51 protein-coding genes, 1 tRNA gene and 1 pseudogene (2 of these 53 only partly in view) are annotated in these 57,671 nt (G+C 49.5%); 42 read left to right on the top strand and 11 right to left on the bottom strand.

Translation table 11 applies throughout. From position 1 onward, the window contains the following. From SIB80_RS04120 to SIB80_RS04090, 7 genes are all read left to right on the top strand, one after another. Positions 1–3,832 carry the 3' portion of a dockerin type I domain-containing protein gene (locus SIB80_RS04120; RefSeq protein WP_413681497.1) on the top strand. The gene continues 365 nt to the left of window position 1, outside the view, so the window shows 3,832 of its 4,197 coding nt (coding positions 366–4,197); its start codon lies beyond the left edge, outside the window; it ends in the stop codon at positions 3,830–3,832. 12 nt (positions 3,833–3,844) lie between these two features. Continuing rightward, positions 3,845–3,979, top strand: a complete 135-nt coding sequence (locus tag SIB80_RS04115) for a hypothetical protein (protein WP_268873908.1) — start codon at positions 3,845–3,847, stop codon at positions 3,977–3,979. A 318-nt stretch (positions 3,980–4,297) separates the two neighbouring features. Beyond that, on the top strand, positions 4,298–7,810 hold the full coding sequence (locus SIB80_RS04110) for a hypothetical protein (protein ID WP_063420378.1): 3,513 nt from the start codon (positions 4,298–4,300) through the stop codon (positions 7,808–7,810). A 206-nt stretch (positions 7,811–8,016) separates the two neighbouring features. Beyond that, entirely contained in the window at positions 8,017–21,297 is a 13,281-nt protein-coding gene (locus SIB80_RS04105; protein WP_063420379.1) for a putative Ig domain-containing protein, read from the top strand. A gap of 83 nt (positions 21,298–21,380) precedes the next feature. After that, entirely contained in the window at positions 21,381–22,103 is a 723-nt protein-coding gene (locus tag SIB80_RS04100; protein WP_169246934.1) for a peptidylprolyl isomerase, read from the top strand. Further along, positions 22,090–24,993 carry a peptidase domain-containing ABC transporter gene (locus tag SIB80_RS04095; RefSeq protein WP_063435029.1) on the top strand — a complete coding sequence of 968 codons (2,904 nt, stop codon included), beginning with the start codon at positions 22,090–22,092 and terminating at the stop codon, positions 24,991–24,993. Before SIB80_RS04100 ends, SIB80_RS04095 begins: the two co-directional genes overlap by 14 nt. Further along, positions 24,990–26,105 carry an HlyD family secretion protein gene (locus tag SIB80_RS04090; protein WP_063435030.1) on the top strand — a complete coding sequence of 372 codons (1,116 nt, stop codon included), beginning with the start codon at positions 24,990–24,992 and terminating at the stop codon, positions 26,103–26,105. Before SIB80_RS04095 ends, SIB80_RS04090 begins: the two co-directional genes overlap by 4 nt. A 465-nt stretch (positions 26,106–26,570) precedes the next feature. Here the strand turns inward: SIB80_RS04090 and SIB80_RS04085 are convergent. Then, positions 26,571–27,281: pseudogene (locus SIB80_RS04085) on the bottom strand (ThiF family adenylyltransferase); the annotation flags it as partial. A gap of 28 nt (positions 27,282–27,309) precedes the next feature. Then, positions 27,310–27,813: a M67 family metallopeptidase gene (locus SIB80_RS04080; protein ID WP_063420383.1), complete on the bottom strand. Its 504-nt coding sequence runs from the start codon at positions 27,811–27,813 to the stop codon at positions 27,310–27,312. Between the two features lie 53 nt (positions 27,814–27,866). Between SIB80_RS04080 and SIB80_RS04075 the strand changes: the two genes are divergently transcribed. Continuing rightward, positions 27,867–28,256, top strand: coding sequence for a CAAD domain-containing protein (locus tag SIB80_RS04075; protein ID WP_063420384.1), 390 nt, complete (start codon positions 27,867–27,869; stop codon positions 28,254–28,256). 22 nt (positions 28,257–28,278) lie between these two features. On the opposite strand, the gene SIB80_RS04070 is transcribed toward SIB80_RS04075, so the two are convergent. Beyond that, complete coding sequence (locus SIB80_RS04070) at positions 28,279–29,172, bottom strand: fructosamine kinase family protein (protein ID WP_063420385.1); 894 nt, start codon at positions 29,170–29,172, stop codon at positions 28,279–28,281. A 35-nt stretch (positions 29,173–29,207) separates the two neighbouring features. On the opposite strand from SIB80_RS04070, the gene crtD reads away from it, so the two are divergent. Further along, positions 29,208–30,719: a C-3',4' desaturase CrtD gene (gene crtD / locus SIB80_RS04065; RefSeq protein WP_063420386.1), complete on the top strand. Its 1,512-nt coding sequence runs from the start codon at positions 29,208–29,210 to the stop codon at positions 30,717–30,719. On the opposite strand, the gene SIB80_RS04060 is transcribed toward crtD, so the two are convergent. Further along, on the bottom strand, positions 30,679–31,623 hold the full coding sequence (locus SIB80_RS04060; protein WP_063420387.1) for a prephenate/arogenate dehydrogenase: 945 nt from the start codon (positions 31,621–31,623) through the stop codon (positions 30,679–30,681). The two genes, crtD and SIB80_RS04060, sit on opposite strands and share 41 nt — an antisense overlap. Positions 31,624–31,681: 58 nt before the next feature. Between SIB80_RS04060 and SIB80_RS04055 the strand changes: the two genes are divergently transcribed. Beyond that, complete coding sequence (locus SIB80_RS04055) at positions 31,682–33,127, top strand: hypothetical protein (protein ID WP_063420388.1); 1,446 nt, start codon at positions 31,682–31,684, stop codon at positions 33,125–33,127. Positions 33,128–33,168: 41 nt separating this feature from the next. Then, positions 33,169–33,408: a DUF2839 domain-containing protein gene (locus tag SIB80_RS04050; protein WP_063420389.1), complete on the top strand. Its 240-nt coding sequence runs from the start codon at positions 33,169–33,171 to the stop codon at positions 33,406–33,408. 108 nt (positions 33,409–33,516) lie between these two features. On the opposite strand, the gene recA is transcribed toward SIB80_RS04050, so the two are convergent. From recA to SIB80_RS04020, 6 genes are all read right to left on the bottom strand, one after another. Continuing rightward, positions 33,517–34,656, bottom strand: coding sequence for a recombinase RecA (recA, locus tag SIB80_RS04045; protein ID WP_063420390.1), 1,140 nt, complete (start codon positions 34,654–34,656; stop codon positions 33,517–33,519). Positions 34,657–34,809: 153 nt separating this feature from the next. After that, complete coding sequence (locus SIB80_RS04040) at positions 34,810–35,586, bottom strand: HAD family hydrolase (protein WP_063420391.1); 777 nt, start codon at positions 35,584–35,586, stop codon at positions 34,810–34,812. 15 nt (positions 35,587–35,601) lie between these two features. Continuing rightward, a tRNA-Gln gene (locus SIB80_RS04035) sits at positions 35,602–35,673 on the bottom strand. A 104-nt stretch (positions 35,674–35,777) separates the two neighbouring features. Continuing rightward, positions 35,778–37,415: an AAA family ATPase gene (locus SIB80_RS04030; protein WP_063420392.1), complete on the bottom strand. Its 1,638-nt coding sequence runs from the start codon at positions 37,413–37,415 to the stop codon at positions 35,778–35,780. A gap of 54 nt (positions 37,416–37,469) precedes the next feature. Next, positions 37,470–38,441: an LdpA C-terminal domain-containing domain gene (locus SIB80_RS04025; RefSeq protein ID WP_063420823.1), complete on the bottom strand. Its 972-nt coding sequence runs from the start codon at positions 38,439–38,441 to the stop codon at positions 37,470–37,472. A 71-nt stretch (positions 38,442–38,512) separates the two neighbouring features. Continuing rightward, the gene (locus SIB80_RS04020) at positions 38,513–38,974 is read right to left on the bottom strand and encodes an NAD(P)H-quinone oxidoreductase subunit N (RefSeq protein WP_063420393.1); all 462 of its coding nucleotides are present in this window, start codon (positions 38,972–38,974) and stop codon (positions 38,513–38,515) included. A gap of 400 nt (positions 38,975–39,374) precedes the next feature. On the opposite strand from SIB80_RS04020, the gene rplC reads away from it, so the two are divergent. The 30 genes from rplC to prfA all read left to right on the top strand — a co-directional run bounded on the left by rplC (position 39,375) and on the right by prfA (position 56,087). After that, complete coding sequence (gene rplC / locus SIB80_RS04015; RefSeq protein WP_063420394.1) at positions 39,375–40,031, top strand: 50S ribosomal protein L3; 657 nt, start codon at positions 39,375–39,377, stop codon at positions 40,029–40,031. After that, positions 40,031–40,666 carry a 50S ribosomal protein L4 gene (rplD, locus tag SIB80_RS04010; RefSeq protein WP_063420395.1) on the top strand — a complete coding sequence of 212 codons (636 nt, stop codon included), beginning with the start codon at positions 40,031–40,033 and terminating at the stop codon, positions 40,664–40,666. The genes rplC and rplD overlap by 1 nt, the downstream gene beginning before the upstream one ends. Further along, complete coding sequence (locus SIB80_RS04005) at positions 40,659–40,961, top strand: 50S ribosomal protein L23 (RefSeq protein ID WP_011826907.1); 303 nt, start codon at positions 40,659–40,661, stop codon at positions 40,959–40,961. Before rplD ends, SIB80_RS04005 begins: the two co-directional genes overlap by 8 nt. A 16-nt stretch (positions 40,962–40,977) precedes the next feature. Further along, positions 40,978–41,841 carry a 50S ribosomal protein L2 gene (rplB, locus tag SIB80_RS04000; RefSeq protein ID WP_063420396.1) on the top strand — a complete coding sequence of 288 codons (864 nt, stop codon included), beginning with the start codon at positions 40,978–40,980 and terminating at the stop codon, positions 41,839–41,841. Between the two features lie 35 nt (positions 41,842–41,876). Next, entirely contained in the window at positions 41,877–42,152 is a 276-nt protein-coding gene (gene rpsS, locus SIB80_RS03995; protein WP_011131103.1) for a 30S ribosomal protein S19, read from the top strand. Positions 42,153–42,156: 4 nt separating this feature from the next. Beyond that, a complete protein-coding gene (rplV, locus tag SIB80_RS03990) occupies positions 42,157–42,525 on the top strand; it encodes a 50S ribosomal protein L22 (protein ID WP_063420397.1) in 369 nt (122 codons plus the stop codon). 19 nt (positions 42,526–42,544) lie between these two features. Next, positions 42,545–43,273: a 30S ribosomal protein S3 gene (gene rpsC / locus SIB80_RS03985; RefSeq protein WP_063420398.1), complete on the top strand. Its 729-nt coding sequence runs from the start codon at positions 42,545–42,547 to the stop codon at positions 43,271–43,273. Positions 43,274–43,289: 16 nt separating this feature from the next. Then, positions 43,290–43,766, top strand: a complete 477-nt coding sequence (rplP, locus tag SIB80_RS03980; protein ID WP_036912653.1) for a 50S ribosomal protein L16 — start codon at positions 43,290–43,292, stop codon at positions 43,764–43,766. Between the two features lie 3 nt (positions 43,767–43,769). Beyond that, a complete protein-coding gene (rpmC, locus tag SIB80_RS03975) occupies positions 43,770–43,982 on the top strand; it encodes a 50S ribosomal protein L29 (protein ID WP_036912656.1) in 213 nt (70 codons plus the stop codon). An 18-nt stretch (positions 43,983–44,000) separates the two neighbouring features. After that, positions 44,001–44,267, top strand: coding sequence for a 30S ribosomal protein S17 (gene rpsQ / locus SIB80_RS03970; RefSeq protein WP_011826912.1), 267 nt, complete (start codon positions 44,001–44,003; stop codon positions 44,265–44,267). Next, complete coding sequence (gene rplN / locus SIB80_RS03965) at positions 44,264–44,629, top strand: 50S ribosomal protein L14 (protein ID WP_063420399.1); 366 nt, start codon at positions 44,264–44,266, stop codon at positions 44,627–44,629. Before rpsQ ends, rplN begins: the two co-directional genes overlap by 4 nt. 1 nt (position 44,630) lies before the next feature. Further along, on the top strand, positions 44,631–44,987 hold the full coding sequence (gene rplX, locus SIB80_RS03960) for a 50S ribosomal protein L24 (protein WP_063420400.1): 357 nt from the start codon (positions 44,631–44,633) through the stop codon (positions 44,985–44,987). 119 nt (positions 44,988–45,106) lie between these two features. Then, positions 45,107–45,646 (top strand): 50S ribosomal protein L5, encoded by a 540-nt coding sequence (gene rplE / locus SIB80_RS03955; RefSeq protein WP_011826916.1) that lies wholly within the window; start codon positions 45,107–45,109, stop codon positions 45,644–45,646. Between the two features lie 24 nt (positions 45,647–45,670). Next, positions 45,671–46,072 carry a 30S ribosomal protein S8 gene (gene rpsH / locus SIB80_RS03950; RefSeq protein WP_063420401.1) on the top strand — a complete coding sequence of 134 codons (402 nt, stop codon included), beginning with the start codon at positions 45,671–45,673 and terminating at the stop codon, positions 46,070–46,072. A 15-nt stretch (positions 46,073–46,087) separates the two neighbouring features. Then, complete coding sequence (gene rplF, locus SIB80_RS03945; protein WP_011131113.1) at positions 46,088–46,627, top strand: 50S ribosomal protein L6; 540 nt, start codon at positions 46,088–46,090, stop codon at positions 46,625–46,627. A gap of 33 nt (positions 46,628–46,660) precedes the next feature. After that, entirely contained in the window at positions 46,661–47,029 is a 369-nt protein-coding gene (gene rplR, locus SIB80_RS03940; RefSeq protein WP_011131114.1) for a 50S ribosomal protein L18, read from the top strand. A 14-nt stretch (positions 47,030–47,043) separates the two neighbouring features. Further along, positions 47,044–47,670 (top strand): 30S ribosomal protein S5, encoded by a 627-nt coding sequence (gene rpsE / locus SIB80_RS03935; protein ID WP_063420402.1) that lies wholly within the window; start codon positions 47,044–47,046, stop codon positions 47,668–47,670. A gap of 7 nt (positions 47,671–47,677) precedes the next feature. After that, positions 47,678–48,133, top strand: a complete 456-nt coding sequence (gene rplO, locus SIB80_RS03930; RefSeq protein WP_063420403.1) for a 50S ribosomal protein L15 — start codon at positions 47,678–47,680, stop codon at positions 48,131–48,133. 107 nt (positions 48,134–48,240) lie between these two features. Next, complete coding sequence (gene secY, locus SIB80_RS03925; RefSeq protein WP_011131117.1) at positions 48,241–49,560, top strand: preprotein translocase subunit SecY; 1,320 nt, start codon at positions 48,241–48,243, stop codon at positions 49,558–49,560. Positions 49,561–49,600: 40 nt separating this feature from the next. Continuing rightward, positions 49,601–50,149 carry an adenylate kinase gene (locus tag SIB80_RS03920; RefSeq protein WP_063420404.1) on the top strand — a complete coding sequence of 183 codons (549 nt, stop codon included), beginning with the start codon at positions 49,601–49,603 and terminating at the stop codon, positions 50,147–50,149. Between the two features lie 46 nt (positions 50,150–50,195). Next, positions 50,196–50,309: a 50S ribosomal protein L36 gene (rpmJ, locus tag SIB80_RS03915; RefSeq protein WP_011131119.1), complete on the top strand. Its 114-nt coding sequence runs from the start codon at positions 50,196–50,198 to the stop codon at positions 50,307–50,309. Between the two features lie 107 nt (positions 50,310–50,416). After that, on the top strand, positions 50,417–50,782 hold the full coding sequence (rpsM, locus tag SIB80_RS03910) for a 30S ribosomal protein S13 (RefSeq protein ID WP_011826925.1): 366 nt from the start codon (positions 50,417–50,419) through the stop codon (positions 50,780–50,782). A 63-nt stretch (positions 50,783–50,845) separates the two neighbouring features. Then, positions 50,846–51,238, top strand: a complete 393-nt coding sequence (rpsK, locus tag SIB80_RS03905) for a 30S ribosomal protein S11 (RefSeq protein ID WP_011131121.1) — start codon at positions 50,846–50,848, stop codon at positions 51,236–51,238. A 47-nt stretch (positions 51,239–51,285) separates the two neighbouring features. Then, complete coding sequence (locus tag SIB80_RS03900; protein ID WP_063420405.1) at positions 51,286–52,224, top strand: DNA-directed RNA polymerase subunit alpha; 939 nt, start codon at positions 51,286–51,288, stop codon at positions 52,222–52,224. A 39-nt stretch (positions 52,225–52,263) separates the two neighbouring features. Then, positions 52,264–52,614: a 50S ribosomal protein L17 gene (gene rplQ, locus SIB80_RS03895; protein WP_011131123.1), complete on the top strand. Its 351-nt coding sequence runs from the start codon at positions 52,264–52,266 to the stop codon at positions 52,612–52,614. 38 nt (positions 52,615–52,652) lie between these two features. After that, positions 52,653–53,540 carry a tRNA pseudouridine(38-40) synthase TruA gene (gene truA / locus SIB80_RS03890; RefSeq protein ID WP_063420406.1) on the top strand — a complete coding sequence of 296 codons (888 nt, stop codon included), beginning with the start codon at positions 52,653–52,655 and terminating at the stop codon, positions 53,538–53,540. A gap of 202 nt (positions 53,541–53,742) precedes the next feature. After that, complete coding sequence (gene rplM / locus SIB80_RS03885) at positions 53,743–54,195, top strand: 50S ribosomal protein L13 (protein WP_063420408.1); 453 nt, start codon at positions 53,743–53,745, stop codon at positions 54,193–54,195. Beyond that, the gene (gene rpsI / locus SIB80_RS03880) at positions 54,192–54,599 is read left to right on the top strand and encodes a 30S ribosomal protein S9 (RefSeq protein ID WP_011826929.1); all 408 of its coding nucleotides are present in this window, start codon (positions 54,192–54,194) and stop codon (positions 54,597–54,599) included. Before rplM ends, rpsI begins: the two co-directional genes overlap by 4 nt. A 48-nt stretch (positions 54,600–54,647) precedes the next feature. After that, positions 54,648–54,935: a 50S ribosomal protein L31 gene (rpmE, locus tag SIB80_RS03875; protein ID WP_063420409.1), complete on the top strand. Its 288-nt coding sequence runs from the start codon at positions 54,648–54,650 to the stop codon at positions 54,933–54,935. Positions 54,936–54,989: 54 nt separating this feature from the next. Further along, positions 54,990–56,087 carry a peptide chain release factor 1 gene (prfA, locus tag SIB80_RS03870; protein WP_063420410.1) on the top strand — a complete coding sequence of 366 codons (1,098 nt, stop codon included), beginning with the start codon at positions 54,990–54,992 and terminating at the stop codon, positions 56,085–56,087. Here the strand turns inward: prfA and SIB80_RS03865 are convergent. After that, on the bottom strand, positions 56,065–56,610 hold the full coding sequence (locus SIB80_RS03865) for an HNH endonuclease (protein WP_011131129.1): 546 nt from the start codon (positions 56,608–56,610) through the stop codon (positions 56,065–56,067). The genes prfA and SIB80_RS03865 overlap by 23 nt on opposite strands. Positions 56,611–56,683: 73 nt before the next feature. Here SIB80_RS03865 and alr point away from each other — a divergent pair, with 73 nt between their 5' ends. Next, positions 56,684–57,671, top strand: the 5' portion of a protein-coding gene (gene alr / locus SIB80_RS03860) for an alanine racemase (RefSeq protein WP_063420411.1). Its footprint extends 209 nt past the window's final position; only the first 988 of its 1,197 coding nucleotides appear in the window; it begins with the start codon at positions 56,684–56,686; its stop codon lies beyond the right edge, outside the window.

Here is a 57,671-nt window from a genome sequence, read left to right as displayed (position 1 = left end):
TGCTGATTCGATTATTGAGCCTGAATTTGCAATTGTTGAGCCAGACAATGCCTTGTCTCAAGTCAATATATATCAAGCTAATTCAATTAGCGATAATACAGCAGGGCTCTACTCTTACTGGATAGCAACAGACAGGGATGGGAATCCAGTTCGTGCTCAAACAGATGACGAAGGCCAACCAGTTGAATATAAGATTGAAATTGCAGAAGATCTTGCCTATACCTGGGCATCATCTTTTGACAATTCAGATGAAGCCGGTTGGAAACATGTTGCCTATCACGAGTTAGGTCACGCTTTGGGCCTTGAACATCCCTTTGACTTTAATGATGGCGATGGAGTTGAGAAGGGTGTTTTAGATATCAATGACAGCGTGATGTCGTACACGCCTGTCGATGATGCTGATGGATCACCAACGTTCACGTCTCTAGATCGAGAAGCCATTGAAAAGATCTACGGTGCTGAAACGGGGCAGGTTGCTAGTGCTCCAAATGGAGTAGAGCTAATTCAAGACTTATGGCCAGTTAATACACCAAATAACTTTGGCCCTCCTAATTATTTCTTCTATCTAGATTCAGCTTATGCAATTGTTGATGGTCGTTCCTGGGAAGAAGCAGAAGCTAATGCTGTAAATCTTGGTGGCAACCTGGTCACACTCAATACAGCAGCAGAGCAAACATGGTTGGCCAGTAATTACCCCGGTGTAACAGGAGTTACTGGAAAATGGACGGGGCTGACTACTGATGAGACAGGCAAATACATCTGGAGTGGTGGTGGAACAACTCTTGTGGATGGTCGTGCTCTTCTTTGGTCAAGCCCTGAATCTGCCATTGATTTCGTTGCTGATATTGGACCGCCTAGCACTAATGGTTGGACATCTGATTTTATCAATCTCGATCAACCTGGAAAACATGTTTGGTTTGATAATGTTGGCGACCTCGAATCAAGAGCTAAAGGGGATGTTGTCGACCATGCTTTTAATCCATATGAGTCCTCTGGTCAGCTGAAACCTGAAGGTCACCTATGGCAGGGTGGCATTGCTGAGATACCGCTAACTTATACGCTTACAAACTCATCAGATCAAGTGGATGAGGGGGAGTTTCTAACAACTAGTGTGAGTACAAATATTGTTCAGGCTGATACTTCATTCTTCTGGAGTGTAAGTGGTGAAAACATCACAGCAGATGACTTCGAAATTGGCTCATTAGAGGGAGAAGCAGAATTTAATACTAATGGTAATTTTTATTTTGAACACCTCATTGCTAATGACCTACTAACAGAAAACAATGAAGATATAGAGATCAAGCTGTTTCGCGATTCAGGACGAACCGCTCAACTAGGTAATACAGCTACGGCTACCATCTTCGATACATCTTTTTCTCCACCTACTTATACCCTTACCACCTCAGCAAATCAAGCGAATGAGGGGCAAGTACTAACAACTACTGTGAGTACAGATTATGTTGGCGAAGATAATGCTTCATTCTTTTGGGGATTAAGTGGTAAAAACATCACAGCAGCTGACTTCGCAATTGGTTCATTAACAGGCGATTCAAAATTTGATGCTAATGGTAACTTCTCCATTCAACACAGCATTGCGAATGATGGTAGAACAGAGGGCAATGAAAATTTAGAGATCAGGTTATTTAGGGATTCAGGACGATCTGATCAAGTGGGCAACACAGCCAATGTTGTCATTAAAGACACATCACATTCAAGTGATTATATCCGTCGTGGTGATTCAGCTTATGTAATTGTTGATGGTCGTTCCTGGGAAGAAGCAGAAGCTAATGCTGTAAATCTTGGTGGCAACCTGGTCACACTCAATACAGCCGCAGAGCAAACATGGTTGGCCAGTAATTTTCCCGGTGTAACAGGAGTTACTGGAAAATGGACGGGGCTGACTACTGATGAGACAGGCAAATACATCTGGAGTGGTGGTGGAACAACTCTTGTGGATGGGCATGCTCTTCTTTGGTCAAGCCCTGAATCTGCCATTGATTTCGTTGCTGATATTGGACCGCCTAGCACTAATGGTTGGACAACTGATTTTATCAATCTCGATCAACCTGGAAAACATGTTTGGTTTGATGATGCTGGTGGCCTCGAATCAAGAGCTAAAGGCAGCGAAACGCATTCTGTAGATATTGTTCATAATCCATATTTACCCACCACTGGTGTCTTGAGGCCAGATGGAGCTAATCCATCAAGTGGTGGTATCGCGGAAATATCGCTAGCCAGAAGCAAGCCAAATTTGGCAAATGAATGGATGCCTAATCCACAAGCCACACAAGATAGCGACCTTGAGCTCAGCTTTAGCTTCCATTCAACCAATGGCACAGAAGTTGAAAATACTGATGATTTAAAGCAACTAGCAGTGCTTGGCGATTCCGTTTCTTGGGAAAATACTTATCAGCTTGATATCACAGCCGAGAGCCTTAATGAGGGATATAACCTAGAGACAGCCGATATCACGATCAACTTTGATCCTTTCCTGTTTAACGAGATCAAGGCATCGGATATCACGATTGGCAGCCAATTGCCAATTACCAACGCAGTACAGATTAATAATGATGTGGGAACAATCCGTATAGCAGCAGCAAGTCTTGGAGATCTTGCCACTGGGCAATCGATTTCCTCAGAGAAAGTTCTGGCATCGATTGAATTGGACTTTAATGAATACCGCCTCGACACGCTGACGCAAAACACCAATGGCAAGATTATTGATCCCAGCACGCCGCTGTTCTTTGGCTTGAGTGCCAATCAAGATGAAACTGTCTTCTCTAAAGCTTTAAACGATGAAAGTGGTTTTGCTAATCGCGAGATCAAGAGCCTGCGTGATCTCGGCGGTGATTTAGCTGTTGATGGAACCAAAGTCACCCTGTATGAGGCAACAATCAATCTAGAAGAACAAGGCGATGGCTTGATCTTAAGTAGTGATCTGGATATTGGCTCTTATAACTCAAAACAAACAAATCTGGTACGAACTGGCGATACGATTACAGCAACAAGTGAATGGACCAATGTGGGAAATATTGAGGCCAAAGACATACAAATTACTGGCCTAACTAATGCCAATGCAAGTTTGGCAAGCTCTGGTTTCTATATCAGTTCACCTGACGACAGTCAAACATCAACAAACCTCGAGAGTGGCAGCTTTGTTGATGGAGCATTTGTGCAAGCAGGCCAAGAAACAGCGCAACTGGTTGCCGATATTCAGATCACAGGTGCTGCAGGCAATGTTGTTGATCTCAGCCAAGGCATCCTCAGCCTTCAAGCAACAGGCTCAGCCGTCTTTGAGAATAAATTGGGCTCAAAAAACCTGATTACCTTCCAAGGCGATCTCAATTACGACGGCCGGGTATCGATGAAAGATCTGGCTTATCTCAATGCTGGTGCAGCAAGACAACAACAAGCCAGTGAGCATCCCGATGCAGTGGATGCCAATAATGATGGCTTTGTTGATGCCAGTGTGGCGCGAGGAGTGGATGCCAACTTTGATGGCCAGATCTCGATGGAAGATTTAGCTGTCTTGGATGCCGATTGGGGCCAAAGCCTGCATCAACAACCAATTAATGGCACCAATGGCAGTGAATCAAGCTTTACCGGTTCTAATCAAATCTCCTGGGATGAACTCGATAACCAGGGAACAACAGGCGATGCCGCCTGGGATAACCAAGCGTTTAAGGATCAAAACGCCGTAGAAGCCAGCAATGACTTTGTTGAATCACTGGAAAACCCAACAGCTGTGGGTGTGATCGGCGGAGATGGCAATACCACTGCTAACGATGGTGATATGCAGGGCACAGAGTTCCAGGATCCGCTGAGCAGTTAGTTAAGTAGTTCGTTGAGCCATTCAGTATCAAGTTGGACCACTCAGTTAGGCGCTGAGCAAGTAGGCGACTGGTTTATCGGATCAGATAGCAATGGAACAGCCAATGTGGGCGGAAATGACGGAACTTATTTCGAAGACCTGAGTTAATATGATGATTCGATATCACGATAGGCAAATGAATCTTGCACACTGGTCTACAGGCACTCTAGCTCCCCTTGCCTTTTCTTGCGCAAGAGCTCATTGCCAAATCATGTCAAGCCATTTCCTGTAGCTCCAAGTGGCTTTATGCAAAAATTGCATTATCTTTACGAACTGGTCGCTTGACAGCACCGGGCCGCGTTTGATTCCTTGCGCAATGTAACGTTTCACCGTTAACGCTCGATTTTTAGGCATTATTCCCGCATTAAACACCCCATTTCCAGTGGTTTATGGGATAATAGATACATATGAAGTAAAAGCAAGCCAATGGCCACCACAGGACCTGGCTATGGGACCCCGAACAGCGAGTTCAAAAAGGTCTCATCCCTTGACGACCTTCGCGAAACTTTAGGAAATATCAGCCTGGTTACAACCGGTGATGAGTCTGAGGGAGGCCTCGGAATTGCACCAGGGTATGACACCATCTCATCCAGCACTAAATTCTCATTCCATATTGGCGAATCAACAGAAAGCTATCTCCAAAGCAATACAGCACTTAGCTCTATAGGAAGTAATTTTGAATGGCTGCCCCATCTAGGTTATGCTAATTACGATGGGAATCTTTATTCATATGCCGGGGCGAATTCTAAAACCTTTAAAGACCCTACGAATGACAAATCAACAGCATTCGGAGCTGCTGATGATATGGGGGCGATATGGAGGGGATTGAATGAAGCTACGAGAAATAGTGGTTTTCAACAGCTCTCATCCGATCAATCTGTATACTTAGCATTTAATCCGGAATCTATCAATTATAGGAATAAGTATGGGGGAGGTTCAAATGGGAATGTCAATGAGAGATATGACGGGCCATATGCAGCTGATTCATCAGATATTTTTGATGGACAATATGACGTCGTCCTTGAACTTTCACAATCTGTCATTGATGAACTTAATAGCACTAATTTAAACAAAATTGATACTTGGAATGCAAGTGATATGAGTGGAGGTTGGGGAAAAGATTATGCCAAAACTAAAGTTATTGATCTATCTGAGATAGCAACTAATTCAACAAGTCGTACAGATTTTCTTGATGAATTTGAGCAGCAGGTAGCCTTTTCTATTAAAAGTCCAATTGATTCTCCGATATCAGAATTAAATTGGTCCAATGTTTCATTTAAAAATGATAATGGCAATACAGTTTCATGGAGCTTGGGTGATCATGAAAAAAATAGCACATTTGATCAAGATCCCTTTTCTAAAATTGCAGCCCTTGATTCAAATATAAACCAAGATGGCAAATGGGAGTCCTCAGATGCTGAATTTGAGTTAAGTAAAGATAACCTTTGGGATATAAACAATTTCCTGAGATACACCCAGGATGTTGTTAATACCAAAAGGGGTGATGGCACATGGAATGATGGTGATACTGTTACATGGACATTAGATAGCTTATCGTTAAATGGTGTTGGTTCAAAATATATGTCGGGTGCCGAATTAAAAGGAACACCATTTGAAAATATAACTCTTGAAATAAACCCTTTATACTCTGACCCAAGTACAATCAGCAGGTCTGATACCGCAATCTTTGATGTCTCTACTGTCGCCAACATAAATAATACGATTGACATTCTAGACTTCGATAAATTTAATAACGCATTCAAATCAGTCTCTTACGAAAATGCGACAAAAGGAGCAGCACTGTTATCAGAGCATTATGCTTCCTTGAGTTACGAATATACAGGAGGCGATAATTATCAAAAGACCATTGACATCTACCTTAACCCAAACCAAGGTAACGTTCAGTTTAACGCCTGGACTATTGATAGTATCCAACAATCGTTTGATCTAGATACAGTTAATTCAGACAAAGATATTCAGCTGGAATTAAAGTCAATTAATTTGAATGGATCCGATCATTCTGGTGCGTCAGACAGCATCCTTGCAGACAGCAGCTCGGCTGGAGGCTCGTGGTATAGTCACTATTTCAATAAACCATCTGGTGGCGACTTTTATGACCGCCAAAAATTAGAGAGCTATATAAAAGGTTTCAGTGAGATTGAGAGCCTTACATTGAAAAATATTTTTTCAGAAGCCGCGACAACATCAGAAATTATTGAAGCTGCCCAATTGAAAATAATTGATAGAACAGCATCCGGCGGCGGAGGCGGAGGAGGTGAAGGTGGAGGTGGAGGATCATTTACTCCAGACCTGAATGGCAAGGCCGTCCTATTTGATTACAACATATTCGAGAAAGATGTATCAGCAACTTATAACCCTCAAGAATATATAGATCCTACAACTGCGCTCAAGCAAATAGGTGTTCTGGGGCAAGAACAATCCTTTAAGGATTCTATTTATGATAAAGAATACACACTGCAAGTTACAGCTCAAGCATTAGGAGGTTACGATTTAGAAGGTGCCGACATTACGATTGGTTATAACTCGCTTATCTTTAACGATATCCAGGCAAGTGACATAACTATTGGGGCGGAAATGCCAATAGCCAATGCTGTTCTTATCGATAAAGGAACTAATGGGGATGGCACAATACGAATAGCAGCAAGTAGCCTCGCGGATCTGATTGGTGGTGGAGATGGGATTACTTCTTCCAATGCTGCTGGTGTTCTTGCCACTATTAATCTAAACTTTAACGAATCTGAAATTACCACATTAGGCAAAGACATCAATACAGGTCAGTTGGAAGCTAATCCACTTAGCTTCACTATTACAGCAAATAGTGATGAGACTATCCTCTCAAAAACTGTTGAAGGTTCAGACGGCCTTGTTAATAAGAGCATACAGAGCCTTAGAGATCTTGGAGATGTAGCAGGAAGCAAAGTGACATCAATCGAAGATGAAGTCACACTCTATGAAGCAGCAGTGAATCTTGGTCAAAAAACAGGGATCATCATGGGTACAAACCGTACCATCGGATCTGATGCAGGATTCACAAACCTTGTTCGTTCAGGTGATACAATTATCACGGAAAATGAATGGGCGAATGTTGGTAATATGGTTGCTAACAACATAACCATTACAGGAATTAAAGATGAAACAGGTAACCAGAAAAATTTATATGCTGAGTTGGTTGAGGGCGCTGCTAATAGTTATTTTACCAATGATTTAAATGGGGACAATAAACTAGCTAGCGGATCCTTCATTGACGGAGAATATATTGATACCGCTGCTGAAAGTGGAACAGTTACTGCTGCTATAAAAATTACCGGTGCTGCAGGAAACGTTGTTGACCTCAGTAGTGGTATCTATCAGATTCAAGCAGATGGCGGTGCTGCGCAAGAAAATACCGGTCTAGGTTCTAAAAACCTAATTACTTTCGCTGGTGATGTTAATTATGACGGCCGTGTTTCAATGAAAGATATTGCCTATCTGAATGCTGGTGCAGCTCGTCAAGAAAGTGGAAGAACAGAAACAACTGGAGTTGTTGCGGCAGAGGCACGTGCCCTTGATGTAGATACAAACTTTGATGGAGAAATCAGCATGGCTGATTTGCAAGCCATTGATGCAGATTGGGGTAAATCACTGCATTCAGCTAGTAATGAATTTACTGGCATGTCGAATATCACCTGGGACCAACTTGATAAGCAACTTTATGGAACTGAAACAGCCGGTGAATGGGATAACACAACATTCAAAGATTCCAATGCTCTCGAATTCGCTGCCGCTTCAGATTATGTAGCACCTCTAGATGTAGGAGCCGCAGCCGATGCAGTCGGAGGCAATGGGCCAACAGAGGCTCAAGGTGGTCTAGCAGGAACCTCAACAACAGATGATATTGCAGGTGATTTCTTCCAAAACCCTAGCTCCCCCACCAAGTAGTTTATTTTCCCCAGGCAAAACATTAAAAACCATCAATACACTCATATTTAAACTTAAATCAAATGGAACCTTTGATATGCAAACCTCAAAACAAAACCAAGATTGTTCCATTACTCCTTCTTGGATATTGTCTTTATATCAGCTAGAAATTACTTCTAAGGCTTTCTATCTTTTACCGCTAAATAACAAGTCCGGCTAATGGCTCGATGGATGAACCGCTCGCATCAGTAAACTGGACCGTCGATGCAAATAATACGCAGCATGATGCTGTTCAATATTCTTTTTCTGCTCCAGAGATTATTTATGATTCTCCCTCAGATTCACTCAATCAAGAGACTGCTTCAGTTAATCTAGACCTGGATGATCAGAAGGTTTCACCTGCGTGGCAAAATGGTGAATCTATTTCCTTACAGCAGCAGGAACTAGATAGCTCAATCCAGAAATTAGCGGGCGATGTACCTGGTCTTGATGTTGATAACCTCTATGAACCTTCTCCGTGGGATTCTCAATTAGTCCTGCATGGATCAGCCTATGCAGCTCCATCTCTTGAGCAGGGTCTGCATTCTACCGATTTGGATCAATCCCCTCCAGATCCAACTCATTTAGATGCCCATATTGACTTGTATTTTGATACTTCAGGCTCAAGTAAGATTGAAGCACCAGAAACAACTCAGGCTCCTCCGGATGCTCTTTCTGGTCTCTACATAAGTGCTGAATCAGATTCATTGCCTCTGGTTTCAAATAATCTTTCTCCTCTTTTAGGAGATGAATTCGCCAGTGATCCTTTTCTTGTTTATCAGAATACAGAGCAACTGACTGACATTTTGTTAGAAAAGAATCCAAGTTCAGGCTTGGATGATCAACTTCTAATAGATGCAAAGACTCTTTCTGGACCTGTTTTAGAAGGAGAGGAGTTTCCTTTTAACCCTTTGCTTGACTATCAGAATAGCGCTCAAGTTGAGCAAGATGAGCAACCATTGCAAGTTACCCTACAACGCCAAGTGCAAGTCCACGCGCTTGTGGCTGATACTGAAGATAATCAGTTAGAGATAATCCAAAGCCAACCAGAAGTTGATTTTAGCCCTAAGAATGGGAAAGCAACGTTCTCTTCAGTTGGAGACTTCCCAGACGTAAAAGATAATCTTGATCTTGATACTTTTAATTGGCGTCCTCTTGATCAAAATAGAGCTCCACGGCTGAATGAACAGGACTCGCCACTCAACATTCCTTTCAAAGTTGAAGAGTGGTTTGAGGACAAAACCACACTCATGCCATTGGGTGATTATCCACCAACGGCTGACACCAATGGCCCATGGAGTCTTAGTACCTTTTCGTTGCCGGGTGTTTCGTCACCACCTTTGCCTGATTGGATAGAGGTGATGCAGATGTCTCCGACTCCCGAGCTTGTGGGAGATGGGCGTCTTGTGATTAGTCAAACCTTTGAATCTGATCCTCAGGATCTAAAGAAGCTGTGGGTAGAGATTCATGTTCAAGATCGTCGACCCGATGGTCTCGGTCTGATTGGTCTTGAACTTGATCTCAATTGGAATGCCTCTGCATTGGATTTGATTGTTGATCAAAACCGTTCAAATCAGGTGTTTGAGCGTAATCATTTGCCACTTTTTCAGAAAACAGGCAAGCTCACAACACTTCAGCCAGAAAGCGCTAGAGATCTACCCCGCGAAACACTTGTGGGCATTGGCGCTGCTGCGCTACCTAATGCAGGACTTGGTGAGGCACTCGGGAACCTAAGTGCGGCAGATCCGCAAACGCTCTTCGCCCGCTTAGCTTTTCAGGTTGAAGATCCTTCTCTGGCTCTTGATCTGCAAATGCAGGTCACCATGTCACCAACGAATGGAGGTATCGATTTAAATGATCAACAAATTCTTGTTCTTGATGGCCAGAGCCCTAATGCTTGGGTTCTAAAAGCTCAGCCTACGCAAGAGCAAGTTGGCAGTTATGCCTTTACTCTCCAGCAGGGGGAACTCGATAGCGGCCTAACCACTCATTTGGCTGTAGCTGTAAGTGAGGTTAATGATGCACCAATAGCATTAACAGAAACAGAGATTCCCTCTGAAAGCTTTACTCCTGAATTGCTACAGGGGCAATCACTAAGCCACGATCTTGGCCGTCTATTTAGAGATCAGGATGATTCTAGTCTTCATTACAAGCTGGTTTCGGCCCCGAGTTGGCTAGAGGTTGATAGTCAAACGGGCCGACTGATCGGTGTCCCCAAAAATTCTGATGTAGGTAGTTATAGTGTTACTGTTATCGCCGATGATGGTAGAGGAGGCACGGCTCAACAACAGCTTTTAATTGACGTTAAAAACGTTAATGACAGGCCTCAGGTTGATTCATCAGTATCGCTTGTTCCTCCGCACCTGATTCAAGGAGAGAGCTTTACTTATAGGTTACCAAAAGGTGCTTTTGTTGATCCAGATTTGTCTGTAGATAGAGATGAACAACTTCACTATCAACTTGTTGCAGCAGAAGGTGATCAGTCTCCACCGGCATGGATCCAGATTGATCACGCCAATGGAACCCTGACTGGTACAGCAGGAAGCAGGGATGTTGGCATTAATAGGTTTGTTATCAGAGCTGTAGACGCGTCAGGTCTTTTTGTTGATCAATCTATCAGCCTTAACGTTGAAAATGTTAATGATACGCCTCACCGCACTCAATTGCTTTCTGAATTCTTAGCTGCTCAGCTTCCTATTGCCTCTGGAGAGGCTCCCCTAAGTGAAACTGATCCTAATGCATTATTTACTGGCTTAGAACGCATCATTGACTTAAAGACTTGGTTCAATGATCCAGACCTCAATATCGTGCCTGGCGAGCAATTAAAACTTCATGTTGAACTTGATATCGGAACTGGTAAAGTGATTGATTTAGCAGATCATAATCTGTCTCAAGATCAGCGTCCAGCATGGCTAAGTTGGGATGAGAATTCAGGCCTGCTGAAAATCAATCCAAGTGTTGAAGAGATTGGTCAGCATATCCTTCGAGTGAGTTCTACAGATTCGGCAGGATTGAGTGCTTCAGCAATAGTTCCTCTACTTGTTCGCCATCGCAATAGTTCACCTATTGTCAGCTTTGCTAGTGCAGATGATCTGCTTGAATCTTTGAGGACAAAAGGCATCAATAGTGCAACAGTAATCAACTCCGCTGAGAGTAGTAATCAATCGAATAAACTCCGTGGTTTGGAAATTACATTAGCTGAAGAGGAAGATGTATTGCTGGAGCTTCCTCGCTCTCTTTTCTCTGATCCAGATTTAATTATGAGTGGCTCTGAACAACTCACTATTGAGTTGCAAGGCGCAACAAACTTATTTAGGCAATCAAACGACAATCATTCCCCTCCCTTTGAATTTGATCCTAAGACATTGACGATAAAAGGCAATACTTCGGGCCTTGGGCTTGATGCGTATGGCGGATTGAGCCAGTGGCAGGTTCGATTAATTGCTACTGATACTTCTGGTGAATCAGCCAGTTTTGATCTTTCACTTAACCTACAGCGAACTTGCACCACCCCTGAGCTTGTAGCTCTAGATGATGTTTCTAAGAAACCAGAAGGGTCCCTCGTTCAACTAAATGATCTCGTTCAATTCACTCTTAGGCCACGAGATGGTGAATTGGTCCACCTCACAATTAAACAGCCGCTAGGAAAACAACAACCATTAAATCTTGTAGAAATAGCTGGAGTTGACGTGGTCAATTCAACTTATTCAAGCACTCAACGTCAATGGCAAATCACTGGATCAGCAGAACAAGTTCAAGCTATTATGGATGATTTACAATTCAAAGCTGCTGATGATGAGCACGCAATCGGTGATTTCAAGTTAGATGTTTCCATTCGAAGTGAACTTGGCGATACCGGCCTTGTCTCTGAGACAATCACACAGGCTGTTGCTTTCACTCTTGAGCCAACTGCCAATTCGCCCCTTTGGGTAGATAGTATTAGAAGTGAATTGCCCAGCAGTGATTCACTAAGGCTTGAAACTCTCGCAAGTCGGCTCATAGCAAATAGTGTCGATCCACGCGAACAACTTAGTTATCGTGTTGAATTACCAGGAAATCGCCCCGATCTCTTGATCACTGATCAAAGCGGTGTCGAGCTCGGAGAGCGTCAAGGTAATTTACTTTTACTGACTTCAGATGAGTGGCAATCTGCATATCTTCGCAGCAGAGATGCAGCCCATCAAGATACTTCTCTGATTGTTGAAGCGATCAGTACTGAAGCCAGCAATGGCACGCAAGCTTTCTCCACAGCAAAAACTCTCAGCACAAATCCCTTTCCGTTATTAAAACAGGCTCCTGAATTGCTATTGAGACCTCCAGTGGGCATCCAGCGCTCTGGCGAAGAAGGAATGTTTCAACTTGAGCTCGACCTACCTGATGCAGCTAAGAGTCTGCAATTGCAACTCGACTTACCTGCAGATAGCTCGATCAACATCAAGGGAGCTCAAATCAGTTCAAAACTTTTACCACATCAATTAGGAGAAGCTGTCAATAAGCGCTTCATTATCACTTTCGATAGTGAGCAACAGCCATTGCCAGATACACTTGATATGGGGATCACTAGTCCTGCAAGTTTTAAAGGTAGTTTTGAAGGTCGTTTAAGTGTATTGGCGTCCGCACGTTCTGTACTTAGAGAGCATTTAGATCCACTTGAATTGGCAAGTGATATCACCAATGGACTTGCATGTGAAGTTGAAGACCTTCCTTTCGCCTGGGATGTGGCTCAAGTTGCTCTGGCTCCTAAGTTTATAACTGAACCATTTGAAGACGAACCCTGCCTAAATTTTAACCCTGAGACAGGTGCGCTGACAATCTCTGTACAACGTGGGGTTGGTGAATCTGGTAAGCAGAATCTAAATGAAGATCTTACTCTGGCTGTAATTAACATTCCACCTGGGTATGTATTAGCGGAGAAGGTGAACGACACGTTTCAAGCTGTGGGTGCGACAGACGCATTTGGCACGATGACATTATTCACCTTAAATTCTAAAGACAAACAAGAAGCTGCTAGTTCAATTGGGTATACAACGGTTAATGACGGCAATCTGTTCCTTGTTGCTACTGATAAGAATGCGGTAAGCCTTAATGGTGCTTGTCTGAATTTAGCGCTCACTGCTCGAATTAGTAACCAGCCTGGTGGCGATTCCAGATCTGAGATTATTAAGCATAAACTTAATCTTGCGGCCATGAATGGCGGATTGCATTCTGTACAAAGCTTGTCTGCAGCTACACGATTTGTCGACCCTCTGATTCTTGATTTGACAGGAAAGCAAGGTCTCCCACTTACTTCGTTAGCAAGTGATGGTAGTGGTGTGAGCTTTGAAATGCTGCCTGGGAGTCCTGCAGTCCCAACGGCCTGGCTTAAATCAGATGCGAATGCGAATGGCCAACTAAATGCCGGATTCCTTGTTCTCAACGATATCAGTAATGATTCTGCTAATGCTGATATAAATATCAGCTCTATTAGCGAGCTGCTTTCGGAGTATTTTCAGACAGATAATCGCCAACGTAGTTTTCTCTCAGGTAGTTCGGCTCTTGCCAGCCTGGATGCTAATAATGATGGACTGATCAATAGCCTTGACTCATCTTGGAATCACTTGCAAATTTGGTTCGATGATGGTGATGCAATCAGCGAAGTCGATGAGCTACAACCCCTCAACCAGTTTCTTGAGTCTATTGACCTAGACACGCTAATTACACTCGCCGAGCAGCCTGAATGGGCAGCAGATAATGCTGTGTTGCGTCGCCTAAGCGGTGCCAGTCTTGCTGATCCAGCAGCTCTTTACGATCTTTATGACGTCGGTCTTCGCATCGCGCCCGCATTTACTGCAAAATTAGACCTTCAATTAGAAGGCATAGAAGTTCAGAAAGCTGGCGATTCTGAAGAGATAGCGAATCAAAGAGATCATGCAGTTAATCAAATCTCGTTATTGAAATCAAGTCCTGAGGAAGTTAGTGATGAATTAACTACAGGCCTTGAATCACGTTTAAGTCGCCTTCAGTTACAGGAAAATGGCAACCCTGTTGCATTGAAGTTAAGAAGTAAGGACAGTGCTAAGTGGTCAGAGAATGGCTTGGATGACTTCACCTTGGTTCGGATGTCAGGTTTGCCAGCTGAGATTGTTCCTTCTGTAGGTGTTCGTGATTCTCGTGGTGATTGGTTATTTACATGGTCTGAACTGAATGCTAATGACGGCCAAGTTGAACTGATCCCTGGTCAAAACTGGAGTGGAAATGCAAATTTGCAGGTGTTGATCAGTCAGCTGCAGCCTGATGGCTCATTACTTAGTTCTGCACTTACAAGTATGGCTTTGGATGTTGTAGCAGTTGCTAATGAACCTCTGTTGCAATTGAATAACGTAACCATCAATGAAGACCAGTCTCTTGCATTAAATCAAATTCTTAAGCGAGCAGAACTTGTTGACGATGATGGTTCAGAAATCATGCATTACGAGTTGAGTGCAATCCCAGATGGAGTTGTGTTGCAACGCTTAGTGACTGGGGATAAGCCAGTTGTTTTAGATTCCGAAGAGGGTGTCTATAGGTTTACTTCTGAAGAACTCGAAGGAGTGGAATTGCATGCTGCAGAAGACTTCTCTGGCATTTTGCAATTTAAATGGCATGCTGTGACAACAGAAGCTTCCAATGGTAATATCGGCCGCACGAGCCAGGATGCACTCATAACTATTCGGGCGATTGCAGATAAACCCTCTGATGTTGTTTATAACGAGTCTCCTCCTGCACTTTTGGAGGGAGGTTCTGTTTCCCTATCTAGCTTGATCAAGCAACAGAATCCTAAGTCGGGTCTTAAAGACACAGATGGTTCCGAGGAATTACGACTTGAGTTCAAGTTACCCCAAGGCCTTTCCTTGAAACATCAAACTGATGCTAATTGGCAACCGATTAGCCATCTCAATTCTGATGGTGAGCAGATTGTAATGATAAGTGCTAAAGATTTATCAGAGGTGCAGCTGGTAGACAAAGGCATAGAGCAAGTTGACAGCTTCAGGCTCTCTGTCTCAAGTGTCAGTCGAGAAATTAGCAATGGCCAGCTCGCTCGGAGTGAGTCTAAAGAGCTGACACTTGGTTTTATCCGCAATGCAAGAGCTGCTAAAATTACTCTTCTAGATGCTCCCACTATATTAGAAGACTCTAATGGAGTAGAGATTAGCGATTTCATTCAGGTTGTAGCAGCTAATAATAAGGATGTTCTTAGTTACCGTATTTCTGAAATAACAGAGGGCATCAAACTTATAGATCCTGATGGTCAGATTTGCCTGCCAGACAAGCTCAATAAAACCTTTATTCTGTCTAGCCTAGATGGCTGGCAATTGCAACCAAATGAGCATCAAGCTGGACAATTTGGCTTCGATATTGAAGTGATTAGTAGGGCGCCTTTGGATGGTGGCAAGTCAGCGACAGCATTAAAACATATCAACTTTAGTGTCAAAGCAGTTGCCGATATGCCAACCCTCCTACTTGACCAATCTGAAGCTAAAAAATTACTAATCGAGAGCAATGGATGGCTGAATTTAGATAGCCTCAAACCAATCGTCAGATCTCCTGATAGTGATCAATCGGAACGCCTTTCACTTGTGATCGGTGCTATTGGTGTTGATGGCAAGCCCGTTAGCCTCCCATCCCATAGCCGCTTTAATGTTCCCGCCACACAATTGACAGATGGTCGCTGGGAAATTCAAGATGATGATTTTGATAATCTCAGTCTATACCTTGGGGAAATTGCAGATGATCTAACGATTACGTTTACTCCTACATCTCACGATGGTGATGATCAAATTCAAGCAGCAATGACAAAACTTACGGTTGCTGCCAACTCTGTTACCCAGATCCCACTGCTTGAGGTGCGCGGAGTCATGGAAGGTCTAGAAGATTTACCGATCCCATTACTTGCTCAATTAGAAGGTGTCATTAATGCTCAGCTAAGAGGAAGAGGAGTCGGCCAAACATTAGAATTGGAAATTAGCGGCTTGCCTGAAGGCTCGAAGTTTGTTCGTCTGATTAATAGCAATAGTGATTCTTCATCTCCCTCCTATAGCCAACCAGTCAATGCCAATCAAGACAATGAATTAACATCAACTTTAAGGTTGCCTTATGTTCAATGGCAACAGATGCACTGGCTTGGCCCTGCGAACCAGTCTGGTGAATTTAGTTTTGAGGTTCAAGCCTTTAGTGTTGGCAAAAATGGAGACGTCTTGAGTACAGATGTCTCAACGGTTAGTGTTTTCTTGACTCAATTCAATGACAAGCCTGAGATTATCGATGACAGTGACCTAAGCGCTATTCAAGAGGGGGAGAGTGGTCAATGGGATTTGTTATCTCGTTTTAAAGACGTCGATAATAACAGTAGCGAGCTGGCACTTAGCGTCAACACTCTGGACGAGAATGGAAGTATTGGGGCACTGCCATCCTGGCTTAGTCTAAGTTCAGAAGGGATCTTGGCTGGAAGTCCAAGCAATGCTGACGTTGGCATGCTCAAATTCTTGATTACCGCTAGCGATCCGTTAGGCCAAGTTACAACGATGAAGCTAAGCTTGGACGTTGGAGATGTAAATGCAGAGCCAACCTTCAACAGGGAAGCCTTGAAAGACTGGGAAGTTATTAGCAATGAAGGTAATGAAATCTATAGTCGCAATCTTGATCTAAGGCAGCGAATACAAATAGACCTTGAAACTGCATTCAGTGATGAGGATAAAATCAATGGTGATATTCTTACATACACTATCAGTGATGGTGATAGCGGATGGAGCTCAAGTCTAGATGGTTTTGCCAGTGTAAAAGATGGTGAATTGGTTGTTCAGGCTATAGGTAAAGAGAATGTTGGCTCACATGTGTTGCGTCTGCGAGCGACAGATCAAAGGGGAGCGAGTATTACAAAAGAGCTGAATATCAATGTGCTGAATATTAATGACGCTCCAATCGTTGTTCGTGATAATGCCATCCTTGTGCGTGAAGGAGTCTGGGAGGAAAGAGTCCAGGTTAATCAAGATCAAGAGTTTTGGCAGCTCAATCTTGAGGGGCTCTTTAGTGATGCTGATATCACTGATCGCATTGACCAGATTACTCCGTCTTTTCTTCCTGCTTGGCTTCAATACACACCTTCTACATCAAATACAGGAGGAGTGCTGAGTGGAAAACCTGGCAATCTAGATGTTGGCATCACTCCCTTGGAATGGCAGGCTGTGGATGATGTAGGCGAAGTGGCAACTTATCGCCTTAATCTCGAGGTCATCAATGTTAATGAAGCTCCGGAAGCCATTAGCAACCCAGATTTGTCTGAATTAGGTATCTTACGAAACGGAGTTGCCACGATTGATGAAGAGAGTTACTCCCGCCTAGACCTGTCGAAACTATTTACTGATAGCGACAGGATACATGGTGATTCACTTGCTTATGAAATTACAAAGGTTACTAAGGAAGGCAATCAGTCACCGCAGGTTGTTGATTGGTTGGGTATCGAGCATCGCAGCTCGATCACGCCTAACGCAAGCGGTAAGCTTTTGATCGAGCCAGTATTCTATCGAGTAACTGAATCTGGCAGTCTAGGAGATGCTGTGCCACCTGATGATATAGATAAGCTGGAAAAGAATACACTGCTCAGAGTATTAGTTGAAGCTACAGATGATCGTAAAACAGATCTTAAAGGTGTAATTGGTGCTGATCTTGATGTGACATGGAGTCCAGCACTTACTCTTGTTAAAGATAGTGCTTCCATTACAGATTCGCTGCCTCTATTTCAATCAATTTCCGAAACCGAGAATGGTTTGCGCATGAAAGCAGGCTCTGCGCCTGATGGAGGATTGTCTATCGGTAAAGCTGTAGGGAATAACCCGAAGGACACTTTGTTGAGTTTTGACTTACTGATTAATGATCCAGATCAAAAAGTTCTTGTAAGCCTAAATAGAGGAAAAGGTCTTAATCGTGATGGCCTTAATGGACGACTTGGTGAACAGTTTGACTCAGAGAATAGTGTGGTTCATTCTTTCTCTAGTCAAGCAGGTGCTGATATTGAGATACTTGCACCAGGGAATGCTGATGTCGGCAATTATATCGTTACGATTACAGCAACAGATCAGGATGGCAAAAGTACCAGCGCAGAGGTGCCATTGCTGATTTCTAATACAAATGATGCTCCAGAAGTAATAAAGAATGCAGAGAGTATCCTTGCCAAATGGCTTACTGAACAACCTCATCTAGAACACAATAATGACATCACTCCTTTGCTAAAATTGTTTAAGGACCAGGATCTGATGCATGGAGATAAACTAGATATAAGACTTGTTAAAGCACCAGCAGAGGATTCTCATCAGAATGCTGCTGCTAATAGCATTGTAGAAATAATATCTGAAAATAATGGCAACATCAGTCTAAACCTGCTTCCTCCAAAAGGCATCACAAGTATTTATGAGCAAATGTTCCGCTTAGAGGCTACAGATTCTGATGGTTCTACAGCTAATACAGACTGGCTTACTGTCGCAATTACACCGTCTGCAGAGGCTACTGTTCTTAACAGAGGCTCTGATAAGAAGATATTAGACACTCAAGCTCTCGGTACTATCACTAAGAAGAATATAAATATTGATCTAGGCCAAGCCTTAAATATAAATGCACCTGAACTCGTTGACCCGACTGGAGACGAAGCCGAGTTGAGATTTCTTGTTAAGTCAGCAGATGCAAAGTTGGTTCTAGAAGGCAAGGATGATCAGGATTTCTTTGAGGTTAATATTAATGATCAAGACCAATCAGTCTTTAGCGTCAACCTTAACAAGCTACAACAGATTTCAGGCAACACTTACGGCAACCTAGAGAATCTAAAGCTTTTACTTGCTCCTAACCAAATAGAGCTTTTGCCTTCTGCCTTAAGTACAAAACAAGTTAGCGGAATTCCCTTGAAGCTATGGACATCAACTCATGTTAAAGGAGATACTTCTAAACAGTTTGGCGAGATTCAGAGCAATTACTCAGAAATTTGGATACCGGTAGATAATACTGCTCCAACCTTTAATTCAGTTAAGCCAGTAAAAATTAACCAAGATTTCTTTTCCCAGGATTACTTCTCTTCTGAGAAACCACTCTTCTCACTTACGAATCAGTTTACGGATATAGATGCAAGTGATACAGCCAATTGGCAAATCGAGGTCCCACGAGATTTGCAAGGACTACTCAAGCTAGACGAATCCACTGGAGATATAAGCTTTACGCGCAAAGTCAATTCCTTAACAGATCTTCCGGTAGGCAACCATCGGATCATTGTTAGACAGATCGATAGCTCAGGAAGACTTGGAGATTCAACTGGTATTAGCAGTGGAACAGTTCGTTTGTTTGTTGCTTCAAGCAACGAGGACGAATCATTAGTTGGCGGCTTAGAGCTGTTAACAAGAGGAGATGGTGGAGAGCTTAAGCAAATATTCAGCAAGCTTTCAGCAGGTGAAGAGCTTCAGCAGCAGGAAGCAGAAGTTATTGATATATTTGAAAGACTTCAGGTAAAAAGTAACAAGAGACAGGAATTTATTGAAGAGTTAGAGAAAGGTTCTTTAGCCATTCTTGGCAAGCCAGAGGATGGAGAGCCTCTTTTATTGCTAGATGCTTCCTATGATGATAATAGCTTGTTGATTAATTCTGAGCAGAAAGAGGCATCTGCAGAACTTTTGGACAAGGCTGAAGATCTGTTAGATAGCCAAACAATTGCAGAAACACCTATGGGTGAATTAGATTTTTCCATAGATATTCAAGGAGAAAAATCAAGTATCGTTCAGATTCGTCTCGAAAATGGTGGTATGGATATCGATGATCTTGTCAAGACAACATCAAGTGGAACTCCTTATTTATTTAATTCTCGCAAGCTAACCTATGACTCAAGCAAGGATGGAGAGATGTCAGAGTGGCTTTCTGGCCTTGCTTATGATGTCTATTTCTATGGCCACGCAGATGGTTCAAAGGCTAGCTCCTTATCAACTGGCATAAAACTCCGCAAAGAAGATGATTTTTCACAAGCGTTGTTAAGCAAAGGCTTTGGTAACGATTACCTTCCACGAATGGATGGATCTGGACTACTGATTGATTTGGACGGAGATAGTACTACTGATCTCATTAGCATGCTGCTTATTGATCAGGGATTCTTTGATACTGATCAACGCTTTGGGATTATTGGTGATCCACTGATACCTGTAAAAACCTCTGATATTGCTGCAAAATCAGCAGTCGCGAGTGGTAATAGTAACTCCTTAGCTTTGGGAGGTGGTCAGACCTCTAATAACCATAACCCTCAAGATTCTGAATATCCAGACATACAAGATCCGATCGACACATCTCAAGATGCAACTAGCGATCCACAAAATCAGGATCCTTCCTCATCAGAAATAGATGATTCCTCTATTACTGATGAGGAAGTGATAAATGATGAAGCAAGGTCTTCTAATTCCAATTCTTCTCTACAGTCAGGCTCGCCGCAAGGCTATAAGCCCAATAATAGATCACCTTATAACAGCATTGGTAGTCCATCCATGCAGAGTTCAAATTCCTCAAACTCATTGATCGGCTTGACCTCAGATAACCTCAACAGTAATAGAAGACCTGAGTCTCTTACGTCCCAGCAGGAACCAGATGGTTCACTACAAACAAATGATGAATCACTAGCCTCTCAAAATCAATTAACAAAAGCACAACGTACCAATGCATTGTTCAACAATTCATTAGCATCGGTACAAGACTGGATGCAAGCCAGAAAGGAAGATGCTTTAGAGGCTATCAATTCATTGATAGCCTCTATTGAGGATTCCAATCAAGCTTCAATGGCAGGAGCTATCGCACTTCTATTAGCTCCTGTACTAGGGGAAAGACTACTAACAAATACTGCAAAAGCTATGGATACTAATATTACGTTGAAGTTACGACGACGAGGTGAAAACTTTAAAGGTGTTTGGGCTATGCCTACGCGTGATGGCCGATTCATTTCTATCAGTAAGGATTGCTCTGCTCTTGATTTTAAGCCTATAGATATTTCAGAAGCAGATACGAATCAGATGCAAATGCTACCTGGCTTTAATTCAAATGGAAAATCGCTATTAAGCCTTGCCATGCCTCTAATGCGAAGTCCAGGTAGATTTATACATTCAGTACATGCTTTGTCTCAAGAGCTGTTAACTAATCCAACCCCAGATATTAATTGGGATGATTGGATCAATCGTTCATTTAACAAGCATAATAGGAATGGAGAGCATGCTCGCGAGGCTGTAAAGGCTTTGACTGAACTGCGACGACTTGTTGATCAAGCGATTCAGCAAGACCCTGCTTTGGCAGACGTTATCATGCTAAGCCAACTTCATGACTGCAATTCTCTGCTTGGATTAGCAACTAAACCTCATGCAGCTCCTGCTAGCAAAGCTTATTCCAACATTGCTCCTGATCAAGATGTGGGAACCGCTATTGCCTCATCTAACTCAGCAAAATGAGCTAGGATTATTATTGGCTAAGTTTGTAAATTTAGCTATGCTCAACAAAGAGGTTCAGGCAGGAAGCTTTGGAGCAAACTCTGATGCAGCAAGTTGCCTTGCATGGACTACTACAATCCCTTATAAGAGCACAGGCTGAATTCGAATTTGTTAACCAGTTTGAATTGGATGATGAAGGGCAGCCAATAGATGATGAGCAAGCAGTCTCTACATTAATAAAAGACTTAAAAATACCCAATCATCAAGCCCTTCAGAGCTGGAGAAACAGCCATCTGCTAAATAGTGACGACGATAATTTCATTAGTTATGCCCATAATCGACTTAAACGTAAGCGAGTAATCGACAAGCTAATCACAGGTAATGGTGAGTCTTTATTTCTTCGCTATAAGGATAGGCTAGACCGCGTTCTCTATAGCTTGATTCGAGTTGAATCTGAAGATCTTGCCTATAACCTTTATTATTCTATTGAATCTGGAGAAATAGAGTTCGGTTCTGCTGCTGAGTCACACAGTTGTGGACCAGAATCCAAAACTCAGGGAATCATTGGGCCTGTTGATCTGACAACACCTCATCCAGAGGTCGCAGCAAGGCTTCGTACTGCTTCTGCGAGGCAATTATTTTCACCTTTTCAAGCTGATGAATGGACTGTGATTGTTCGACTTGAGTATAGATTTGATAGTTCCTTTGACGAATCCACTAAAGAATTTTTAGGGGGACTTTTATTAGGGAGCAAGTGCAAAGAAATAGCTGAAAAAATTTCAAAAACTTATCTCGACAAGGAGGATTTGGAAGTTGCAGCTGTCTAATAAAAACTATCAAAACTTGATCACTTCATTAGAGTTAGATCTTGAGTTAGAAGAAGTTGAGCCTGGGGCTCTAATCTATTCGACTAATAATTCTCCGGGAAAGATCGTGTTTATAGAGAAAGGGCAGCTAAGGTTAATAGATGAAAAGCGAACATTTGGCTCTCTCACTTTATTGAAATCAGATGCTCCTTTTGTTCTTGGCCTATCACAACTCAACTCTCTGCCCATAGCAGAAGAGGCAAGAGCATCTTCTCTCTGTAGCTATGGAGTTATAAGTCTTGAAGACTTGCCTGAGAAATCTGTTTCTATTTTGAATGATCTGCTACGGAATTCGATAGATCCATTTGAATTGCCAACTGTAAAATCTCTTCTTCAGGATTCTAATAAATATTTTAATCCTGACCATGACAATCCTAATCTTTTGATGAATGATTTGAATATTGTTAAATCAGCTGAAGAGATTAGAAGCACAGGAATTCTTTTCTATTTGGATCAGGAAAGCGATGGTTTTCAATATGGACAATCCTTGACTCCGGAAATATTTCGTACCTATTTTAATTCTCAATCATTGCCGCGAATAGGCATCGTACATACGCAAGAAATATTGCAAACGAATAGGCATTTACCCAAACCAGTAGAAAAAGTTATTGAACAAGAGCCCAATCAGCCCGAAGCTCCAATAAATGATTCAATGCCTACTACACTTGAACTAGATAATGATGTTCGCAAGCAGGAAGTTTTTGATTTTAATCTGATTAGAGCTAATAATCGCAGAGATGCATTCGTCGCTTGTCTAAGTATGTTGGTCGAGCATTTTGAGCTCCCTACCCGTCGCGATACCATTAACAGAGCAGCTAATATATTGGATGAAGATGATATTCGCTGGGGCAGAAAACTTCTGTCAATCTTAGACAACTTTGGACTTGCAGTTCGCAACATTCGTATTCACCCTGATCGCCCTCTGCGCTTACCCGTGCCATGTATTTGGATCGATAGTCAGGGTTTATGTTCCATTATAGTAAACACAACTAATCGTGAAATAATTATACTGAATCCTCTTAAGGGGGTAGAGAAACTTCGAACATCAGAAGCAAGCGAAAGATTATCTGATAACCCAGAAGTCATATCAGTTGCTCTAGGCCTACATACTCCGAAGAAGAGATTTAATGTTTTGTGGTTGCTTCCGTATATGAAGCGTTATCGCCTGCAATTAATAGAAGTATTTGCTGCAAGCTTCTTAAATCAATTATTTGCACTCGCGACACCTTTACTTTTTCAACAAATTATAGATCGGGTTATTAGTAAAGGTGCCTTTGATGCCTTAACTCCACTTGTCGTTTTGATGATGATTTTTGTCATACTTGAAACAATTTTTTCAAGCCTGAGAACTTTTCAATTTGTTGAAGTTTCTAATCGTATTGATATTGGTGTAGGTTCAGCAATAGTTTCAAGGCTTTTACGAATTAATGCGCGTTTCTTCGATCGACGTCCAGTCGGAGAGCTTTCAAGTCGATTGGGAGAACTAGACAATATACGCCGATTCCTTACTGGTACAGCCTTAACAGCAGTACTCGATGCAATTTTTTCTGTTCTCTATTTTGCGGTCATGTTCTTTTACAGCCCGCTCTTGACGCTAACAGTATTACTGACAATACCTTTCTTATTTATTGTTACTGTAGGGATCACTCCCATCACTCAAAGACTTATTAGGAGAAGAGCTGAGGCCGCCTCCCGTACACATTCTCTTTTAGTAGAGATCTTAAGTGGAATTCAAACTGTAAAATTACAAAATGCAGAGCTAACAGCCCGTCGCCAATGGGAAGACCGTCACCTTGAATCTATTAATCAAGGGTTCAAAGCTGTTTTGGCAAATACGACAAGCTCAAATGCCTTACAGCTCATAAGTAAGGTTAGCAACATTATTATTATCGGCCTTGGAGCTTGGCTGGTGCTTCGCAATGAACTTACTCTTGGTCAACTCATTGCCTTCCGTATTATTAGTGGTTATGTAACCCAACCAATGTTGAGGCTAGCATCAACCTGGCAGAGTTTCCAGGAGATGTCTCTTTCATTAGAAAGAGTTGGGGATGTTGTTAATCAACCACTAGAGATAAGTGAAAATGAAGAAGGTAATATAATTATCCCTCCTATTAAAGGTCGTATAGTTGCTGATGCCGTTGGTTTTGCCTATTCAAGTTCTTCAACTCCTGTCTTGTCTTCTGTAAGTCTCGAGATAGAAGCTGGCACCTTTGTAGGACTTGTTGGTCAAAGTGGCTGTGGTAAAAGCTCATTTTTAAAGATGGTACCTAGGCTATATATACCTACTCAAGGTAGGATACTTATTGATGGCTTTGATATTGCCAAAGTTGATCTTTATAGCCTACGTAAACAGCTTGGATTTGTTCCACAAGATTGCATGCTTTTTGAAGGTACTGTTTTTTCAAATATTGCATTAGGTGATCCTCAAGCAGAAAGTGAACGGGTTTTGGCAATGTCAAAGATTGCTTGCGCCCATGAATTCATCATGACACTGCCTTATGGTTACAATACACCAATTGGTGAAAAAGGAGCGGGGCTATCTGGAGGACAAAGACAACGAATCTCTTTGGCAAGAATGTTGCTTGAGGATCCTAATATGGTTATTTTAGATGAGGCTACTTCTGCCCTTGATGTAGACACTGAAAAGCAGGTTGTAAGCAACCTGCGCGCTCACTTTAAGAATAAAACAATGCTAATGATCACCCATCGGCTTTCGACTCTTGTCGATGCTGATCAAATCATTGTTATGCATGATGGCAGAATAGATTCCATCGGCAACCATAAAGAGTTAATGAAAAAGAAGGGTCGTTATTTTGCCCTTTATCAGTCTCAATTTGGAGAGCCAGAGTGATTCTAAAAAAGATAGCAGGTATTTTGCGACCACCTAAATCCAAACCCAAAAACAATATCCCACAGGCAGACTTAGGTCTTTTACCTCCAACACCTCTTTGGTCCAGAGTAATGATTTGGACCATTGGTGCAGGTTCTGTCTCTCTGATAATTTGGTCTGTCTTCACAAAAGTAGAAGAAACTGTGATGCTTCAAGGGGAAATCACTACGGCAAAGCCTGCTGTACCAGTAAAAGCTTTAGATCCAGGAGTAATAGAATCCATTCTAATAGAGCCCCATCAACCAATAACAATAGAGCAACCACTTATTATTTATGGTGATGATGAAACAAAGCTCCGCCTGGAAAGTCTCAAAAAACGCCTAGCGCTGATTAAAATTCAAAATGTGAGTGAGGTCAATATGTATGATTTTCGTATAGAACAAAGCAAGCAGCAATTAGCCCTAGACAGGGACATGCTTAGACGTCTTACCTTTCTATTAAAAGAAGGTGCTATTCAAGAGACCCAAGTCATTGAAAAGAAAACACAGATCAGCAAAGCAGCGCTCTCTATAGAAAGTATACGAGAAGAAAAGCAACGTTCAATTCATCAAACAGAGCAAACATCAGAAGAAATCAAAGGCAATATTCAAGAACTTGAAGCCAAGTCAAATAGATTCACGATCACTTCCCCCGTCAATGGTTTTATCCAAGACGTCAAATACCAGAGCCCAGGTACAAGAATTCAACAGGGCGACATTGTAGCCACAATCATTCCTGACCGAGAGTTAATTGCCAAAGTAAAGATTCCCTCAAAATTGAGTGCTCCTATCGAAGTCAAAAGCCTTGCAAATCTAGATGTCGATGCATTCCCTTCTTCAGAGTTTGGATCTATAGAAGCTGAGGTCATATCCCTGTCGCCCATGACAAGTGCACAGTCAGGAGATTCACCTCAGAAGCTTTATAGCGCTGACCTGAAACTGATAAAACCAAGCGCACCTAAGTTATTTAGCTTAGACAAACTCAGGCCAGGAATGGCAATTACAGCACGAATCAGACTGCGCGAAAAGCCTGCAATCTCGACAGTCTTTGAATTCCTTTCAAACCTATTTGATCCTCTGACAGAACAGAGATAAAAACATCTTTTAACAGCCAATATTCTTACTTTAAGCTACTGATTTTAATCATAAATCACACCGCCAAGACCGCCTCATAATGCCGTGGCTTTTCGATTCGAACAAAACCTTAATAGAAGGAGCATCGCACCCTTTAAGCAAACAAGTAATCCAACGTATAACTACATTTAAAGTCCTATTCAACAGACTCTCCACTCTCAATTCTGCTAGGCAGAATCAACTCAATAGTAGCGACGCTAGCAAGCCAATCTTCATGTCGATTGTGAACATCTAGAAGCAACCTCTACGCAGTCTTCTTAGCAAACAGTTCCTTAATCCCCTCATCAGGATACTCTCCGAAGGAACATCATCACTGTCATCATTGGCGAACGGATGAATGATTGGGTGACACTGAAGTCAGTCAAATAATTGATCCTTGAGCATTGAGAACTTAGCCACAAAATACGCCCCTTACATTGAGGGGCAAAACATCAACAATCTATAGCGACCTCTCAACATCGTTCTAATTCCCGTGATGAGTGTGATCATCTCCATAGACTGGATTCAACCAATCAATCCCGGAAGGATCCCCATCACACCGCCTTCGACGCAAGAAGGCACCAAGCCAGCGGGTGGCGGTTCGGGCACCAGATCACGATAGTTGGGACTCTCAGCATCAAGGTTAAAATCGGTCGCCTGACCTTCAAAGCGATGAATCGATCCAAAAATACTGGGCTTACTTAAAAGCACACAAGCGTCATTCACCAGGTAACGGCTAGGGAAATTATCATTACAGTCACAAACAATTTCGTACGGCTGAATGATCTCAAAAGCGTTATCTCGCGTCAGCGCTTTCTCGTAGACATCAACTTAACAATGGGAATTGATTTCAAGGATGCGAGCCCGAGCAGAATGCGTTTTTGCTTGACCCACCCAACTCGTGCCATGGATCACCTGGCGCTGCAAATTAGAGGGCTCAACAACATCTAAATCGACAATCCCGATATGGCCCTGCAGCGGCAGCAGCAAATAAAGCAGCACCGGCGAACCGAGCCCGCTACTACCCACACACAACACAGAAGCCACTTTGAGTCGTTTCTGACCAGTCATCCCAACCTCTGGCAGGGTGAGATGACGAGAAAAACGCTCTAACTCATCGGGGCTCAGGTCAACATCAACGGTTTCGTGAAGACCCATAGGGGAAAGAGTGCCGATAGCTATTCCCTTACCACTGTCCCAAATGCGCAACCTCATGCTGCTGGCCAGGTTGCACTCCTGTCAGCCACCAAGCGCGCACATTGCCGGAACCTGCCACGATCACAACTAACGACGGCACAGTGGCCCAGCGATGATCCATAACGGAAGGCACAGCCTCACCGCCAGGATGAGAATGGGCACTGCCCAACACCTGCCAATTGCGCTCTCTGGCAAAGCGTTGAGCCTGCAACTGTTCACGAGGATCCAAAGCAAAGCGACACTTGCGTGATGGCAGCAGCTCAGCCCCAAGATTCGGATCATCCGAGTCTTCAGGGAGGCTTAACATTCCCGGCTCCCATACATTGCAGCAAGGCCAAATCAGCCGAACATTCCAGATACTGCCGCCTTGATAACTATTGGAATCATCTTGATAACCCAATAAGAGAGCACATCCCTCAAATGGCGCCACAGCCAATAAACTGCGACGAAGAACCATCAGGTAATTACGATCAAACTCCAACAGCCCTGGCATAACAAAGATCCTTTCGATACGCTCGGCAAAGATTTGCCATCGGTTTCGTGTTCATGAGCGACATCAACACCGTGACAAACGAACAATCCACCACAGAAAAGACCACCACAAGCAGCGTTGATAACGCAGATGAGGAGATTAAATTCTCAGAGCGTTACAGCGAAGCCGTTGGCAAGGTCAACGAAACCCTAAACAAGCTCGATTGGAGCCAGATGGGGCGCATCGGCAAGGTTTTGGGGATCTTCGCAGCTGTGATCGTTGCCCAGATCCTGATCAAGGGAGTGATGGATACAATCAATTTGCTACCAATCGTGCCTGGACTGCTCGAACTGCTTGGTGTGGTGATGGTGGGCCAATGGAGCTGGCAAAACCTCACCACCAGTGAGAAGCGCTCTGCCCTGTCTGAAAGGGTTCAGAATCTCCGCAAGGAATACTTAGGCTGAATACTGCAAATCCAAATGCAATTCAAGTCAGCAACCAACTTGCCAAACGATTCAGAATGGATTGGCTCTGACTTCGATATGAGCCTCCAAAGAGATTGGCATGATTGATGAGGTGATACAGGTTATAAACCTCGACCCTTTTGCTTGCATCAGCTGGGAGTGGCCATACGTTCTCATATCCGATATAGAAATCCTGCGAAAAACCACCGAATAATTGAGTCATCGCCAAATCAACTTCTCTATCGGCCCACCAGGTAGCAGGATCCAGCAGGACTCCCCGCCCATCTGAGAGAACATTGGCATTGCCACTCCAAAGATCCCCATGCACGAGACTTGGACTGGGTTGATGGCGATCCAACCAAGGGATTAACGCCGAGAGGATTGGCTCAACATCAACCAGATCCAAGCCCCATCGAGCCGCCTCTCTCAGCTGAGGACGCAAGCGCAGCGTCACGAATGCGTCGCCCCACTCCTCCCTCCACCCCCCTGGCTGAGAGCCAGCACCGATAAAACCATCCACGGGCCAACCAAAGCGTCCAGGGTTTTCGGCGGCAGACGCCCGATGCAACAGGGCCAGTCCACGACCCAGAGATGCCTGATTACCCGCCCAAAAATCCAACCAAGGCAGCAACAACACGGCTTCACCACAGACCTGATCACAAGCCAAAGGCTCCGGCACCTCCAACACTCCCGGATCAGCCCATGCCTTAAGAACCTTTAGCCCCTCAGCTTCGACCTTGAGCATTGGCAAAGCATCTGCCCCACCTGTTTTGGCAAACAGTTGCCGACCACCCTTCAACTGCAAACACCAGGCCTGATGAATGCATCCGCCTGCGACGCACTCAACATCCTCAATGACTTCACCACTCAAGGGTCCCTCAGCTGCTACCAGGTCCTGCCTCAGACGCTCGTTCATACCCACACCTCTCTAAACCTTGTCAGCATGACCGGATGGCTGAGGACTCAATCATCGTGATCGGGGGCGGCATTGCCGGCCTAACGGCCACAGCCCTCTTAGCCAAGCAAGGATTACCCGTCACCTTGGTGGAAGCGCACCATCAACCTGGAGGTTGTGCCGGCACCTTCAGGCGAGGTCCCTATATCTTCGATGTGGGTGCCACCCAGGTTGCCGGCCTAGAACCCAGTGGCAGCCATGAACGCATCTATAGGCATCTGAACCTGCCCATGCCACAAGCGGAGCTACTCAACCCCGCTTGTGCAGTGGATCTCGCCGACGGATCCCAACCCATTCAGCTCTGGCATGATCCAAAGCGCTGGGAACAAGAATGGCGATATCACTTCCCTGGCAGTGACTCCTTCTGGGCTCTGACTGCCAAGCTCCACCAAAGCAACTGGGGCTTTGCCAGCCATGATCCGGTGGTCACACCGCGCAACGCTTGGGACTTAGGCCAACTGCTTCAGGCTCTGCGTCCAGCAACAATCACCTCAGGGCTATTGAGCAGCCTGACAGTGGCAGATCTCTTAAAGCTATGCGGCTGTGCGCAGGATCAGCGCCTTCGCAAATTCCTAGACCTCCAGATCAAGCTTTATTCGCAAGAACCACTCGACCGCACAGCCGCCCTCTATGGAGCCACCGTGTTGCAAATGGCTCAAGCACCTCTTGGGCTCTGGCATTTGCAGGGATCGATGCAACAACTCAGCGATGATCTAATGCATGCCCTGAAGCGGGATGGCGGCCAGGTATTACTGCGCCATCGTGTGGTGGGCCTAGAAGTAGCCGCACGGGGCATGGCTTGGACAGTCAGCATCAAAACCGCCAATGGCAAAGCTTTAGAACTGACCACCCCAGATGTGGTATTTAGCCTGCCTCCTCAATGCCTGAGATCGCTGATGCCACCAGGAGCAGGCATGCCCAAGGCCTATCGCCAAAGGCTAGTGCAATTACCTCAACCCAGTGGAGCTTTGGTGTTCTACGGGGCCATCGATCGCAGCGCCCTGCCTAAGAACTGTCCTGTCCATCTGCAAAGAGCCTCCAAAACACCCGGCTCCCTATTCGTATCAATCAGCCGTGAGGGAGATGGCCGTGCTCCCGCTGGACAAGCCACAGTGATTGCAAGTGTGTTCACCGCCACAGCGGAGTGGTGTGGTCTAACTGAATCCACCTATCAAGAACGCAAGCAAATGGCCCTGTTAGCCATCCGCCAAAAACTTGAAAGTTGGTTAGATCTCGCACCTGAAGATTGGCAGCATCAAGAACTAGCCACACCCAGGAGCTTTGCACATTGGACTGGTCGGCCAAATGGAATTGTGGGTGGCCTTGGGCAGCACCCTTCACAATTTGGGCCCTTCGGACTAGCAAGCCGCACCCCCATGCGAGGGCTCTGGCTCTGTGGCGACTCAATTCACCCTGGTGAAGGTACTGCAGGGGTGAGCATCTCGGCACTCATGACCTGTCGCCAGCTCATGGCTCAGCGAGGTCATCAGTTACGGGTGGCGAATTGAGGTCGTTGTTGGCAGCAACAAGAAAGCTGGGTCGCAATGCCTGGGAACGTTCCAATTCAGCCTTTAACTGCGACCAGTGCCCATTCAAAACGGCCTCCTCAAGCTGCTCCAAGCTCCAGCGATAAGCAGCCAAACCACGCAAGATCGCTGCGGTGTTGCTCTCAGCCATAGATGTTCCCAACTGGGGATTACCACCACCCACCCTGGTGGTATCAGCAAAACCACTAGAAGACAGCACTCTGGCGAGTTCGCGAACAGCAGGATCACGCTCCTCACCCACTGTTCGTAGCAACGCAGCACTCACCAGCACAGGCAGGTGGGAAATCAGCGCCACCGCTTGATCATGGTTAGCTGCATCCGCCGTAAACCATTGACTGCCCAAAGACACCGCAAATCGACGCACCAACTCGAGCGCCTCAAGGTCTGTTTGATTGTCAGGTGTCGCTACCCAAGGACGTTGCTGAAATAAGCCCCGCAGCCCTGCTTCCACTCCTGCTTCAGCGGTGCCTGCCATGGGATGGCTAGCCACAAAGCGGGGGTGTAGGTCGCGCCAGAGCTCTAAAACAGGCATCTTCACTGAACCCACATCAGTTACCACAGCAGCTGTAGGCAAAGCCTTTAGGAGATTCGGATCTGGATTGAGCAGCTGAGCCAAAGGCAGCGCCAGGATCACCAAATCACAATCCGCGAGAATGCCCGGATCGGTGCTCACCAAGTGAGCCAAACCCCTAGCGCGAGCCCTATCCGCGGTACTGGAACGATGCACCAGACCATTGACCTTCCAACCAAGCGCCTGCAGATCCAATCCCAAGGAGCCACCAATCAGCCCAAGCCCTACGACTCCAGCGCAAAGTGATGTTTTTTTGTTCTGCTCCATCCCTACGGTTCTCGCACTGCAGTCCATGTTGATCGACCAATCAAAATGGAGCTTTCTCGGGTTTACGGCTTCCTAGGCTCTCGCAATGCTCGAAGCCCGCAGCCATCAGCAGCTCAAGCACCTGCTCCTGCAGAATTCCTCCCCCTGGCCTCATCACCTCACTTTGAGCCGTCTTGTTGCCCGCAGTCTCAGGCGCAAAGATCACACCCTGATCCAGCTCGACCCTCGTAGCAAAGACCTCTGGTGGCTTGGTTTGCTGGTTCCTCTCTGCCTGGAGGCCAAGGGTGCTGTGATGATCCTTTCCGATCAGCAGCGACGCCGACTCCTCAAGGTAGAACTGCCACAACTGCTGACGAAAGGCATCAAACTCCCCTGCTGGGAAGGGCACCTTCCGCCCTCAGGGAATCAACTGTGGTTGATGAACCACAGTGAGTTGATTGACGCACACCACCTGGGGCATCTCAAATCAAGGCAGTTGATCATTCCAGAAGCAGACCAACTAAGCCAGCGACTACGGGACAGCATGGCTTTGTCGATCACACCTCAAGACTGGGAGCGTTTGCGGCGGGCACATCCTTCTGCGGAGGCTTCCCTCATGCAACTGCACGAACGATTAAGCCGCAGCCTGTTTACTCACGCCACCCGAGCCAATGCCCAAGTTCGCCTTGATGGCAGCGAAATTCAGGCTCTCAAAGATCTCATGCGACTTCTAGGCCCCTCACCTTCCCCTTGGCCTGCAGTGCTGAAAGCCGATAGCCGTTTTTGGGCAAGCTGGGCCGAACTCGATCACCGACTACTGCAATGGCAATGGCATCTACAACCGCTCGAACCCCTTCAAAATCTTCCAGGTCTGTTACGAGACCAGCCGTCTGTCCTGCTGAGCGAATCAAGGGAGAACGATCTCGTCCGCACTGAGTTGGACGCTGCAGCATTTCCTGCCACCGTCATGGCCAGATTGAGTGAACCCAACCTGCAGGAACCAATACCTCTTTTTGCACCACGCCGCCAACCACTACCGAATACCGAAATCTATGCAGAGCATCTGCTCGATCAATGCCGTCGTCTGATTCTGGGACGTCCTGGCATCACTGTGGTGTTACTTGACGATCAGCAACTGCGCCACCAACTCACAAGTGAGTTGGCGGCGGAATTTGGACGCAGAGTCGTTCATGAAACCACCGCTCCGGAATCCAACGGTGTTGTCTGTTGCCGCTGGGCTTGGTGGCTTCATCACCAAGATCAACTCCCTCTCCCAGAACAACTAATCGTGGCCTTACTTCCCCTGGCGAGCGTAGAGTCACCACTCACAGCAGCAAGAGTAGAATCCCTCAAGAATCAAGGTCGTGACTGGTTCCGAGACCTTCTCTTGCCTGAAGCTCTCAGCCTGCTAACACCAGCGATTGCCCCGCTCCGAAAAAATCACGGACGACTGGCAATCCTGGACGGACGTCTACGAGGACGGAGCTGGGGGAAGCAAGTGCTGAGCACACTCGAACCCTGGACACCCCTGCAACGCCTATTACCGGATTAAGCCAACTACTCTTTAACAACCAAACAGCAACGAGGAAGGCCATGGGAGAAGCCAGACGAAGATCCGAACAGGGCCTAGCACCACGCCAGAAACAATCCAAAAAAGATGACTCCCCCAGAATCGTCTCCTGGCTGCCCATTACCCAACGTGATAAAGAGCGTTTTTACGCCATCACAACCCGTGGCGCCTGGATTGGCATCGGCTTCATGGTGGCTTTGTGGGTCGTAGCGCGCTTCGTAGGCCCAGCCGCTGGGTGGTGGACCCCCGCCGATGCCAGGTAAAAGAAACTACTGAGGAAAGAAAACATCAATCATCCCAAATTTCTCTCTTCAGGAACAAACCCAAGACCCTCAAAGAGCTCTTGGGTTATCTCGTTCTTTTAGCCAGTCTTAAGCAGCTTCAGATGCCAAGCTGACGACAGGTTTTTTAGCCGCAGTACGCGCCGCAGCCGCCAACGGACGCATGGAATTAGCGGTCACCTCAGACCCTTCAGTGAGTTTCTGACGCACAAGAACTTCAATCTGCTCCTGAGCTTCAGAATTCTGCTCAAGCCAAGTAATCGTGTTGTCACGTCCCTGACCGATATTGTCGCCCTCATAGCTGTACCAGGCACCCTTACGGATGACAACACCGGTTTCTTCAGCTAGGTCAAGCAAGCAACCCAAGGTACTGATGCCACGACCAAAAAGAATGTCGAACTCAGCAATACGAAACGGAGGGGCTACCTTGTTTTTAGCCACCTTCACCTTGGCACGAATTCCATACTCCTCCGTGCCGCGCTTGAGCGTTTGAATACGACGGATATCGAGACGTACGGAGGCGTAAAACTTGAGAGCATTGCCACCAGTCGTCGTCTCCGGGTTGCCGTAAGTGACGCCTATCTTGAGACGCAACTGGTTGAGAAAAATGACCGTGCAGCCGGATTTGCCGATGTTGCCAGTGATCTTGCGCATCGCCTGACTCATCAGACGGGCCTGGCTACCCACAGCCAAATCGCCCATCTCACCTTCGATCTCAGACCGAGGAGTGAGCGCAGCAACGGAATCCACAACAACGATATCAACTGCGGCAGAGCGCACAAGCTGGTCGACTATCTCCAGAGCCATCTCCCCCGTGTCCGGCTGCGAGACCAGCAGGTTCTCAATATCCACTCCTAAAGAGGCTGCGTAGACCGGATCGAGCGCATGCTCGGCATCCACAAAAGCTGCGACGCCACCACGACGCTGTACCTCGGCGATGGCATGCAAGGTGAGGGTGGTTTTACCGGAACTCTCCGGGCCGTACACCTCCACGACTCGTCCTTTCGGGTACCCACCGCCAAGGGCAAGATCAAGGGTCAGCGCCCCTGTAGGGAAGGTCTCCACCCGCATCCGAGAGGCATCCCCCAAGCGCATGATCGAACCCTTGCCAAAATTGCGTTCAATCTGACCAAGCACCAAATTGAGAGCTTTGTCCCGCTCACCTGGACGGGGCTCAGCCTGGAGGGAATCAGACTTAGAGGATTGGGCTGATTTCACGTCAACTGACATAGCAATGGTGAATAAAGGATTAAACGAGTACCGTCGGCTGCTGACCTAGGCGAAGCAAAAAGCACTGCGGCAAAGCTGACGGACACCGATCAAAGAGTCCAATACCACCACAACCGCGAACCGTCCCAGATAGTACAGACGTACCCTAACGGATCAGGGCCAGCTCGCCAAGGGTGCCGCCAAAGCTTCTGGCTCCAACAGGCGAATGCCCATCGGCAAGGTCCGACAGTCTTCCGGCTTGAGATAGCCCCAACTCGCCAGATAGCAGGGCAGAGAAGAGAGTCCGGGCGTCGCGAGCACCGTCTCGAGGGTGGCACGACGGTCCTCCACAAAGCCCCGCAGTGGTCGCTCCGCCGCCAACCGCAGCAGCACCTCAGGCTTACTGCCCGACTCATGGCCATACAACCCATGAGGAGCAAGTTGAAAGCACTTCAACAGTTCAGCGGTGAACTCCGCCCCCTTGGTGGTGAGCACCACCAAGTCGAACCCTTCATCGTGGAGGCCACGAAGACGCTCAATCACACCAGGAAAAGGGTGGTGGCGGGCCAGCCAGTTCAACCGATCGGCCTCCAGCGCACTCCGCCGCACCTGCTCCAAGGCCTCCTGCAACTGACCTGGCTGCCATCCCCAAGCCTCTAAAGCCTGCTGACATCGCAAGTGATAATCGACCGAAAAGGCCTTAGCCCCATGTCGCAGCAAGGGTCCATCAGAACGCAGCAGCTCTGCTGCTAGAAGCACCATCTCCCAACCCTGATGGATCCAGGGCCGGAGCAAACGAAAAGCTTCAGGAGCCGCATCGGGCAAAGGGTCTGAACCAAAGTCAAGACCCACTAACTGCAGACAAGCGTGCCGGGCACTCCACCAGTACTCGCCCATCCCATCAACAATGACACCGTCAAAGTCGAAAACCAACAGGGAGCGAGAGGTCAACTGAGGATTGAGAAACTGGGCCGCTAGGATTCGAACCTAGGAATGGCGAGACCAAAACCCGCTGCCTTACCACTTGGCGACGGCCCAATGATCCAGATCATTAGCCGCGCAGAGGAGACTTCACTGGAATCCAGATAGTTACCCACATTGAAGCCACCTTCGTCAATGCATGCTGATCAAGCAGAGCCATTTCAAGGGGGATAAACCCGCAATCGCTGTTGTTCCGCCTGGCCGAAAACATCACTACTGAGGCGATAGCGCGTCACCAAATCAACCTGCATCTGACGAACCTGCTCGCTACGGGGTAAGAGCTCCACCGGCCGTCCATAGGGCAGCACTACTTTTTCCACAGCCAATCTGCACTCTTCAAGTGCAGCCAGGGCATCTTCCTGATCACCATCCTGAGACTCTGAATGTGAGAGCTGATCTTGCGGCCCAGCGCGGCGTGCTAACAGCCGCTCCAGAGCACGCTCTACCTGAGGCAATGTGTCGGACTTAATCACAAGGACCGGCACACGTGATTCACGCGCCTGACGTCTCAGAGTTGGCTGATGGCCGAGTCCCTTACGGATGCTGAGCACAACGTCAGCCTCATTGAGGTCATCCACCCAACGAACAGGCCAGCCATGACGACGAATAGCCTCATCCACCAGCTGGGGCGTGATTCCACAACAGAGCACCTGCAGTGCTCTTTGATCTGAACGCTCAGCAGAGATCGCCTCAGCATGATCTTGAGCGGGGGGGGCCGCTCTAGGAGAAGGTGCTTTTGGATCCGGCAGAGGGACCGCCGCCAGAGCAGGACGTGGTGAAGATGATCGACTCGGCTGCGCATCCACGAGCCGCACCGATCCATCAGAGTCCAGCTCCCGCAACTGGGGGCGTGGCAACTGTCCGCGCAGCAACTGATCAACAGTGGCAGCCACGTCGGCATGAATCGACCAACGATTGCGAGTATTGATTTCAACTGCCACAGGGAAAGTGGGCTCAGCAGCCCTCTCAAGCACAGTCTTCTGCGTGCGACGCCGCCTTGCCTCTTCATCTCCAAGAGTGACAGCCTGAATCCCGCCAACAAGATCACTAAGGGTTGGATTCTTGATCAAATTCGCCAAAGCATTCCCATGGGCGGTAGCCACAAGCTGCACCCCCCGTTCAGCGATCGTGCGCGCAGCTTGAGCCTCTAGCTCCGTACCGATTTCATCAATCACGATGACTTCCGGCATGTGGTTCTCCACGGCCTCAATCATGACCTGATGTTGTTGTTCTGGCAGAGACACTTGCATGCGCCTGGCCCGACCAATAGCTGGATGGGGAATATCCCCGTCACCAGCAATCTCGTTACTGGTGTCAATCACCACAACCCTGCGATGCAGATCATCAGCAAGAACCCTGGCAATCTCACGCAGCGCGGTGGTCTTACCAACTCCGGGGCGCCCCATCAGCAAGAGCGATTGACCACTATCCAGCAAATCTCTCACCATCGCCACGGTGCCAAAAACGGCCCTTCCCACACGGCAGGTGAGGCCCACCACCTCTCGCTGGCGATTACGAATAGCACTGATGCGATGCAGAGTTCGTTCAATGCCAGCACGGTTGTCAGCACCAAACTGGCCCAACCGATCAACAGTGGTTTGCAGGTCATCGCGCGTGAGGCACTGCTCTCCTAAAGCAAGCGCTCGTCCCGGATAGCGTGCTTCAGGCACTCTGCCGAGATCCAAGACCACCTCGAGTAACTGCTCCCGGCTATTGGGTGTCGCCAAAGCCTGCTGAACCGCAAGAGGCAACAAATCCAACAATCGGTCTAGATCATCAGTAATACGCTTTGGCTTCATGGCCCTCAGCCGCAGCCATTTAGAAATGGCTCCCCTAACGGCCTTCTAGCAGGCTTACGACCCAGATTGGCGGAACAGCCATGGACGAACAAGCTGCTCTGCCTGCGCAAGAGCAGCTTGCCAACCCTCAGGCCATTCCCTCAGGCTCACATGCCTGGCCTGTGCTTCAAGCAGCCAGGGCTGGAGGAGACGACGAGCCATGCCGCCAAAGGCAATGCCTGCCGGCCCATGCTCACTAGAGAGATAGGTGATCGTGTGGGCATTGGTGCCCCCCGCTAACTGGAGGGGGCCAGGCGGAGCCAATGGCCGCAGCTTCCGCCAGAGCGCTACAGCAACTCGAGCCGTTCCTGACCCGATATCGCCACTCATGGGTCGGCCATCAAGCTGCCAAAGAGGTCTTTGCCCAGAACGCCTTAAACAAACATATCTTTGCCACAACTCACTTGCTAAAGCCTCAACCGTGAGCCCATGCCCCTCAAGGCCACAACTCACCCCAATCCGCTGCAGAGGCACCTGAGCCGACATCAGCTCTGCAACTGTGGATTCAAAGGCCTCAGCCCGCCCAGGTGCCGTGTGAATCTCGACTGCATCAGGATGCAATTCCGCCAACAGAGGTCCGAAATCTCTCAGTTCAAGTCGCCGGTCATGTTCATCGATCAAACCAAGAGGACAAGTCGGCAGACATCGTCCACAGCCATAACAACGGCTTAGCTGAACCCCCCCTTGCTCACCAATAGCCTCAGCAGGACAAGCATGTTGACAAGGCCGCGAACAATCGCTTGGACAGCGCGCAGGATCAAACCAAGCTTTTCGAAAATGGGCATCCTTGCCATCGCTGATGCTCACCATCAACCAAGGACGAAAACCACTCCGCGCTTGCACCCAATCAAGCCCCTGACGAGCTGCCCTGACAACGGCAGCATCGGCCGCCACATCCACACAGTGAATACCAGCCGCAGCAAAAACCGCACAAAGGTCTGTAATGGCAAGCAAATCCTGATTACTGGCACCACAGATCAACTTCACCCAAGACCCACTGGCCAGGGCGAGCTCACCGCGAAGAGCACTCTGCTGGAAAGGGTTAGAAGAAATAGTGTTCAGTCCCCTAGCAAAGTGGACATCGGCTGCCAATTCAAACTGCGAGCGCCACCCATCTCAACAACGACCCGTAAACGCGACTCACGCTTACAAAGATCACAAAGCGCCAAGAGCTCAGATCTTGACAGCACCTGCCCCTCCAAAAGCCAGAGCACCACAGGAGCGTTGTTGACAAATAATTCAGCCAACTGGGGCATCACCTGCTGAACCTCACCGACAGCTCCATTGCGCCCAACGCTTTGATGCCCGAGATGGGGAGGCCGAATACCGTGCAGCTGAAAAAGAAACACCTCTGGATCGCCAAGCCCCCGAGCTGAACTCAGCTGAGTGCGGTATCCAGCAGCCCGAAGCCTTCGCAGCAACCTGGTTTCACTGCCACCTTCAAGGGGAACATGCATGGCCAGACAGCCGCAAGCATCCAGGTCACGGCGAAACACCCGACCAGAAAGCAACAGCGGCATGACGACATCACTCAAGTAGCAATGAGTCTGCCAGCAGGTTCGGAAAATATTTAATTGGCATAAGTACTGGTGTAGAATCTTAGTTTGGTTCGTCTTTCTGTGCCCGTCCGCTAGCCGGGCCTCCAGAAGGCGAATCAGATCCGACGATTGCGCCGGATCCCTAGGCCAGAGCAGAAAAGGGATTTATCCCTGAACTGCCGGGAAACTGATTGACTCAAAAGGTCGCCCAAGTCCCAGCCAGCTGATTTGCTCGCTAGCTCTATCCGAAAATTGCCTCAGCCGCCGTTTCTTACGGTCCAAGGTATTTCGGCGACGACTGCGCTCCCTTGATCAGCACTGAATCACAACCCCCCGACCGGAAAACGGAAGGAGGTCATACACGCTGGCGTTTTTACCCTCCATGTCAATCGGCATCCTTGGGAAGAAACTGGGTATGTCTCAGTTCTTCGACGATCAAGGCAGAGCCATCCCGGTCACCCTGATCGAGGCCGGCCCCTGCCGCATCACCCAACTCAAGACTTCTGACATCGACGGTTATGCCGCCGTGCAGATCGGTTTCGGTGATACCCGCGAAAAATTGATCAACAAGCCTTCCAAAGGGCACCTCACCAAATCTGGCGAGGTGCTCTTGAAGCACCTGCGCGAATATCGCGTCGAAGGCCTTGAAGGCCTAGAGCTGGGAGCAGCGATCACCGTCGGCAATTTTGAAGCTGGCCAGAAGGTAGACGTCAGCGGCGACACGATGGGGCGTGGGTTCTCTGGCTATCAAAAGCGCCACGGCTTCAGCCGTGGTCCGATGAGCCACGGTTCCAAAAACCATCGAGAACCAGGCTCCACAGGCGCCGGAACCACGCCAGGGCGGATTTATCCAGGCAAACGCATGGCTGGCCGCTACGGCGGCAAAAAGCGCACCACCCGTGGACTCACCATCCTCAAAGTGGACAGCAACCGCAATCTCCTGGTGGTGAAGGGCTCAGTGCCTGGCAAGCCAGGCGCCCTGCTCAACATCCGACCCGCAAAACGCGTAGGCAGCAAGCCTGCTCAAGGAGGTAAGTGATGGCTGAATGTGTTGTTCACGACTGGCAGGGAAAGGAAGCCGGCAAGGCAAGCCTTGAACTCAAAGTTTCTAAAGAAGCCACGGCTGTTGATCTCATGCACCGTGCAGTGCTCAGGCAGCAGGCCCATAGCCGTCAGGGAACGGCAAGCACCCTCACCCGTGCCGAGGTTCGTGGTGGTGGTCGCAAGCCCTATAAGCAAAAAGGCACCGGCCGTGCCCGCCAGGGAACGATCCGCACCCCCTTACGTCCAGGCGGCGGCATCATCTTCGGACCAAAGCCAAGGACCTACAACCTGGCGATGAACCGAAAGGAACGTCGTCTGGCCCTACGCACCGCGCTGATGGCCCGTCTTGAGGACGTCATTGTGGTCAAAGACTTTGGCAACAGCCTGAAGGCGCCGAAAACCCGAGAGATCTCAGATGCCCTTGTAAGGCTCGGCGTTGCCGCAGATGCAAAGGTTTTGATCATTCTTTCCACACCCTCCGAGATCATCCGACGCTCCGTGCGCAATCTCGAGAAGGTGAAACTGATCGCCGCCGATCAACTCAACGTCTTCGATTTGCTCCACGCCAATTCTCTGGTGCTGAGCGAGGAGGCTCTCGCAAAGATCCAGGAGGTTTACGGAGATGACTGAACGTTTCAACGGTCGGCTGGCGGATGTGATCCGCCGTCCACTGATCACAGAAAAGGCGACCAGCGCATTGGAACAAAACCAGTACACCTTTGAGGTTGACCATCGTGCCGCCAAGCCTGATATCAAGGCAGCCGTAGAACAACTCTTCGACGTCCGTGTGGTCGGCATCAGCACCATGAATCCTCCTCGACGCAGCCGTCGAGTGGGTCGTTTCACCGGCAAGCGAGCCCAGGTCAAAAAAGCCATCGTGCGGCTTGCCGAAGGCAACACGATCCAACTCTTCCCTGAGTCCTGAGGGGTCTGAAAACATCATGGCAATCCGTACCTTCCGCCCTTACACCCCAGGAACACGCACCAGGGTGGTCACAGACTTCAATGAGGTCACCGGCCGTAAACCCGAGCGTTCTCTTGTGGTGGCGAAACATCGCCGCAAGGGTCGCAACAACAGAGGTGTTATCACCTGCCGCCATCGCGGTGGCGGGCACAAGCGCCTATACCGCATCGTCGATTTCCGTCGCAATAAGCACGGCATTCCGGCCAAAGTGGCGGCGATCCATTACGACCCCCATCGCAATGCCCACCTAGCACTGCTTTTTTACACCGATGGAGAGAAGCGCTACATCCTTGCTCCAAACGGGATCACCATTGGTCAGCAGCTGATTTCAGGCCCGGAATCACCGATCGAGACAGGCAATGCCTTGCCACTCTCAGCCATCCCTCTTGGCTCCAGCGTCCACAACGTTGAGCTTTATGCCGGCCGTGGTGGCCAGATGGCGCGTACGGCCGGATCAAGTGCACAAGTCATGGCCAAGGAGGGTGATTACGTCGCTCTCAAGTTGCCCTCCACTGAGGTCCGCCTTGTGCGCCATGAGTGCTACGCCACTCTCGGAGAAGTAGGCAATTCGGAAGTGCGTAACACCAGCCTGGGCAAGGCTGGGCGTCGCCGTTGGCTAGGGCGACGCCCCCAAGTCCGCGGCAGTGTGATGAACCCCTGTGACCACCCTCATGGTGGTGGCGAAGGGCGTGCACCGATCGGCCGTTCAGGCCCGGTGACACCCTGGGGCAAACCTGCCCTTGGTCTCAAGACGCGTAAGCGGAACAAGCCCAGCAACCGGTTCGTTCTTCGGAAACGTCGCCGCACCTCCAAACGAAGCCGTGGAGGACGCGATTCCTGATGTCACTCACTGTTCTGCCGTTCGCTTAACCCGCCATGGGACGTTCATTAAAAAAAGGCCCATTCATTGCTGACAGCCTGCTTCGCAAGCTGGAAAAGCAAAATGCTGACGATGACAAGTCGGTGATCAAAACCTGGTCTCGAGCCTCCACCATCCTGCCGATGATGATCGGCCATACCATTGCCGTTCACAACGGCAGGAGCCATGTGCCGGTGTTCATCACCGAGCAGATGGTTGGACACAAGCTGGGTGAATTTGCTCCCACCCGCACCTTCAAAGGCCACATCAAAGACAAAAAAGGAGGCCGCTGAGACCATGACGACCTCATCACCCACGACCACAGCTATCGCCAAGGCCCACGGCCGCTTCATCCGCGGCTCCGTATCAAAGGTACGGCGGGTGCTCGATCAAATCCGCGGTCGCACCTATCGCGACGCGCTGATCATGCTCGAGTTCATGCCCTACCGCTCCACTGGCCCGATCACAAAAGTTCTGAGGTCAGCTGTGGCCAATGCAGAGCACAACCTGGGTCTTGATCCAGCATCGCTTGTGATTGCCCAAGCCAGCGCCGACATGGGTCCATCCATGAAGCGCTATCGGCCCCGAGCTCAAGGTCGCGCTTTCGCGATCAAGAAGCAAACCTGCCACATCAGCATTGCTGTGGCAGCCCAGACCGACTCCTGACCCCCGAGGACACCGACCGATGGGAAACAAAATCCATCCAACCGGCTTACGCCTGGGGATCACCCAGGAGCACCGATCTCATTGGTACGCCACCAGCAAGATGTACCCAATCCTCCTTCAGGAGGACGACAGGATCCGTCGATTCATCCATAAGAAGTACGGCGCAGCAGGCATCAGCGATGTGTTGATTGCCCGCAAGGCCGACCAACTCGAAGTGGAGCTGAAGACTGCACGACCAGGTGTGCTCGTTGGCCGCCAGGGCAGTGGCATCGAAGAGCTACGAACCGGCATCCAAAAAACCATCGGTGATCACAGTCGACAGGTTCGGATCAACGTCGTCGAAGTCGAGCGAGTCGATGCCGATGCCTTCCTGCTGGCCGAGTACATCGCCCAGCAGCTCGAGAAGCGAGTCGCTTTCCGCCGCACCATCCGCATGGCCGTACAACGGGCCCAGCGAGCGGGTGTACTGGGCTTAAAAATCCAGGTTGGTGGTCGGCTCAACGGCGCCGAAATCGCTCGCACCGAATGGACCCGCGAAGGCCGTGTGCCTCTACACACCCTTCGCGCCGAGATCGACTACGCCACAAAAGTAGCTAGCACTACCTACGGAGTACTAGGCATCAAGGTCTGGATCTTCAAAGGCGAAGTACTGGGAGACGAGGCCCAGTCAATGCCTGTGGGTGCAAGCCCACGGCGCAGGGGCAATCGTCGACCCCAACAATTCGAAGATCGCTCAAACGAGGGTTGATGAGGAGGCCTGAACCATGCTGAGTCCAAAACGCGTCAAATTCCGCAAACAACAACGAGGCCGTATGCGCGGCGTCGCAACCAGGGGCAACACCATTGCCTTTGGAGAGTTTGCCTTGCAAGCCCAGGAATGTGGCTGGATTACCTCACGCCAAATCGAGGCCAGCCGCCGAGCCATGACCCGCTACGTCAAACGGGGTGGAAAGATCTGGATCCGGATCTTTCCAGACAAGCCAGTCACTATGCGTCCCGCTGAAACACGCATGGGCTCTGGCAAGGGCAACCCTGAATTTTGGGTTGCCGTCATTAAGCCAGGTCGGATTCTGTTCGAAATGGGCGGTGAAGAGATCACCGAAGACATTGCTAAGGAAGCCATGCGCCTTGCCCAGTACAAACTACCCATCAAGACAAAGTTCATCGGCCTGGACGACCAAGAGAAGGTGGCTGGTAGCGACAAGCCTGCCAGTGTGCCCGCTATCACCGCGGAGTCCTGACCCATGGCCCATCCCAAAGCCGCCGAGGTGCGCAAACTCACCGACGCCGACATCACAGAGCAGATCGATGGCATCCGCCGAGAGCTGTTCGATCTCCGCTTTCAGCAAGCCACCCGGCAGCTGAGCAATACGCACCGCTTCAAAGAGTCCCGCATCAAGCTGGCTCAGCTGTTAACGGTGCAGAAGGAGCGCAGCCGCTCCGCCGCCTCCTCCTGATTTTTTCCCTTAGAACCCATGGCACTCAAGGAAAGGCTCGGCACCGTCGTCAGCGACAAGATGGACAAAACAGTAGTGGTAGCGGTGGAAAACCGCTTCCCTCATCCCATCTACCAGAAGACGGTCAGCCGAACCACTCGTTATAAAGCCCACGACGCTGGTAACACCTGCCGCATCGGTGATCGCGTGCGAATCACTGAGACACGTCCTATCAGTCGATCAAAGCGTTGGACGGTTGCTGAAGTCCTAAGCCACAGTCCCAAAGCTCAAGAGGTCTCCACATGATTCAGCAGGAATCCTTCCTCACTGTTGCCGATAACAGTGGCGCCAAGCGAATCCAATGCATCCGTGTGCTGGGCTCAAACCGTCGCTATGCCCATGTAGGCGACATCATCGTGGCAGCCGTAAAAGACGCGATGCCGAATATGAGCGTCAAGAAATCCGAGGTCGTCAAAGCTGTGGTGGTTCGCACAAAAGCAACCCTGCGCCGAGATACTGGCAACTCGATTCGTTTCGACGACAACGCCGCAGTGCTCATTAACGAGGACAAAAACCCTAGAGGCACTCGTGTTTTTGGGCCGGTGGCTCGGGAACTTCGCGAGCGCAACTTCACCAAAATCGTATCCCTCGCTCCGGAGGTGATCTGAAATGCCTATCACAACCCCCAAACAAAAAACAACTCAGCGCATCAAGATGCGCATCCATAAAGGGGACACCGTCCAAGTCATCACAGGCAAGGACAAAGGAAAAACTGGCGAAGTGCTACGCACTCTGCCCATAGAGAACCGCGTGATTGTGCAGGGCGTCAACATTCGCACCCGTCACGTCAAACCCACCCAAGAGGGAGAAAGCGGCAGGATTGTCTCAGAGGAAGCGTCCGTACACGCCTCCAACGTGATGCTCTATTCCAATAACAAAAAGATCGCCAGTCGTGTGGCGCTGGTTGTCGAAAAAGACGGCAGCAAAAAACGCCGCCTCAAAAGAACCGGAGAGTTGATCGACTAATCACAGCTCCAACCACAGAACCTTGGGCCATCTAAATCACAATTTCCAGCCCACCAACGTCCCTTTCTTCCCAATCCCCGATCTTCTGACCACGTCCAGAAGAACCCTTCCACCAAGCCATGTCACTCAAACAGCGCTACCGGGAGACCATTCAGCCCAAACTGCTGAAGGATCTAAGCCTCTCGAATATTCACGAAGTCCCCAAGGTGCTAAAAATCACCGTCAACCGAGGGCTCGGTGAGGCCGCCCAAAACGCAAAGTCCTTGGAGGCCTCCATTACTGAACTGGCTACTATCACTGGCCAGAAAGTTGTCGTGACTAGGGCCAAGAAGGCCATCGCTGGCTTCAAAATCAGGCAGGGAATGCCCATAGGTTGCGCCGTCACACTACGCGGAGAGCGGATGTATGCCTTCCTGGAGCGCCTGATCAATCTTGCACTGCCCAGAATCCGGGACTTCCGAGGTGTCAGCCCAAAGAGTTTTGACGGCCGTGGAAACTACACCCTTGGAGTGAGGGAGCAACTCATCTTCCCTGAAGTTTCCTTCGACAAGATCGATGCCATCAGGGGTATGGACATCACCATCGTGACCAGCGCCCGTACGGATGAAGAGGGCCAATCCCTCCTCCGAGAGATGGGAATGCCGTTCCGCAGCAACTAAGCCCTCTTCGGAGACGACTGAACTATGGCCAACCACGATCCAATCTCAGACATGCTCACACGCATTCGCAATGCGAGTGAAAAGCGTCACCAAACAACCCGCATTCCTGCCTCCCGCATGTCACGCAGTATTGCCAAAGTCCTACAGCAAGAGGGCTTCATTTCTGAAATCAGTGAAGAAGGTGAAGGTGTACTCACCCATCTAGTCCTCGAATTGAAGTACAGCGGCAAACACCGCCATCCCACCATCCGCTCAATGCAGCGGGTGAGCAAGCCAGGCCTACGCATCTACAAGAACACCCGTGCCCTACCCAAGGTCCTTGGTGGCCTTGGGATGGCAATCATCTCCACTTCCAAAGGCGTGATGAGCGACCGCGATGCCCGCAAACAGGGCGTTGGCGGAGAAGTGCTCTGTTACGTGTACTGACCAGGAACCTGAACCATGTCTCGTATCGGTAAAAATCCCATCCCCATCCCCGACAAGGTGGCTGTAACCCTTGATGGTCTTGCAGTCAGCGTCAAGGGCCCCAAGGGAGAACTGAGCCGCACCCTTCCCGAAGGCGTCAGCGTCAGTCAGGTGGAGAACACAATTGTGGTTACACCCACAAGTCAGAAACGTAAGTCGCGTGAGCGTCACGGTCTCTGTCGCTCGCTTGTCGCCAACATGGTTGAAGGGGTGAGCAAGGGCTACACGCGCAAACTAGAACTCATCGGTGTGGGCTCACGTGCACAAGTGAAAGGGAAAAAGCTTGTAGTGAGTGCCGGTTTCAGCCATCCGGTAGAAATGGACCCACCCGAAGGAGTCACATTTGCAGTAGAGAACAACACCAACGTCACCGTCTCAGGTGCAGACAAGGAGCTGGTGGGCAACGAAGCTGCAAAGATCCGAGCCATTCGTCCTCCTGAGCCCTACAAGGGCAAGGGGATCAGATACGAGGGCGAACGGATCCTGCGCAAAGCCGGCAAATCCGGCAAGAAATAGAGGTCAGCCTGACTTCCCTCCGCATTACCCACCATGTCTAACCTCTCCCGAAAGCAGCAGACCCAAAAGCGCCATCGGCGCCTGCGGCGCCATCTCAAGGGCACCGCCCAGCGTCCGCGCCTGGCTGTATTCCGCTCCAACAACCACATTTATGCCCAGGTTATTGATGACGAGGCCCAAAACACCCTTTGCGCCGCCTCGACTCTCGACAAGGACTTACGCACCAGCCTTAAAGCCGATGGCAGCAGCTGTGACGCCTCCAATGCCGTCGGGGACTTAGTCGCAAAACGCGCCCTCGCCAAGGGCATCCAACAGGTGGTCTTCGATCGCGGCGGCAACCTGTACCACGGCCGAGTGAAATCCCTCGCCGATGCCGCCCGTGAGGCGGGCCTTCAGTTCTGATCCCTGCTCTCACCATGACCCAACCCAACACCCAGACCACCCCAAATGACGTCCCCGCAGCTGCGGAAGGCCAACAAGAACAACAACAGCAACGCCGTGGCGGGGGACGAGAGCGCAGAGGTGGCGGACGCCGTGGCGACCGCCGTGGCCAAGAGCGTGATTCCGAATGGCAAGAACGAGTCGTTCAGATTCGCCGCGTCTCCAAGACCGTAAAAGGTGGGAAAAAGATGAGTTTCCGGGCCATTGTGGTTGTCGGCAACGAGCGTGGCCAAGTGGGTGTTGGAGTCGGTAAAGCCGGCGATGTGATCGGTGCTGTTCGCAAGGGTGTTGCTGATGGCAAGAAGCACCTGGTCAAGGTTCCTCTCACTCGTCACAACTCCATCCCCACCCTGTCCAACGGACGCGATGGTGCTGCCAACGTGCTCATCCGCCCCGCTGCCCCAGGAACAGGGGTCATCGCAGGCGGTTCAATTCGCACAGTTCTGGAATTAGCCGGAATCAAAAACGTTCTAGCCAAGCGTCTTGGCAGCAAAACCCCTCTAAACAATGCCCGAGCTGCCATGGTGGCTCTGGCAAGTCTCCGCACCCATAAGGAGACCGCAAAGGAACGGGGGATCTCCCTCGAGCAGATCTACTCCTGATTCCCCTATGACTACTCTTCGACTCGACTCTCTCAAAGCCAACGTAGGTGCAAGGCGCCGCAAAATGCGTAAAGGTCGCGGTATTGCCGCTGGCCAAGGAGCAAGCTGTGGTTTCGGCATGCGTGGCCAAAAGTCCCGATCTGGTCGCCCTACCCGCCCGGGCTTCGAAGGCGGCCAGATGCCTCTCTATAGGCGCGTACCCAAACTCAAACACTTCACCACTGTGAACTCAAAAGAGTTCACAGTGGTGAACGTAGCGGCCCTCAATGAGCTCAAGGCGGGTACCACCATTAATCTCGACACCCTTGTGAAAAATGGTGTTGTCACTAGTCCCAAATACCCTTTAAAGGTACTTGGCAATGGAGAACTCAAAATCAAGCTGACCATTCAGGCCGCTGCATTCACAGCTACAGCCCGCAGCAAGATCGAAGCCGCTGGCGGCACATGCGAAATCCTTGACTGAAACGATGCCAAGTCAATACACCTGCATGTCTATGGTCTGAGCAGTCCGACAAGTCTTCAGTCAACGGACTGCTCTATTGCTTCAAACCCTCCCAATCCCTTCTCTCAATGTTCGTCAGTCGGGGTCGCAACCCCAGTGCCGCTGAAGTCATCAGCCAATTGGTGCGCAACCCAGAGCTGCGCGGCAGAGTGCTGACCACCCTAGGATTACTGCTTTTTATTCGCCTCGGCATCTACATCCCAATGCCAGGTATTGATCGGGTGGCCTTTCAGAGCTTCCTGCAACAGGGCGGACAACTGATCGGCTTTCTAGATATTTTCACCGGTGGAGGCATCTCCACCCTGGGGATTTTCGCTCTTGGGATCCTCCCATTCATCAACGCCTCAATCATTCTCCAGTTACTCACCGCAGCCTTACCCCAACTCGAGGACCTGCAAAAAAACGAAGGCGAGGCTGGTCGTCGCAAGATCGCACAGATCACGCGCTATGTAGCTCTTGGCTGGGGTCTAGTTCAAAGTGTGATTTTTGCCCTGATCCTCCGCCAGTACGCCGTTGAAGGGCTCAGTGAGGTCGTCTTTGTCGTGCAGACAGCCCTGGCATTAGTAACAGGCTCGATGATCGTGATGTGGATGAGCGAAATCATCACTGACCGAGGGATTGGTCAAGGGGCCTCCCTTGTGATCTTCCTGAACATCGTTGCCACCCTGCCAAAAGCACTGGCTTCAACGATTGAAAAAGCACAAACCGGCGATCGCGGCGATGTGGTCGGCATCATTGTGCTCGTGATGGTTTTCCTAATGACAATCGTTGGGATCATCTTCGTGCAGGAAGGATCACGCCGTCTGCCGATTGTGAGCGCAAAACGACAGATAGGTGGAACCAATTTGCTACCAAACCGCCAGAGCTATCTACCTCTGAAGCTGAATGCTGGTGGTGTGATGCCAATCATCTTTGCTTCTGCACTGATCTTTCTACCAATCACCATTGCAAACTTCACCAAAAACCCTTTACTCATCAGGGCTGCAAGCACTCTTAACCCAAGTGCCGCTAATCCATGGCCCTATGCCTTGGTGTTTTTCGCGCTGATTGTCGGCTTTTCTTACTTTTACGCCTCACTCACCATCAATCCAATAGACATCGCCACAAACCTCAAACGGGGAGGCGTGGCCATCCCAGGAGTGAGGCCAGGCAGTGCTACAGCGAACTACCTATCCGGGGTTCAGAACCGACTGACCCTACTGGGCGGATTGTTCCTCGGTGCAGTTGCGATCATTCCCGCCGCGGTGGAACGCGCCACCAACGTTCAGACCTTTCAAGGCCTCGGAGCTACGTCACTGCTGATCCTTGTAGGTGTTGCCATCGACACCGCAAAACAAGTTCAGACCTATGTGATTTCTCAACGCTACGAAGGCCTTGTACGCCAATGAACGATTCCCCACTTCGTCTGAAAGCCCTTTTTTGCCATCCATGAAGCAACGTCTCCTATTCCTAGGGCCCCCTGGCGCAGGCAAAGGGACCCAGGCTGAACGTCTCTGCGCAGCCCATGAATTAATGCACCTATCTACTGGTGATTTACTGCGTACTGAGGTCCGCGCCAAAACACCCCTTGGTCAGGAGGCTGCTGCTGTTATGAACCAAGGCGAGCTGGTCAGCGATGAGCTGGTGCTCGCCATCGTCGAAAATCAACTCAAGAACCAAAATGGTGGTTGGCTCTTGGATGGTTTTCCACGCACCTTGATCCAAGCCACAGCACTCGAACCCTTACTTGAGAAACTCAAGCAACCAATTGAGGCTGTTGTACTACTGGAACTCAACGATGCAGTGTTACTTGAACGGTTAATTTCCCGAGGCCGCAGTGATGACAACGAAAGCGTGATTCGTAATCGCCTTGAGGTCTACCGTGAGAAAACAGCCCCCCTCATCGACCATTACCGCCAACAAGGACTGCTGCAAACGGTGGAAGCCCACGGCAGTATCGAATCAATCGCTATCAGCATCGAAAAATCCTTATGTTGACCTACGTGGTATGGTTGCCGTTTGGAAATTTGGAGAGCCACACTCCATGAAGGTGCGTGCCTCGGTCAAGAAAATGTGTGACAAATGCCGGGTGATCCGCCGCCACGGCAGGGTCATGGTGATCTGCTCCACCCCTAAGCACAAGCAGCGTCAGGGATAACTCCCTGTTGCTCATTGTTGATTGAACACCCCTGAATTGGGCCTTCAATCATCACCAACCTTTCTCGCCACCATCGGCGACCCCTATCCCCCTCGATTAACTGCTAAGTGGCACGGATTGCTGGCGTAGACATACCCCGTGACAAGCGGGTTGAAGTTGCACTCACCTACATCTATGGAATTGGTCTAACCCGCGCCAAAACCATCCTGACCAAATCTGGCGTCAATCCGGACATCCGAGTCAAGGATCTGGAAGATGGAGATGTTCAGAAGCTGCGTACGGCCTTAGAAGCCTTCACGATTGAAGGAGACCTTCGACGCCAAGAAGGCATGGCCCTCAAGCGACTGCAAGATATCGGTTGCCTTCGGGGACGTCGACACCGCATGAGCCTCCCAGTTCGCGGTCAACGCACCAGAACAAATGCACGTACCAGGCGCGGCGCACGCAAAACCGTGGCTGGCAAGAAAAAATAAGCAACATCTATTTGAGCTGCCCAGGCAGACCCTCCCAAAACCGTATCTACCAGGCCCCAGCCCATGGCCAAACCCACCAAAAAAACAGGTTCCAAAAAGACCAAGCGCAACGTCCCCAATGGGGTTGCACATATTCAGAGCACCTTCAACAACACGATCGTCTCAATCGCCGATACAGCTGGGGAAGTTATCGCCTGGTCATCTGCTGGAGCCAGTGGCTTCAAGGGTGCTCGTAAGGGCACCCCCTTTGCCGCTCAAACTGCAGCTGAAGCTGCAGCTCGTAGGGCACTCGAACAGGGCATGCGTCAGATCGAGGTACTAGTACGTGGACCCGGCTCCGGCCGTGAAACCGCCATCCGCGCCCTGCAGGTGGCAGGCCTCGAAATCACTCTTATTAGAGACGTCACCCCACTCCCCCATAACGGTTGCCGTCGGCCCAAACGCCGGCGCGTCTGAACCGCGTTTCACTCCCTAGCTCCTGCCCTCTCTCCCCGCTTCAGACCGTGCTGCAATACCAGATCGACCGGATCGAGCATCAAGTTGCCGATGATCGCGCCCAAACAGGCGTCTTCCTCATTGGACCGCTCGAACGCGGGCAAGCCACCACGCTTGGCAATTCCCTCCGCAGGGTGCTGATGGGGGGCCTTGAGGGCAGCGCAATCACTGCTGTGCGCATTGCCGGTGTCAACCACGAGTACGCGACCATCCCAGGAGTCCGAGAAGATGTGCTCGACATCCTGTTGAACTGCAAACAACTGTCGGTAAACAGTCGAACGAGTGAACTAGAGATTGGGCGACTTGTGGTTACCGGCCCTGCCCAGGTCAAAGCTAAAGACCTGCAGTTCTCCTCACAAGTCCAAGTAGTAGATGGAGACCGGCAAATTGCCACTGTGCATGAGGGTCACAGCCTTGAGTTAGAAGTTCATGTTGAGCGGGGGATCGGTTACCGGCCTGTTGATCGCCACAACGAAGATATAAGCGCCATTGATCTACTACAGATCGATGCTGTGTTCATGCCCGTCCGTCGGGTGAACTTCACCATCGACGAGACTGCCGTCGCAGAAGGAGGATCGACCCGCGAGAGGCTGCGCATAGAAATTGTCACCGATGGTTCAACTACACCAGATGATGCCCTTGCAGAGGCAGCCAACCTACTGATCGAACTCTTTCAGCCCCTTGCCACCGTCTCCATGGTGGAAGAACCAGGCCTGGAACCCGAGCCTTCCGCTGAATCACAGATCCCCCTTGAAGAGCTCAACCTCTCTGTAAGGGCTTACAACTGCCTCAAGCGAGCCCAGGTGAACTCAGTTTCTGATCTGATGGGCTTCAGCTACGAAGACCTGCTTGAGATCAAGAACTTCGGCTCCAAGTCTGCAGACGAGGTCATCGAAGCCCTAGAGCGCATCGGCATCTCAATTCCACAAAGCCGCACCAGCGCCTAGCCGTTTTTACATTCCCGCCCCAGCGCACCACCGAGAACCATGCGTCACCAATGTCGAGTCCCAAAGCTTGGGCGCCCAACTGATCAACGCAAAGCCATGCTTCGCGGTCTGACCACTCAACTCATCCGTGAAGGCCGTGTCACAACAACAAAAGCCAGAGCCAAGGCCCTTCGGGACGAAGCTGAACGAATGATCACTCTTGCGAAGAACGGAAGCCTGGCATCAAGACGCCGCGCCATCGGATACATCTACGACAAGCAACTGGTTCATGCGCTTTTCGACAAGGCCCAAGACCGTTATGGCGATCGTCAAGGGGGCTATACACGCATCATCCGTACGGTGCCTCGCCGCGGTGACAATGCTGAGATGGCAATCATAGAGTTGGTCTAAAGCCTGGGAACAGTGACAACATGCTGGATTGATCAGCAATGTTCCCTAACTCCAAAGTCGAACTGCCAAAAAGTACGCCAGTTCGACGTATTGGCCTCAGCGTGCAATATGAAGGCTCAAACTTTTGCGGTTGGCAGCGTCAACCGCAAGCGGTGAGCGTTCAACAAGTGCTTGAAGAGGCAATCTCCCAGCTTGATCCTCAGAGGCCTATTCAAGCCGTTGCAGCAGGTCGCACAGACGCTGGTGTCCATGCTGCGGGCCAAGTTGTGCACTTCGACTGCTGTGGGCCCATCCCAGCCGAACACTGGGCACCTGCTCTAAACGGACGACTACCTAGCACGATTCGTGTGCGGGAAGCAGTAGCACGCCCAGCCTCCTGGCATGCATGTCATTCAGCCATATACCGAAGATATCGCTACACGATCTACAACGGTCGGCGACCCAATCTGTTCCTCACCCCCTGGAGCTGGCACCGCTACCACGTTCGTCTTGATGAAACCATGATGCAAATGGCTCTAGAGGGGCTCCTTGGGTTGCAAGACTTCAGCGCTTTTCAACGGACTGGTAGTCGACGAGCCCATGCCCGCACCACAATTCAGGAAGTAAAGATTGAGCGGCAGGGAGATTTAATAATGATTGAGATCCAAGCCAGCGGCTTCCTCTATGGCATGGTGCGGCTGTTGATGGGCCAATTGGTGGCCTTAGGCGAACACCGACTTAATCTTCAGACCTTTGAGCGGCGCTGGAAGGAGAAACGCCGTCAAGAAGTGAAAGAAGCGGCACCAGCTCAGGGTCTTTGCCTCCTGCGTGCAGGATACGAAGAAAACATTTTCTCTAAAGGCGGTTGGTATGACTGCCAACCGCGCTATTCCCTCGGAGCAAATGATCCTCCTTTGGATCCTCCATCTGCACCGGAGTCAAGCTGAACTCCCACTACAACGCCTCACCTCTAAGGCAAGCACAAGGGCTTCGCGAACCATTCCATGAGTGATCTTTTTGGATTTGCTCCCATGAAAGGCTAAAGTTAACGATCGAGTTTGATCAGGCTCAGACCTAAATGTGCCTGATGCTCCCTGCCCAGCACTATCCCTTGCGATAAGTGCATCTCCGAACCGGCATGCCGGCGTGATGAACAAGACCTCCGTTCCCTCAATTGATTCGATCGAACGCCAGTGGTTTCTGGTGGATGCAGAGAATCAGACACTCGGCAGACTTGCTACTGAGGTGGCCTCCGTGCTGCGCGGCAAGAACAAGCCAAGCTTCACCCCTCACCTGGATACAGGTGACTTTGTTGTGGTGGTCAATGCGGACAAAATCAGAGTCAGCGGCAACAAGTCAAATCAAAAGCTCTACCGCCGTCACTCTGGTCGTCCCGGGGGGATGAAGGTTGAAACCTTCCAAGCGTTGCAGGATCGTCTACCTGAACGCATCGTCGAAAAAGCCATTAAAGGGATGCTTCCACACAACGCCCTTGGCAGACAGTTGTTCCGCAAACTCAAGGTCTACCGCGGCCCGGAACATCCCCATTCCGCACAGAGACCCCAAACCCTTCAGCTCAATCCCGCCGCTTCATCGCAATGAGCAGTTCCAATAACAGCGTTGTCTACTGGGGCACTGGCCGCCGCAAGACCTCAGTTGCCCGCGTTCGCCTTGTCCCTGGCACTGGCACCATCACCATCAATGGACGCCCCGGTGACCACTATCTGAACTTCAATCCCGCTTATCTCGCGGCAGTGAAAGCACCCCTGCAAACCCTTGGTCTAAACGAGCAATACGACGTCCTCGTCAACGTTCACGGTGGTGGACTCACCGGCCAAGCCGACGCCATCAAACAGGGTGCGGCACGAGCCCTGTGTGAGTTATCAGCAGACAACCGTAAACCGCTCAAAACTGAAGGCCATCTCAGCAGAGACCCCCGCGCCAAGGAACGTCGCAAGTACGGCCTCAAGAAAGCTCGCAAAGCTCCTCAGTTCTCCAAGCGCTGATCCTTCACCCCTCCTACTTTTCCCGGACTGCCATCTCCTGATCCTGATATGCCTAAACCTGATATTCATCCCAACTGGTATCCCGACGCAAAGGTGATCTGCAATGGAGAGGTAGTGATGACCACCGGGTCCACCCAACCAGAACTCCACGTTGATGTATGGAGTGGTAATCACCCCTTCTTTACCGGTACCCAGAAAATTCTTGATACTGAAGGACGCGTGGATCGCTTCATGCGCAAGTACGGCATGGGCAGTGCCGATGCTGCTGCGGATGAAAAAAAACCAAAACCAGACGCCAAAAATAACAACAAGGACAACACCTCTAAAGAAGACTGAGCTGTTGTCCTCAAAGACTTCGCCGGGTGCCAATAACATCCGCTGTTGATGGGTATGGACTCTTCAACCCTCATCACTCGGCTGGAAACAGCCAAGACCAGTTTTCAAAGTCTGGAGCGCCAGCTAGCTGATCCCGATGTGGCAGCTGATCCCAAACTTCTTGAAAGTGTTGCGCGAGAAAGAGCACGACTGGAACCCCTCGTACTCGATTTTGAAGCCCTCCAGCAGGTGGAGCAGGAATGGCAAAAGACCAAGCAGCTACTGCGAGAAAGTAGGGGTGATGACGCCATGGAGTCTTTAGCCCAGGAAGAGTTGCAACAACTAGAGGCACGCAAAACAGTCTTGGTAAGACGCCTCACCCTGGCCCTACTCCCAAGTGATCCTCGTGATCAACGCAGCGTCATGCTGGAGATCCGCGCCGGTGCAGGCGGAAACGAAGCCTGCCTATGGGCAGGTGATTTAGCCCGCATGTATGAGCGCTACGGTCAACGCATTGGCTGGTCAGTCCAACCGTTGAGTGCAACAGAGGCCGATTTGGGGGGATTCCGTGAACTCATCCTCTCAATCAAAGGCGATGCCGTCTTCAGCCAACTGAAATTCGAAGCCGGCGTGCATCGAGTTCAACGAGTTCCTGCTACAGAATCCCAAGGTCGAGTGCACACCTCCACAGCAACAGTGGCTGTGATGCCAGAAGCTGATGCAGTGGAAGTGCAGATCGATCCCAGCGAACTAGAAATCAGCACTGCTCGCTCAGGCGGGGCTGGCGGACAAAATGTCAACAAGGTTGAAACGGCAGTGGACCTGCTCCACAAGCCCACCGGTATCAGGGTGTTCTGCACCCAGCAACGCTCCCAACTGCAAAACCGAGAACGTGCCATGGAAATCCTGAGAGCGAAGTTGCTGGAAAGACAAATTGCAGAAGCCAACGCGCGTGAAAGCTCAACGAGAAGAGCCCAAGTGGGAACTGGCGACCGCAGCGAAAAGATCCGCACCTACAACTACAAAGACAATCGCACCACTGACCACCGATTAGGACGCAATTTCTCCCTCGAGCCAGTGCTGACTGGCCAGCTGGAAGAGCTGATCGGCGCCTGCATTGCCGAAGAGCAACGCCATCAACTGGAAGAACTCAGTCATCAGGAGGAAGACTGACATTGAGGCTGGTATCACCAGAGCCCCAGCCGATTACATACTTTTCCCACTCGCTGTGTCGGCCCGAGTGAATCTGTCGAGTCGCCTCAAAACTGAGACTGCTGAGTGGTCGCCGCGGCAACCGATGCAGAGGCATTTCAGCCTCCTGAGGAGTACGGCTGCCCTTACGGACATTGCAAATCAAGCAAGCCGTGGTGACGTTTTCCCAGGTATCGCTACCGCCACGGCTGCGAGGGATCACATGATCTATGGAGAGTTTCTCTCCTTGGTAACCGCAGTATTGGCAACAATGACCATCGCGAAAAAACACATTTCGACGCGTCAGGGGCAATTGCCGAAAAGGCACCCGAACAAAATGCCGCAACCGAATCACCGTAGGGAGCATGGTGTCCTCGCGAACCATGCGTGAAGAATCCTGTTCCAGGCTCTCCGCCTTGCCCTTGAACATCATCACCAGGGCGCGTCGCCAGGTGGTGATATTCAGAGGCTCATAGGACGCGTTGAGTACGAGAACCTGGCTCATGCCAGCCCCCTGATTAAGCGCCATGCTACCGACACTCCAAGGGTGAGGTCATTCCCTTGTTTACCCTGCCAGCATGCGAGACCTGATCGCCCCACACGGTGATCTGCCTAGGGGCAAAAACCCTGAGCAGATGGCAAAAGCCGATCCACGTCAGCGCGCCTGGGTGGAAGTCAACCCCGCAGCTGTGGAAGCCAATTGCCGCAGCCTTCGGAGACACCTTTGTGAAAGTTGTGCCCTGATGGCCGTGGTGAAAGCTGATGGCTATGGCCATGGCGCTTTAACCGTAGCCCGAGCCGCCTTGCAAGGAGGAGCAAAAAGTCTTGGAGTAGCAACCCTCCAAGAAGGGATTGAGCTTCGTCAAGCCGGCCACAATGCCCCAGTGCTTGTGCTAGGCAATCTCACCCATAGCGAAGACCTGAAAGCTTGCCTTCATTGGCAACTCATGCCCACCCTCAGCAGTATGCGAGAGGCTCTGCTCTGCCAAAACCTTGCAGATGGCAGCGGCCGGCAATTCAGGATTCAGCTCAAAATCGATACTGGGATGACCCGCCTCGGCTGCGAGCTAAAGGAAGCTCCCATGCTGGTGGAGGCGATAGGCCACCTCAATCAACTGGAATTAAAGGGTATCTATAGCCATTTAGCCCTGGCAGATGGGGATCTCCAAGGGAAAGCCGCAATGGTGACGGATCAGCAGCAGCAACACTTTGAGACGGTGCTAAGAACGCTGCCAGAGCAACACAATGGATTTACGCGGCACCTTGCCAACTCCGCCGGCACCCTTCGCGATCGCGGACTCCACTACGACATGGTGCGCGTTGGTCTTGCTCTGTATGGCCACAGCCCCAACCTCCAACTACAAGGAAAAGTAGACCTTCAGCCAGCTCTCAGCGTCAAAGCAAGGGTGACATTGATAAGGGATGTGCCTGCAGGTGTGGGAGTGAGTTACGGCCATCGCTTCACCACACGACGCCCCAGTCGCCTAGCCGTCGTAGGAATCGGCTATGCCGACGGGGTTAGCCGATCCCTATCAGGCCAAATCTCTGCCATAGCCGATGGTCAGC

The organism is Prochlorococcus sp. MIT 1327 (assembly GCF_047304785.1).
Taxonomy (GTDB): domain Bacteria; phylum Cyanobacteriota; class Cyanobacteriia; order PCC-6307; family Cyanobiaceae; genus Prochlorococcus; species Prochlorococcus marinus_D.
This window is presented reverse-complemented; position numbering and strand designations above follow the sequence as displayed.

Excerpts from the sequence above, each read along its gene's own strand:
- rplN (WP_063420399.1), top strand. The coding sequence starts at position 44,264 with ATGATTCAGCAGGAATCCTTCCTCACTGTTGCCGATAACAGTGGCGCC.
- rplR (WP_011131114.1), top strand. The coding sequence starts at position 46,661 with ATGTCTAACCTCTCCCGAAAGCAGCAGACCCAAAAGCGCCATCGGCGC.
- SIB80_RS04005 (WP_011826907.1), top strand. The coding sequence starts at position 40,659 with ATGACTGAACGTTTCAACGGTCGGCTGGCGGATGTGATCCGCCGTCCA.
- rplE (WP_011826916.1), top strand. The coding sequence starts at position 45,107 with ATGTCACTCAAACAGCGCTACCGGGAGACCATTCAGCCCAAACTGCTG.
- rpsQ (WP_011826912.1), top strand. The coding sequence starts at position 44,001 with ATGGCACTCAAGGAAAGGCTCGGCACCGTCGTCAGCGACAAGATGGAC.
- rplP (WP_036912653.1), top strand. The coding sequence starts at position 43,290 with ATGCTGAGTCCAAAACGCGTCAAATTCCGCAAACAACAACGAGGCCGT.
- rpsK (WP_011131121.1), top strand. The coding sequence starts at position 50,846 with ATGGCCAAACCCACCAAAAAAACAGGTTCCAAAAAGACCAAGCGCAAC.
- SIB80_RS04080 (WP_063420383.1), bottom strand. The coding sequence starts at position 27,813 with ATGCCAGGGCTGTTGGAGTTTGATCGTAATTACCTGATGGTTCTTCGT.
- SIB80_RS04030 (WP_063420392.1), bottom strand. The coding sequence starts at position 37,415 with ATGAAGCCAAAGCGTATTACTGATGATCTAGACCGATTGTTGGATTTG.
- SIB80_RS03920 (WP_063420404.1), top strand. The coding sequence starts at position 49,601 with ATGAAGCAACGTCTCCTATTCCTAGGGCCCCCTGGCGCAGGCAAAGGG.
- rplC (WP_063420394.1), top strand. The coding sequence starts at position 39,375 with ATGTCAATCGGCATCCTTGGGAAGAAACTGGGTATGTCTCAGTTCTTC.
- SIB80_RS04020 (WP_063420393.1), bottom strand. The coding sequence starts at position 38,974 with ATGCCGCTGTTGCTTTCTGGTCGGGTGTTTCGCCGTGACCTGGATGCT.
- rplB (WP_063420396.1), top strand. The coding sequence starts at position 40,978 with ATGGCAATCCGTACCTTCCGCCCTTACACCCCAGGAACACGCACCAGG.
- SIB80_RS04055 (WP_063420388.1), top strand. The coding sequence starts at position 31,682 with ATGCTCGAAGCCCGCAGCCATCAGCAGCTCAAGCACCTGCTCCTGCAG.
- SIB80_RS04070 (WP_063420385.1), bottom strand. The coding sequence starts at position 29,172 with ATGAACGAGCGTCTGAGGCAGGACCTGGTAGCAGCTGAGGGACCCTTG.
- recA (WP_063420390.1), bottom strand. The coding sequence starts at position 34,656 with ATGTCAGTTGACGTGAAATCAGCCCAATCCTCTAAGTCTGATTCCCTC.
- SIB80_RS04075 (WP_063420384.1), top strand. The coding sequence starts at position 27,867 with ATGAGCGACATCAACACCGTGACAAACGAACAATCCACCACAGAAAAG.
- rpsH (WP_063420401.1), top strand. The coding sequence starts at position 45,671 with ATGGCCAACCACGATCCAATCTCAGACATGCTCACACGCATTCGCAAT.
- rpsI (WP_011826929.1), top strand. The coding sequence starts at position 54,192 with ATGAGCAGTTCCAATAACAGCGTTGTCTACTGGGGCACTGGCCGCCGC.
- SIB80_RS04060 (WP_063420387.1), bottom strand. The coding sequence starts at position 31,623 with ATGGACTGCAGTGCGAGAACCGTAGGGATGGAGCAGAACAAAAAAACA.
- rplQ (WP_011131123.1), top strand. The coding sequence starts at position 52,264 with ATGCGTCACCAATGTCGAGTCCCAAAGCTTGGGCGCCCAACTGATCAA.
- rpsC (WP_063420398.1), top strand. The coding sequence starts at position 42,545 with ATGGGAAACAAAATCCATCCAACCGGCTTACGCCTGGGGATCACCCAG.
- secY (WP_011131117.1), top strand. The coding sequence starts at position 48,241 with ATGTTCGTCAGTCGGGGTCGCAACCCCAGTGCCGCTGAAGTCATCAGC.
- rpmJ (WP_011131119.1), top strand. The coding sequence starts at position 50,196 with ATGAAGGTGCGTGCCTCGGTCAAGAAAATGTGTGACAAATGCCGGGTG.
- rplO (WP_063420403.1), top strand. The coding sequence starts at position 47,678 with ATGACTACTCTTCGACTCGACTCTCTCAAAGCCAACGTAGGTGCAAGG.
- SIB80_RS04110 (WP_063420378.1), top strand. The coding sequence starts at position 4,298 with ATGGCCACCACAGGACCTGGCTATGGGACCCCGAACAGCGAGTTCAAA.
- SIB80_RS04105 (WP_063420379.1), top strand. The coding sequence starts at position 8,017 with ATGGATGAACCGCTCGCATCAGTAAACTGGACCGTCGATGCAAATAAT.
- rplF (WP_011131113.1), top strand. The coding sequence starts at position 46,088 with ATGTCTCGTATCGGTAAAAATCCCATCCCCATCCCCGACAAGGTGGCT.
- SIB80_RS03865 (WP_011131129.1), bottom strand. The coding sequence starts at position 56,610 with ATGAGCCAGGTTCTCGTACTCAACGCGTCCTATGAGCCTCTGAATATC.
- rpmC (WP_036912656.1), top strand. The coding sequence starts at position 43,770 with ATGGCCCATCCCAAAGCCGCCGAGGTGCGCAAACTCACCGACGCCGAC.
- crtD (WP_063420386.1), top strand. The coding sequence starts at position 29,208 with ATGGCTGAGGACTCAATCATCGTGATCGGGGGCGGCATTGCCGGCCTA.
- rpmE (WP_063420409.1), top strand. The coding sequence starts at position 54,648 with ATGCCTAAACCTGATATTCATCCCAACTGGTATCCCGACGCAAAGGTG.
- rplD (WP_063420395.1), top strand. The coding sequence starts at position 40,031 with ATGGCTGAATGTGTTGTTCACGACTGGCAGGGAAAGGAAGCCGGCAAG.
- truA (WP_063420406.1), top strand. The coding sequence starts at position 52,653 with ATGTTCCCTAACTCCAAAGTCGAACTGCCAAAAAGTACGCCAGTTCGA.
- rplX (WP_063420400.1), top strand. The coding sequence starts at position 44,631 with ATGCCTATCACAACCCCCAAACAAAAAACAACTCAGCGCATCAAGATG.
- SIB80_RS04050 (WP_063420389.1), top strand. The coding sequence starts at position 33,169 with ATGGGAGAAGCCAGACGAAGATCCGAACAGGGCCTAGCACCACGCCAG.
- rpsE (WP_063420402.1), top strand. The coding sequence starts at position 47,044 with ATGACCCAACCCAACACCCAGACCACCCCAAATGACGTCCCCGCAGCT.
- rplV (WP_063420397.1), top strand. The coding sequence starts at position 42,157 with ATGACGACCTCATCACCCACGACCACAGCTATCGCCAAGGCCCACGGC.
- SIB80_RS04100 (WP_169246934.1), top strand. The coding sequence starts at position 21,381 with ATGCAGCAAGTTGCCTTGCATGGACTACTACAATCCCTTATAAGAGCA.
- prfA (WP_063420410.1), top strand. The coding sequence starts at position 54,990 with ATGGACTCTTCAACCCTCATCACTCGGCTGGAAACAGCCAAGACCAGT.
- rplM (WP_063420408.1), top strand. The coding sequence starts at position 53,743 with ATGAACAAGACCTCCGTTCCCTCAATTGATTCGATCGAACGCCAGTGG.
- rpsS (WP_011131103.1), top strand. The coding sequence starts at position 41,877 with ATGGGACGTTCATTAAAAAAAGGCCCATTCATTGCTGACAGCCTGCTT.